The sequence below is a fragment of the Sulfitobacter indolifex genome (assembly GCF_022788655.1).
Classification (GTDB): Bacteria; Pseudomonadota; Alphaproteobacteria; order Rhodobacterales; family Rhodobacteraceae; genus Sulfitobacter; species Sulfitobacter indolifex.
This window is the reverse complement of the sequence record NZ_CP084951.1, coordinates 284217-341151: the sequence shown is the minus strand read 5'-3', so window position 1 is coordinate 341151 and position 56935 is coordinate 284217. Positions and strand designations below refer to the sequence as shown.

The window sequence follows — 56935 nt, the reverse complement described above, 5'->3', positions numbered from 1 at the left end:
CTTCTTCGATAGCGTAATCAAACCGCGCGCGGCGGTTTTCGGCGATCACCTTGTAATTCGGATCGGATTTGGAGCTGGTTTTGACCTGTGACATGCCAAAGCATGTAGAGCGCGACCCGCCCCGGTGCAAGATGCAGCCGCTCAGTCACCTAGTTTGGCGTGCACCTCATCCAGATCAATCTCTCCCACGGGCAGCTTATTGCCGGGATTGTCGAAGTCATATTTGAACAGATCAAAGTCGCGTTTGTAGATCTCGCGCATCAGATGCATCGACAGATCGTCAAAGTAATCCTCAACCGGATGCGCCCGCTTAGGCCCATGGCCTTCGCTTTCGTTGAACCGAGGGATCGCCGCCAGATCAACCTTATGCGGCGTCTCTACCGCGTCGAGCACTTGTTGCATGCCATCGTTAAACTGCTCGGTCCAAAAGATATTGTCGTAGGTGCCGCCATTGATAATGAAGGTGCTGACATGGCCCGACACCGCAGACCAGTGAATGTCCGGATCCATCGGCCGCCGCCAACGAATGGTATCGCGCGCAAAGAGCAAGAAGCGCCGGAAGCTGGCAATCTGGTCAAACTCCTGCTTGCCATCATCGCCGCCCACATCGATCCCGTATTTCTGCACCAACAGCGGCACCATGTTCCCCCGATACCGCCGCCCGTTGCGCTGAATGCCGCAGATCTTGTCAAAGAAGGACGACAGGATCCGCGTGTATGGGTTGCGCACACAGGTAAAAGCATAAGATTTGCGCGCCGTCACATTCTCGGTGATCGGCCCTTGCGATGCATCCAACGCCCATTTGTGGATGCCCGATTTCGCATCATGAATGTCCCCATCAAAGAATGCGCCGTGATCGGAATAATACATGATCTGGCCAATGGTCGAACAAGCGCATTTGGGCACCACGCGGTACACCATGCTTTCACTTTCCGTCATCCACGTTCCGGGAAAACCCATGCTCGTCCTGCCTCCTGCTGACGCTGACTGTTTTGAGCAACAGTTTGGCCTTGCCGTAAAAAAGCAAAGAAATGCTGTTTATTCAATCAGTCTTCACGATTAACTAGGTAAACAATCCACGGTAAAGGGCCAGAGGTAGCGGGCCACGACAAGGGACATTCGGTATCCTGCATGGCGAAAATTGCCTATATCTTGTTGTGCCACAAGGATCCGGATGCCGTCATCCGGCAGGCCGAACGGCTGACGGCAGTCGGCGATTACATGGCGATCCATTTTGACGCCTCAGCCAGTGCCGCCGATTATGCGCAGATCACTGCCGCCTTGGAAGGCAATCCCAACATCACCTTCCCGCGCAAACTTATCCGCTGCGGCTGGGGCGAATGGTCTTTGGTGCAGGCCACGATCGATACGCTCAACGCCGCAATGGAAAGCTTTCCCCGCGCCACGCATTTCTACCTGATGTCCGGCGATTGCATGGCAATCAAATCGGCAGAATACGCGCATCAGTTTCTTGATGATAACGACACCGACTTCATCGAAAGCGTGGATTTTTTCGAAAGCGACTGGATCAAAACCGGCTGGAAAGAAGAGCGGCTGATCTACCGCCATTGGTTCAACGAACGCACGCAGCGCAAGCGATTTTATGCGATGTTCGACGTTCAAAAACGCCTCGGCCTTACGCGCAAGATCCCCGCCGACCTACAGGTGCAAATCGGCAGCCAATGGTGGTGCCTGCGCCGCCGCACGGTCGAGGCGCTGATCACATTCACCCGCAAGCGCCGCGATGTGATGCGCTTTTTCCGCAGCACTTGGATCCCGGATGAAACGTTCTTTCAGACCCTCGTGCGCCACCTCGTCCCCGAGGGGGAAATCTCCAACCGCAGCCTGACCTTCCTGCTGTTCACCGACTACGGCATGCCGGTTACTTTTTACAATGATCACTACGACCTGCTGCTAAGCCAAGATTACCTCTTCGCGCGCAAGATTAGCCCCGAGGCGCTGGACCTCAAACGCCGTCTCGGCCTGCTCTATTCAGCGCGGGGCGTGCAGTTTCAGATCAGCAACGAAGGCGGCAGCCTGTTCAAGTTCCTTACCGCGCGGGGCCGCATTGGCCGCCGCTTTGCCACCCGTTTTTGGGAGACCGAAGCCAGCCTTGGCCGCGAGCGGGAACTGCTGATCGTCATCGCCAAGAAATGGCATGTGGCCAAACGGGTCTTGGAACGGATGCGGCAGGTAACCAACCTGCCCGCAATCGACTTTCTGTTTAGCGAGGAAGACACACCCCTGCCGGATCTCGGCGGCATCCAAACCACGCTTGAAAAACGCACCCGGCACCGGCGCGCGCTGATGCGGATGCTCTATGATTATTACGACAGCGCGCGGCTAATCGTCTGTATGGATACATCCAATCTCGACCTGCTGAATGATTTCGCCTCAGACCGCGCCCAAGTGCGCATGCTTGAGATCGAGTGTAGCCTAACGGATACCTATCTGACCGGTCACGCCATGCGCATCGGGCTGGCCGGAGACCAAACTTCCCAAGAAACCCTCTCGCGCCTGCTGCCAACGATCCGAGCCGATATGCTGCATGAGGTCGACCTAATCCGCGATGCACAATTCCAGAACTACACATACCTGTCTGAATACGCTGATACAGAGACAAATACCGCAGCACTGGCGCGGTTCCTCACCGTCAGCGACGACAAAGCCCGCGCGATAGCCCAGACTGACAACCTTTTCGCCGATTGACGCCACCGCTCTCACCTCATGGAACAGCCTCGACCGCCACGCGTTGGGCCGGGAACGCCGTTACCGCAGCCCATCAGCGGGCCGGCAGAACGACATCACTATTCAAGAGGTCACCCATGCCACATAAATTTACCGCCATCGCCACAACGCTTTTCCTTGCCCCAGCGGCCCTGTTTGCCCAAGAAACTGCCCCGCAGACAGACCGGATCAGCATGTCCCAGGCCATCAAGGCCGCGCAGGCCAGCATCGACGGCGGTGTGCTAGAGGCTGAAATCGAAACCGAAGGCGACGCGCTGGTCTATGAGATCGATCTTGTCCGTGGCGAAGCCGTCTATGAAATCACCGTGAACGCCACTACCGGCGAGGTGCTCTCGCAATCCGAAGAACAGCTGACCAGCTTTCTCAGCGGTCTGTTCAAAGAGGATGAATTGCGCGCTGCCGGCGATTCCCGCGCGGTGCTGATGAAAGCACTGGCCGAAATTGAAGGCCAAGACGGCACCCAAGTTGAGGAACTGTCCCTCGATGACGAGGACGATCGCATGGTCTATGAGGTCGAACTGACCGATGCCAGCGGCGAACGCGAGCTGCTGATTGACGCCAGCACCGGCGAGATCACAAACGACGATTGATCCCCCCGTTTACGGTGCGGCTGGCCAACTGGCCGCACCGACCGCAAATGTTCGCGCACCTCCCCCATTCATCCTTTCTTAAATACCGCTGCACAGCCTATGTTCCAAACACTTGGCCAGCGACCCTACTGCCGTCCCAGGGCTTCCCCCCTACACACTCACCTCGCACCGTCGCCAGAGATCAGATCAACCGGATCGATCCCCCGCTTCTCCGCGCTGGCCCGAACGGCCTCTCGCAACGCCGCGCTACGCTCAAGCAGGCGGCGAAAGCGGTCTTCGTCCAATACCAAGAGGGTCGTAGGCGCAATGGCGCGGACATCCACCCGGCGCACCCGGTTGGTCAAGATGGCCATCTGTCCGAACATTTCGCCCCGGCCCAGCCGCCACGTCTGGCCCGCGACCTCCAATTCAACCGCACCCGACGCGATGAAAAACACACTGCGCGCGGGACTATCTTTGTGCAGAACCACGTCGCCAATATCAACATAGCGGGTTTTCAGCGACCGGCTGAGCCGCTTAAGGGCTGCTTGGCCCAGATCGGTAAACAGAGGGAATTGCTCAATGAACGCCCCGCGCCGTACCGCAAGATCAAGCCCTGGCCGCCCTTCCGCCGCCATGCGCTGCGTCGCCAATTCCTGCATCAGCGCGGTATAGACCTCGGCCCCGAATAGGCCATCCTCGCGCATGAGGGTGTATTCGCGCTCTTCCAAACGCAGCGCGGTGCGACGAATGAAACGCCGTTCCAATTCCTCGGCATAGCCGGGGTACTGCAGCCGCAGCCCTTCAAGCGCGGTTTCAATCCCTTCGATGCGCCGCGCCAGCAGGTCATGCAGCAGTTCTGCCACCCGGCGCCCGTGAATACGCCGAATGCGGCCGTCGATGAATGTCCCCAAGTCGCGCAAAATCAACCTTTGCGACAGCAACATTTCAAACCGGTCTGCCGTCATCCGCGCCAGCGGGCCAGAGACACCATAGCGCCCGTGCAGCACCGCAGCCGCGCGAAAAGTGCGCCCATAGGCCACGCTGCGCCGCGCGGCGCGTTGGTATCCGCTGCGGCCTTGGGTCCGCGCGCCTTCGATCAGCCGATCCGCGTCCGAGAGCACCACATCAGCCATGCGCGCAGAAATCGTTCGCTCACGCACCCGCGCAAGGATCGTATCGCGCTCATGCCCGGCAAGCGCGATGAGCCCAAGCGCAATGCGGTCTCGGTCAAGGATATCGGTCGCATCTTCTGCGGTCTTCACCGCCGTCTCAAGCCGCTCGCCAAACCTTTTGGCCTCAGAGCGGACAATATCGCGGTTGAGGTCGTAATTCTCGGTCGTTTGGGCCACATCCTCACGCACAGTCTGCAAGGCCACGGCGATGACCTGCCGTGACAGCGCGTGGTCGATGGGTGAAAGCTGATCCAGCCCCAAGCGCCCAATGATCCAGCGCAACGTTGTACCTTGTGCCAACAGCGTGAACAGCGTGAACCCGGTGGCCAAGATACCCACGATCCGCTGAATGTCATCCGGCACCCGCACGCTTTCCGTTACCGCCAGCGCCAGCGCCAGCGTGACCGCGCCGCGCAGCCCGCCCCAAAGGATCGCCGCGCGGTAGGGACGCTCAACTGGCGGAGAAAGCTTTGCCGCGGTCAGCAAGGGCAGCAGCCCAAAAAGGATCACCGCACGGGCGAAAATCGCAGCCACCACAACCACGGCTATGAGGAAAAAGTCCTCTAGCCGGACTTCTTCCAGCAGACGCGGGATCAGCAAAGCGGCAAGGATAAAGATGAGCGCCCCCGCCCAATGGGCCAACACATCCCAAAGCTCGCGCAGGTTGGTCAGCGCCTGCGGTGGCAGCCGTCCCGGCGCGGTGAGGTTCAGCGTCAACCCTGCCGCGACCACGGCGATCACCCCAGACGCACCAACGCTTTGCTCTGCCACGATATAAGCCAGATAGGGCAGCGCGACTGAGATCGACTGCTGCGCCAGTTCATGCCGCGCGAAAAGCGCCATGATCCAAACCGCGATCCGCGCGCCCAGCCACCCCACCAGCGCCCCGCCTGCGATCAACATCGGGAATTGGGCAAGGGCGTTGCCCAACTCCGGGTCGGGGATACCCAGCATCACATAGCCCATGAAAAGGCCAAAAAGCGCGATGGCCGCGGCATCGTTCAGCAGGCTTTCGCCCTCAATGATCCGCGCCAACCGGCGCGGGGCCGAGATGGAGCGAAAGATCGAGACCACCGCCGACGGGTCAGTGGTTGAAACAATTGCCCCGATCAGCAGGCAAGCCGCCAGTGGGATCGCGCTGACCCAGAAAAGCGCGTAGCCGATGCTGACCGTGGCCACCACCACCGCCACCACGGCCAGCACCAAAATCGGCACCCAGTCATCGACCATGCGCCGCAGGTTCATCCCCAAGGTCGCTTGGAACAACAGCGTCGGCAGGAAGACGTAAAGGAAGACGTTCGACCGGATCGGCAACCCCAGAATGGCCGCGGCCATCGGGTTCAGTGCATCGGTCAGGTCCGTACGCAGCAAAAAGATCGCCGAGGCCCCGATAAGGATGCCCACGACCGCAAGGATCACGCTGAACGGCAGGCGCAACCGCGCCGCCAAAGGCTCAGCCAAGCCGATGACCACAAAGAGCGACGCGATGATCGTCGTGATGAGGATGATGTCCATATAGGATGGAATACCAGAGTTTATCTGAATGCGGGGCACTTCTTGCCCCGCTCAGCGCTTGCAGTTCTTAAAAGGTTACTTCCGCGCGCGACGCTCAGCGCGCCAACGGGCAAAGCGGCCCCGCCGCGCGGCGATGTCGTCTTCGATCGCCTCGATCTTTGGGTCTAATCGCGCCCGGCGGAACCGCCGCCAACGTACCCAGATCGCATAGACCAACGCCGCGAAAAGCAGCAGTGCGATGATGGTGACAAAGGGAATGCCCTTGACCGCGTCCGGCCCATCAACCGCGCGAAGCGAGATGGCATTGGGGTAGATCGACAAAAGCTCACTGCGCCAGCCGTAGTGTTTCAGCGCGTAATACTGCGGCGCGCCGGTGGTACTGCGCGCATCCGCGGCCTCGGCCTGAAGGTTGGCGGTGTCGAATTTAAAATAGGGCGGCCAGCCCCAGCCGGTGTCTTCGTTACGGTAAACCATGACATCGCCCTTGGCGCGGCGGGTCTGGATGAAAAAGACATCGCGGTTGACCGCCTGCCCGGCGCTGTCGGTCGAAGAGCCCGCCCAGAAAATCGAGCTATTGCCGAAGTCGATCCGCTTTTCATAGGTGTCCGTGACCCGCACGATATCGGTCTGCGGCAGGGTATAGTGGAAAAATGCCCCCACCAGCACCCAGATGAACACCCAGAACACCCATTTGACGATTTTCATCTTCGGCCCTTTCAATTACGTCGCGCGGCCGAACAGGGGCCTTTGCTCTCCCGACATAGTGCCTCTGCGGCACTGCGGCAAATGCCTTACGCCTTGGCGCAGGGCATTTGTCGGGGCGCAAGCGATTTAGCTGCCCAAAAGTGCCTTGGTCAGGTCGCTATCGGCTTCGGCCAGCGGGTCGATCACATCGAAATGATGCTTGCCCTCGGCCACCACCTGCTTCGCGCCCCAGCTACGGGCGAAACTCTCGGCTTGTTCAAGGAAGGCGGGCCGCTCCTCCGCGCCAACCCAAACGGTTACATCGACGCCATGTGGCGGGGTCATGTTTATCGGGCTTTCGGCGGCGGCTTCTACTTCATCCAGACGCAGGGTGTTGTTCATCTCAGTCTCGAGCAGCGGCGCGAGGTCGGCCACTGGAGAGATCGGCACGATCCGCGTGATCCGGTCGCGCACGTCAGCGCCGAGCAGCAAAGGGTCGGTCATCCGCGCCACCAAATGCCCGCCCGCCGAATGGCCCGACAGGACGATTGTGCCCTGCGTCCGGTTCGCCACTTCGGTCAGCGCGGCGGCGATTTGGGTCGAGATTTCAGAGATGCGCACATCGGGGCAAAGGTCATAAGACGGCATCGCCACAGCATAGCCCCGCGCCAAAGGTCCGGCGGCCAGATGCGACCAATAGCTCTTGTCGAACGCCTTCCAATAGCCGCCATGCACAAAGACCGCCGTGCCGCGTGACACGCCTTCGGGCTGGAACAGATCGAACTTTTGCCGGTCCGAGGGGCCGTAGCGGACATTCAACTGCGCCCGCGCGCCAAGCGCGGCGCGAAATGCCTCTGCGTCCTTTTCCCAGCGGGGCGGAAAAGCGTCGGCTCCATCAATATAGGCGGCATTTGCGTAGGCATCATCAAGCATCATTTGGGTCTCCCACCCCGGATTTGATCAAACTGAACTGGACAATCATACCTGTTGTTGCTTTGGAGGCTAGAGAGAATAGCGGAGAGATGACATGACTGATGCAAAGACGGATCTGAAATCACTACTCAAAGACCCCAGCCTGCTGGAAACACGCGCCTATATCGGTGGCCAATGGGTTGATGGCGACGACGGCACATTCGACGTGACCAACCCCGCGCGGGGCGATGTCATTGCGCAGGTCGCTGACCTCAGCCGCGCACAGGTTGCGGGCGCTATTGCCCAAGCTGAAAAAGCGCAGAAGGACTGGGCCGCTTGGACCGGCAAGGAACGCGCCGCCGTGATGCGCAAATGGTTCGACCTGATGATGGAGAACCAAGACGATCTGGGCACCATCCTCACCGCCGAACAGGGCAAACCGCTGGCCGAAGCCAAGGGCGAGATCGCCTATGGCGCGTCCTTCATCGAATTCTTCGGCGAAGAGGCCAAGCGCATCTACGGCGAGATGATCCCCGGCCACCAGCGCGACAAACGCATCATGGTGATGAAGCAGCCCATCGGTGTGGCAGCCTCGATCACGCCGTGGAACTTCCCCAATGCGATGATCACCCGCAAGGCGGCTCCGGCGCTGGCGGCAGGCTGTTCCTTCGTCGCGCGCCCAGCGGCAGAAACCCCGCTGTCGGCCATCGTCATGGGCGTGCTGGCCGAACGTGCGGGCATCCCGGCGGGTGTGTTCAACGTGCTGCCGTCGTCGTCGTCGTCTGCCGTGGGCAAGGAGTTCTGCGAGAACCCCGCCGTGCGCAAGCTGACCTTCACCGGCTCCACCGAAGTGGGGCGCATCCTGCTGAAGCAGGCCGCCGATCAGGTGATGAAATGCTCCATGGAACTGGGCGGCAACGCGCCGTTCATCGTCTTTGACGACGCCGATCTCGATGCGGCGGTCGAGGGTGCCATCATGTGCAAGTTCCGCAACAACGGCCAGACCTGTGTCTGCGCCAACCGGATCTATGTGCAGGCGGGCGTCTATGACGCATTCGCGGCCAAGCTGAAAGACCGGGTGAGCAAGATGAAGGTCGGCGACGGCCTTGAGGAAGGCACAGACCTTGGCCCGCTCATCAACCCCGAAGCCTCCGACAAAGTGCGTGAGCACATCAAGGACGCAGTCGACAACGGGGCCGAGATCATTCTGGGCAACGCCAAGGACGACATGGGCGGCAACTTCTTTGGCCCGACCATCGTGACAGGCGTGACGCAGGACATGAAGGTCGCCAAGGAAGAGACCTTTGGCCCCCTCGCGCCGCTGTTCAAATTTGATAGCGTAGATGACGTGATCGCCATGGCCAACGACACGATCTTTGGCCTCGCGTCCTATTTCTATGCCAAGGATCTGAGCCGCGTCTACAAAGTGGCCGAGGCGCTGGAATATGGCATCGTCGGCGTGAACACCGGCATCATCTCAACCGAACTTGCGCCCTTTGGCGGGGTCAAGCAATCCGGCCTTGGCCGCGAAGGGTCACACCACGGGATCGAGGACTATCTTGAGATGAAATACGTCTGCCTTTCGGTCTAAAACTTAAAGACCAGCTGAAACGATTTAGGGCCGCCGGGGATCACCCCGCGCGGCCCTTCTTTCACTTGCAAGCCGGGAGTTAGGTAACGGCACTGGGCACCTCACTCAAAAAAGCCGACAGCGCTTTCACGCTGCCGGCCTCCGGGCGGGGGAGAGAAACGCCCTATCGGGGTGACCCGTCTTAGTTGGTCTGGGTCTGCGCCGCGCCGCCCGCAGTGGTCTGCTGGGTCAGCGCTGCGGCAAATTCTTCGCCGGTCATACCGATAGCAAGCTGGCCATCCGCGTCGACAACTTGGTCAATCTGCACGACCGCACGGTCGCTGCCCGCAGCAAACTCGTCGGCCAGATCAATCGAATAACGGACCGAGCCGTCTTCTTGCGGTTCCGCGTCGGAAATTGTGCCGATCACAGTGTCATCCGAAGCCACAGCCACGGTGCTGCCATCAAACGCGATGTCAGCGTCCGTCTGAGCGTCTGCCGCGATTGTTTGGTCGGTCGACAGGGCGCTCTCTGCTTCAGTTCCGACGCTCGTGTCGACATCGGTGCCTGCCACATCCGCGCTCACGTCAGAGCCGACGCCCGCATCCATGGTTTGTGCCGCAACCGGCGCGGCCATAAGTGCGGCCACCGCTGTGGTCAGGGTCAGTTTGCGTAGGGAATTTGCATAGTTAGTCATGGTTCTTCCTTTCATTACGCGTGCGAATTGTTGCACGCTGTTGCCCGGGCACGCCTGCCCGGTCCCCCACTCAACCCGGCAGTTTAACCATGGTTTCGTCTCTCTTGCTGCGCAGCAGAAAGCCGCCGTTTTCTGGCCTGACCCTCGGCAGATATCCTCCCAACCGTAGCCACCCTCACCAACGAAAAAGGCCCGCCAAAAGCGGGCCTTCGTAACGCGCGGGATCGGTCGGCGCTTAGTTTACGGACTTGGCGTCAACCACGTCTTTTTCGATCGCCTTCACCTCAGAAGAAATCGCAATCTGGCGTGGTTTCAGGGCTTCGGGCACCTGACGCTCAAGCTCGATATGCAGCATGCCGTTGGCATGGGCCGCACCGGTCACTTGAACGTGGTCCGCCAAGTGGAAGCGACGCTCAAAGGCGCGGGTGGCGATGCCACGGTGCAGATAGGATTTGGCCTCATCCTCATCCGCTTTACGGGCCGAAACGATCAGCGCCTTCTCACGCACTTCAACGCTCAGGTCGCTGTCAGAGAAGCCGGCGACGGCAATAGAGATGCGGTAGGCATCGTTATCAAGCTTTTCGATATTATACGGGGGATAGCTGGGGGTGGCCCCATCATTTGTCAGAACCCGGTCCATCATATTGGCGATCTGGTCGAAACCAACGCTGGAGCGGTAAAGGGGTGCGAAATCAAAGGTACGCATGTGTTCATCCTCATCTTAGAGCGATTGACATATCGGGCCTTCCACCATTGGACAGACCCGGTTTTTCAAGCGCCGAAGCCCTATTGAGGCACCTCGGCAAAGCTCATGTGGGATGGGTTCTGCGCGCTTTCAAGTCTTGGGCTCGCAGATTTAGGGCCGGATGAATTTCGCCCCGGTGCCGCGCTCTTCGCCGACCCGGATGCGTTTGCCTGCGGGGTTGGAATCGAGAAACACACCTTTGCCCGCCACCAGTTCGGCTTGCAGCAGCGCCAAGGGCGCGCCCAAGGCAGTGCCAAGGGAAACCTGCGTGCCTTCGACCTCAGCCTTGGCCGACACGACCGAGACGATATGCGCCTCGCCCGCGACAATGCTAAAGATCGGCGCGCCGCTGGAGCCGAAATCAACCGAACAGGACGTCACCAGAACCCCCTCTTGCTGCGCCAGCACCTTGCAGACCTCTTGCAGGGACGGCGCCTCTGCCCGGTCGCGGGCGTAGCTGACCACGCCCACGCTGTCGCCGGGGCGCGGACGCGCGGCGGTGCCGAAGGGGCGGATCGTCGTGTTGCGGATGGGGCGCGACAGTTCCAAAAGCGCCAGATCATTGCGCACCCGGCCCGAGGAAACCTCACCGTCATAGACGTAGTCGGGATGCACGACGGCGCGGCGGATATCGCGGTACGCCCCGGCGCGGCCATTGCGCCAACCGGCAAGGAACTGCACCTCGCCATGGTCGATCCGGGCCTTGGTTTCGCGGTCAAAAAGACAATGCGCAGCGGTCAGCACCAATCGCGGCGCGATAAGCGTGCCGGTGCAAAAGCCGGTGCCGCCGATGTCCAACCTGCCCACAGCCTCCCAAGCGGCGGCGTCGACACCGTTGTCGAGCGCTTTGAGCGCGCTGTCTTGGGCCATTGCCGCCGTGGCAAAGGTGAAGACGCCGAGAATAGCCGCCAACAATTGTCGCAAAATGCACCTCAAAACCATGTTCACTTTGGCAGATATAGGGGAGTTGCGGCGAAAATACGGCGTAGGATTAACGCAAACGCGGCACTTGCGCAGGCGCGTCAGGGTCGCGGCTCAGCGCGGGCGGTTTCGGCCCACCATAGGCCCAATCGAGCAGTTCGACGCTATGCACCACAGGCACCCCGGTGCCCGAGCCGATCTGCATCATGCAACCGATGTTGCCCGCCGCGATCACATCCGGCGACTTTGCCTCCAGCGTCTTGATCTTGCGCTCTTTCAGCTTGGCCGAAATCTCTGGCTGCATAAGGTTATAGGTCCCTGCCGAGCCGCAGCAGAGGTGGCTGTCAGCTGGTTCCACCACCGTGAACCCCGCCTGTTTCAGCAGCATTTTCGGCGTGGACTTGATCTGCTGCCCGTGTTGCAGTGAACAAGCCGCGTGATAGGCCACGACCATGCCTTGCTCCGCAGGTGCGGTGAAGGGCAGGTCCAAATCCGCCAGCAGCTCAGTCACATCCTTCGCCAAGGCCGAGACCCGGGCGGCATCCGCGGCCAGCGGATCATTGCGGAACATATGGCCGTAATCCTTTACCGTGGTGCCGCAGCCCGAGGTGTTGATGACGATTGCATCCAGCCCCTTGCCGTCAATCTCGGCGCACCACGCGCGGATGTTACGCGCCGCATGGGCGTGGCTTTCATCGGTCTTGCCCATGTGATGGGTCAGCGCCCCACAACAGCCCGCGCCTTCGGCCACCACCACCTCGCACCCCGCACGGGTGAGCAGCCGGATCGTGGCGTCATTGATATCGGTGTTCAGCGCCTTTTGGGCGCAGCCGGTCATCAGGGCGACACGGCGCAGCGGTTTGCCATTGGCCGGGAAGCTCTGCGGATCGTCATTGCGGCTGACCGGGGGGATCGTCTTTGGCGCCATCTCAAGCATGGCGCGCAGCCGGGCGTCGGGCATCAGCCGCGCGAAGGGCCGACCGATCTTTGCCCCCAACAGCGCCAATCGAAAGCGTGTCGGATAGGGCAATATCCGCGCCAGCATCCAACGCAGCGCGCGTTCCCCCATGGGCCGCTTGTAGCGCTCCTCGATGTAGCTACGCGCATGATCGACCAGATGCATGTAATGCACCCCCGACGGGCAGGTCGTCATACAGGCAAGGCAGGATAGGCAGCGGTCGATGTGCAGGACCGTCTTTGGGTCTGGGTCGCGGTCGTTCTCCAGCATGTCCTTGATCAGGTAGATGCGCCCGCGCGGGCTGTCCAACTCATCGCCCAAGACCTGATAGGTCGGGCAAGTCGCCGTGCAAAAACCGCAGTGCACGCAGGCCCGCAGGATGTCGTTGCTGCGCTGCGTGTCAGGATCCTGCAACTGTTCGGGGGTGAATGTGGTCTGCATGGATGCTCCGAAATTATGTGCTGCGCATGAGGTTCGCGAGGACGAGGCCAAACCAGGGAACCGTGGTGCCCACGGCCCCAAGAACCCCGCTCCACCGGTGCACGGCGGGGCGCGGGTCAGCGCGGCGAAGCGCTTGGACCACCAGCGCGATCACCGCGATCCAAGCGGACCAGAGCGCGAGGGCAGCGGCCCCCAGCAACCACAGGCTGTCGGTCCAATAGCGCAAGAGGCCGTAGCGCAGGCCGATGGCGATCAGAAAAGCGGCCAGAACCACGGCCCCCAAGGCACGGATGGCCCGCAGGGAGGGTGGCATGGCGATCAGCGCTTTGAACAGGAACGGGCCGATCAGAAAAACGATGAGAAAGACCAGCGCTAATGTCATGGGGACAGCGCCAAGGCTTCGGCGTTGAAAATGCCGCGTGGGTCGAACTTGGCCCTGAGCCCCGCCGTCAACCGCGCCACGCCCGGTGCTTCGGGTTCCTGCCGGGGCAGAGCCTGCGCCGCCTCATCGGCCCGCAAGAGCGTCGCGTGACCGTCATAGCGGCCCAACCGGGCACGCAGGTCCGTGCCGGGGGCCATGCGCAACCTGATCAGCCCCCCGGCCCAATCATAAAGATGCGCCTCCGCTCCGGCCTTTGCCGCCAGCGCCGGTGCCTCCGTCGGACGGCAATGCACCCGCCAGACATCCCCCTGCGCCCCATGAAAGGCCGCTACATCACGCAGGTCGCGCCAGAGCGTGATGGAGGGCTCCGCCGCGAGGCTCTCAAGCGCGGCACCGGTTGCCGCCAGCAAATCCTTCAGCCGCCCGATGCGGTAAGTGACTGAGGCCTCAAACCCCTCCAACCGTAGATACGTCCGGCGCTGTGCCGGGTCATGGGCGGCTGCGGTGACCTCGAAAGGGCTGCGCATCGCCTGTGCCATGGCGGCGATGGCTGCGGGGTCGTAGAGATCAGAAAGCACAAGCGTCGCGCTGGTTTCCGGTTCGGGCAAAACCTTAAGCGAGACTTCGGTCAGCGCGCCCAATGTCCCGCGCGATCCGGCCAGCAACTTCACCAGATCATAGCCGGTGACGTTTTTCATCACCCGGCCCCCGTTCTTGATGACGTTCCCCTGCCCATCGACAAAGCGCACACCCAACAGGAAATCTCGCGCAGCGCCGACGGCAAGCCGTCGCGGTCCGCTGACGTTGGCGGCAAAGACCCCGCCGATCGTCGGCTCTCCGGTCGTTCCCATCAAGGCGCGGTGGTCCATCGGCTCGAAGGCCAGCCGCTGGCCTTCGGCGGCGAGGGTCGCTTCAATCTCTGCCACTGGCGTGCCCGCCTGCGCGACAAGCGTCAGCGCGCCCGGCTCGTAAAGGGTGATCCCACGCAGTCCAGCCAGTGACAGTGCCGTACCCGGCCCGGCCATGCCCCGTGTATTCCCCCCGCGCAAAGACAGCGGCCCCGCTGCGCTGCGGATCGCCTCAACCAATTCGGATTCGCTGGCGACCCTCACGCGGCCACCGACACGCCGCGCCCGCGCCGCCCTTCTGTGACATCCAATGGAAAGACCTTGGCGGGGTTGAGCAACCACGCCGGGTCGAACACGTCCTTCACGGCCAACTGCGCCTCCAGATCCGCCGGGGCGTATTGCACATGCATCAGATCGCGCTTTTCGATGCCGACGCCATGCTCTCCGGTCAGACAGCCGCCGACCTCAACACAAAGCCGCAGGATATCCGCGCCAAAGGCTTCGCATTTTTCCAGATCACCGGGCTTGTTGGCGTCAAACAGGATCAACGGGTGCATATTCCCGTCACCTGCATGGAAGACGTTGCCGACCTTGAGGCCATAGCTGTCCGACATCTCACCGATACGCCGCAGCACCATCGGCAATTCGGTCACCGGGATCGTGCCATCAAGGCACATGTAATCGTTGATCTGCCCCATCGCGCCAAAGGCCGACTTGCGCCCGAGCCAGATGGCGGCGCTTTCCTCGGCACTTGTGCTTTCGCGCAGTTCCACCGGGTTGTGCCGCTGCGCGATCTCTTTGATGAGCTGAAGCTGGTGGTCAATCTCGGCGTCTGAACCTTCAACCTCAACGATCAGCAGTGCCTCGCACATTGGGTATCCCGCATGGGCGAAGGCTTCGGTCGCCTCAATACAGGGGCGGTCCATGAATTCGATGGCGACGGGCAGAACCCCCGCCTTAATGATGTCACTGACGCAGGCCCCCGCCACGGCGTTGTCGTCAAACCCCATCAATACGGGCCGCGCGCCTTCGGGCTTGGGTAGGATGCGCAGCGTTGCCTCTGTCACGACGCCCAACTGCCCCTCAGAGCCGCAGATCACCCCCAGCAGATCAAGCCCGCCCGCATCCATATAGCCGCCGCCGATCTCGACCACTTCGCCATCCATCATCACCATCGTGACGCCCAGCAGATTGTTCGTGGTGACCCCGTATTTCAGACAATGCGCCCCGCCGGAGTTCATCGCGATATTGCCCGCGATGGCGCAGGCCAACTGGCTGGAGGGGTCAGGCGCGTAGAAAAACCCATCCTCCTCCACCGCGCCGGTCACGCTGAGATTGGTGCGCCCGGTTTGCACCCGCATGAGGCGGTTGTCATAATCGACCTCAAGCACCTCGGCCATCCGCGCCACGCCCAGCACCACGCTATCGGCGGTAGGCAGCGCCCCACCGGCAAGCGATGTGCCCGACCCGCGCGGCACGACGGGAACGCCTTCCTCATGGCAGATGCGCAGAACGGTCGAGACTTCTTCGGTGCTGGCAGGCAGGGTCACGGCAAGGGGCGGACATTTATAGGCGGTCAGCGCGTCACATTCATAGGCCCGCGTCTCATGTACATCGTCGATCACGGCGGCCTGCGGCAAGACCGCGCGCAGCCGCGCAACGATTCGCGCCTTGCGCGCAATGATCCCGGCATTTGGTGTTGGCATGTCCATCGCGATCCTCCTCTTACCGCGCAGCATAGGCTTTGTGGCGCGGGTTTGACCAGTTTGCCGCGCCGCTTGTGCAATTGCACCACCAATTCGCGGCATCACGGTGAATTGTGAGGTCATCGCATTCGCCCACCTTGGAACCGCCAGCAAACACGCTATATTCAGTCTGGTATTTTAGGTGGTCCCACATGTTCAAACGCAGCCTCATCCTCGCCTCGCTGGCCTTTGCCACGCCGGCCCTGGCCGATCCGCCGTCGATTGTGAATGTCACGGTTGAGCAGCTTGGTGAACTTTGGAAGTTTGACGTAACCGTCCGCCATAACGACAGCGGTTGGGAGCATTATGCAGATGCTTGGCGTGTCCTTGGCCCTGATGGGGAACCTTTGGGCACGCGCAATCTGGCGCACCCCCATATCGAAGAGCAGCCGTTCACCCGCTCGCTATCCGGCGTGCGCATTCCCGACGGGGTAACCGAGGTGAGCATTCAGGCGCGCGATAGTATGGATGGTTGGTCTTCGGACGTTGTCACGGTTCCGCTGCGCTAATTCACGCCGAGGTCACACCCGGTGGTAAGGCCCGCCCGATAGGATCGCCGCGGCACGGTAGAGCTGTTCGGCCAGCATGACCCGCACCAGCATATGCGGCCAGACCATCTTGCCAAAAGACAGCGCATGATCCGCCTGCACACGCAGGCTGGGGTCAATGCCATCCGCCCCACCGATGACAAAGGCCAAATCCCCCCGCCCGGCATCACGCCAAGTGCCAAGCCGTTCGGCAAAAGCGGGGGAGGTTTCGACTTTGCCGCGCTCATCCAACACGCAGATCACCGCACCCTGCGGGATCGCGCGCTGTAACAGGACGGCTTCGGCAGCCATGCCACCGCCCTTTTTGTCTTCCATCTCAACCACACGCGCAGGGCCAAGGCCCAGACCGCGCCCGGTCCGGTCAAACCGGGTGAGATAGTCATCTACAAGAGATTTTTCGGGACCGGCGCGAAGCCGGCCCATGGCGCAGATATGTACCCGCATGGCTTAGTCCCGCAAAAGCGGGATCAGTGCGGCATGACCGCGGCCGCGTCTTCGCCGCCCAGCCACATCTTTTCGAGTTGGTAAAACTCGCGGACTTCGGGGCGGAAGACATGCACAACAACATCGCCTGTGTCGATCAAGACCCAGTCGCCGGTTTCGCGGCCTTCCATTTTGGACGTACGTCCGGTGGCGTCTTTGACGGCCTGTGCCAGCTTTTCCGCGATCGCCGAAACTTGCCGCGTGGAGCGGCCCGAGCAGATCACCATATAGTCGCCGATGGCCGTTTTGCCGCGCAGATCAATCTGCACGATGTCTTCGGCCTTGTCGTCATTCAACGAGGAAAGGATAAGCGCCAGCAGGTCGTCGCTGGTTGCGATATGCGAGGCGGCAGTCATTGCGGCCCCATGGTCAGCAGCCTGCGCTGCGTCAACGTTAAGAGACAGGACATTGTCCTCCTTCGTAATGCACCGCCAATGCTGAACGCTTGCCCCGGTGCCGAGCAGCCCCAATTTAGCGACCCAAGGGGCATTTTTCAATGGATCGCGTGCTTCCAGCGTTAACCGTGGCGCAAATCCCCGCTTAGTCGGGCATATTCCGCGCGGCCGAGGCACGCAAAAGGGCCAACTGACTGTCTTCGATGACCTTCACCTCGCGCTGCGGGAAGGGGATGGAAATGTCGTTTTCCTTGAACGCGTCCCAAAGCGCCAGATAGACATTGCCGCGAATGTTGGTCAGCCCGCCGGTCGGATCCTTGATCCAAAAGCGCAGGATGTAGTTCACCGACGAATCGCCAAAGCCGACGATGTGACAGACAGGCGCCTTATAGCTCAGCACACGGTCGACGCTCTTGGCCGCCTCAACCGCCAGTTTGCGCACCACATGGGGATCGTCGGCATAGGCCGTGCCGAAATAGATATCGAGGCGCACGAAATCATTGGAATGTGACCAGTTCACCACCTGCCCGGTGATGAGGTCTTCGTTCGGGATCAGGTATTCTTTGCCGTCCCGCGTCACCACAGAGGCATAGCGCGCGCCGAGCGTTTGGATCCAGCCGAAGGTCTCGCCCAGACTGATCACATCGCCGGGCTTGATTGATTTATCCAGCAGGATGATCACGCCCGAGACGAGGTTCGACACCACCTTTTGCAGACCAAAACCAAGACCCACACCGATCGCACCCGACAGTACCGCAAGCCCAGTAAGGTCGATCCCCACGGCCCGCACGCCGATGAAGAACGCCAACCCGTAAAGCAGGATCTGCACCCCCTTCACCGCCAGCACCTGCATGGAGGGGCTGATGTCTTCGTTCTTGCGGATCGTCGCGGCGGTTGTCGTGCTGACCAGACGCGCCATTGTCAGCAGCGCGCCCACCACGACCAGCGCGGTCAGAACAGTCATCACCGAGAGGCGGAATTCACCAATAGTCAGCGCGACACCATCCAGAAACACCGCCACATCGTCAGCGACATTCAGCATGTAGAGCGTGGCGTAGATCCACAGCCCCCATGTCACCATGCGCCGCAGCGGGCGGTTGCGCACCAGACGCGCGGCAAAAGCGATGCCGACATAGATCGCCGCCAAGGTCGCCGCCAGGCCAATGAGATAAGAGCGCGACGGCCATGTAACATTCTGCATCACTTGATACAAAAGTCCCGCCAGCACTGCGAACCAGATCAGCCCCAGCCGCCGCTTGACCTGCACCACCCCCCGAAGCTGCCACTTCGACCATCCCTCACGGGAGCGGACCCAGTTTTGCAGCATCGTGCCTGTGACCCGGTGCAAAATCCACGCCAGCGCCACCAGAGCAAGTAAGATCAAAATTTGGTTCTGCCGCCAGCCGGGGTTCAAGACGCTTTCGCCAAAGCCCAGCACCCCATCGAACAGAGCCCGCAGCGAGATGAGGAAATTCGAAAACGGGTGTGTCTCGGGGATCATGCGCGGCCTTTGTAACTTGGGAAGATCACGGTCGCACAGCCTCCCCCCTAGAGCAAGAAAACCTGTGCCGCGCAGGTCTTGCGATGCCACCTTGCGAGACTCGCCAAGGCTCTATATCCCTTGGCCCATGATACTGGTGTTTGACCTTTGCGACCGTGCGCGACTGCGCGAACGCTTCTTCGGAGCGACGCATAGCGTTCTTGCTCGGGCTTAAGCCGACCTTTAGCCACACCCTTAGCCATTCCAAACCACGGGAGAGGACCATCATGTCCCCCAAGACGCTTTACGATAAAATCTGGGACGCTCATGTCGTCCACGAAGCCGATGACGGCACCTGCTTGCTTTATATCGACCGCCATCTGGTCCACGAAGTGACCAGCCCGCAGGCCTTTGAAGGGCTGCGCATGTCGGGCCGCACCGTCCGTGCGCCGGACAAGACGATTGCCGTGCCGGATCACAACGTGCCGACCACCGAAGGCCGCGAAGACCCCGAGGCGATGACCGAAGACAGCCGTATTCAGGTTTCCGCCCTTGATAAGAACGCGCGCGAGTTCGGCGTGCATTACTACCCGGTGTCGGACATCCGTCAGGGCATCGTGCATATCGTCGGGCCGGAGCAGGGCTGGACCTTGCCCGGCATGACCGTCGTCTGCGGCGACAGCCACACCGCGACCCACGGCGCTTTTGGCGCACTGGCGCATGGCATCGGCACCTCCGAGGTTGAGCACGTTCTTGCCACCCAAACGCTGATCCAGCGCAAGGGCAAAAACATGAAGGTCGAAGTCACTGGCAAGCTGCGCCCCGGCGTCACGGCCAAAGACATCACCCTGTCGGTCATCGGTGCCACGGGTACGGCGGGCGGCACCGGCTATGTTATCGAATATTGCGGCGAAGCGATCCGCGACCTGTCGATGGAAGGCCGCATGACCGTCTGCAACATGGCGATCGAAGGCGGCGCACGCGCAGGCCTCATCGCGCCGGATGAAAAGACCTTTGAGTATTGCAAAGGCCGCCCCCACGCTCCGAAAGGCGCGCAATGGGAAGCGGCGATGGACTGGTGGAAAACGCTCTACTCCGACGATGATGCGCATTTCGACAAGGTCGTCACGCTGAAGGGCGAAGACATCGCACCAGTCGTCACATGGGGCACCTCGCCCGAAGACGTGCTGCCGATCACGTCCGTGGTCCCTGCGCCCGAAGATTTCAAAGGCGGCAAGGTCTACGCGGTGAAACGCGCGCTTGAGTATATGGACCTGACCCCCGGCCAGAAACTCACCGACATTCAGATCGACACGGTCTTTATCGGCTCCTGCACCAATGGTCGCATCGAAGACCTGCGTGCCGCCGCCGCGGTGCTGAAAGGCAAAAAGATCAAAGACGGTCTGCGGGCCATGGTCGTGCCGGGCTCGGGCCTTGTCCGTGCGCAGGCCGAGGAAGAAGGGCTGGCAGATATCTTCCGCGAGGCCGGTTTTGAATGGCGCCTTGCGGGTTGTTCAATGTGTTTGGCGATGAACCCCGACCAGCTTGCCCCCGGCGAACGCTGTGCGGCCACGTCAAACCGCAACTTCGAGGGCCGTCAGGGCTATAAAGGGCGCACACATCTTGTGTCCCCCGGCATGGCCGCAGCGGCAGCGCTGACCGGCCACTTGACCGACGTGCGCGAATTGGCGTGAGCGACCGGGGAATGGATACCCGGCGGGTTGCGCGCGCCTCAGTTGGCTTTGCGCAGCTCGCTGCCAGACTTCAGCACTTCCGCGCCGTCGTCTTGCTCGATCTTATAGGCTGGTTCGTCATCAGACGCTTTGCGGGTCACATCGCTGCCTTGCAGCTTCAGCGTGATCTTCTGCGTGTATTTCTTGACGATCTTGCCGGTCCCGGTGCCATTGCCCCAGTCCCATTCCACCTTCGTGCCGGTTTGGTACGACATGCCATGCCCTCTTGATACCCAATAGCCTGAAACGCGCCGCGCGGCGGTAGAGTTCCGGCGAGACCAAAGGACAACCCGATGGAAAAATTTACAGAAGTCACCGGCACCGCGGCCCCCATGCCGCTGGTGAACATCGACACCGACATGATCATCCCCAAAGTGTTCCTCAAGACGATCAAACGCTCTGGCCTTGGTGTGAACCTATTCGACGAGATGCGTTATGACCGCGAAGGCAATGAGATCCCCGATTTCGTGCTGAACCAGCCGCAGTACCGCGACGCACAGATCCTCGTGGCGGGCGACAACTTCGGCTGTGGCTCTTCGCGCGAACACGCGCCTTGGGCGATCAAAGATTTCGGCATCCGCTGCGTCATCGCGCCCAGCTTTGCCGATATCTTTCACAACAACTGCTTCAAGAACGGCATCCTGCCCATCGCCTTGCCGCAAGAACAGGTCGATGTACTGATGAAAGACGCCGAAAAAGGCTCCAACGCGCGGATGACCATCGATCTCGAAGGTCAGACCGTAACGACCTCCGACGGAGAGAAATTCCCCTTTGAAGTGGACGCTTTCAAAAAGCACTGCCTGCTCAACGGCTTGGATGATATCGGCCTGACGCTCGAAAAGGGCACGGCGATAGACAGCTATGAGGATTCTCTCAGCCAGAGCCGCCCTTGGGTTTAATCGCTCACTTCTAAACTCAACTTGTGGGCGTAATTCGAACGCCCACAAGATGTTGCGGCCCGCCATCAATCCGCCATGGAATTGATGCAAGAACGCACCACCCCTTCCCTCAAAATACCCCAGTATCCTGCTCTTCTTCACGCGAAGCCTTGAGGCGTCCGCAGAAAGAAGGCAAAAATTGGACAAGAATGAGGCAAGCCCCAGCAACCGGGGCCATCAAGTTGGGACAAGCACGCGGCAATGTATCGCGTCTGGCCAGTTTGGAAGGGCAGAGCAGTGATCGGACGTATGACAGGCGCGGCAACGCGTGGCCTATTGGTGGCGCTATTGATCGCCACACCTGCGCTCCTTTTGCCGGGGGCCGATGCGGAATCGAGCCAGATCACCGTGTTGCTGGCCTGTATCGCAGCGATCCTGACCTTTATGGAATACAACTCCCGCCAGCCCAGCATTGTCGAATTTCGCGATGCGCCGCCTTTCAATCGGCTGCGGTTTATAAGCCTGCTTTTCACCATCCTCGTGCTGTCACTTATCGCACGGGGCCAAGTGGCCCCTACGCTGCTGACGGGCGCACTAACATCGCTCGGCACTATCTTGGGCAATGCACTCGACTTCCCCTATTCTCCGGTACGCTTGGTAGTGCTGATGATGCCCAGTGACGCGCCGTATGAAGCCGTCAACCTGATCCGCACAGCGGCGGGGCTGGCCTATCTTGTCTCGCTCATCGCATTGACGACCTTTGTAGTGCTGGTGCGCGTCATGGGCTGGCCCGCACGCCAAGGCGCATTTAACGTCTGGGTAAACCTGCCGCTCTTCGATCCGACCGCCGGAGGCGACGTGCTCTTCCGCCTTCAACGCGATGCGCGGATCAACATCGCACTTGGCTTTCTGTTGCCCTTCATCATTCCCGCAGTGGTCAAAGCCACGGCCGATCTGTTAGATCCGATCTCACTGAGCAATCCGCAAACCATGATCTGGACAATAAGCGCATGGGCTTTCCTTCCGGCCAGTATGATCATGCGGGGCATCGCCATGGGGCGCGTGGCCGAGATGATCCACGACAAACGCCGCCGCGCCTACGCCGAAGCGCATATGCAGGCCGCCTGATCCGCCTACTGCTGCCAGCGCTGGTGCTGCTGGCCAGTATCGCACAGGCCGAGCCGCTGCGCATCGCGACCTTCAACACCGAGCTTTCGCGCAAAGGTCCGGGCCTTCTGCTGCGCGACATCCTGCGCGGCGATGATCCAAGCGTATCTTCGGTGGTGCAAACCATCTCCGCCGCCAATCCCGACATCATCGTGCTGCAAGGCATCGACTACGATCTCGAACTCAGCGCCCTCACTGCCCTCGCCGATGCCCTCACCGCCGCAGGCGCGCCCTACCCCTACCGCTTTGCCGCGCCACCCAACGCAGGCCGTCAGAGCGGTGTCGACCTGAACGGTGACGGCAAGCTCGGCGGCCCGCGCGACGCCCATGGCTATGGCCGCTTCTTTGGCCAAGGCGCCATGGCGATCCTCTCGCGCCACCCGATCCTGACAGAAGACCTGCAGGACTTCAGCACCCTCATCTGGCGCGACCTCCCCAGCTCTCTCTACCCAATGATCGACGGCACGCCCTTCGCCGGAGCCAAGGCCCATGCCACACAACGCCTGTCGTCCAACAGCCATTGGTCGCTGCCTATTGAATTGCCGGATGGCTCCATCACCCTGCTGACCTACCATGCCACCCCGCCTGTCTTCGACGGCCCCGAAGACCGCAACGGCCGCCGCAACCACGACGAAACCGCCTTCTGGGTCCACCACCTTGCCGGAGAGATCGGCACCCCGCCGACACATCCCTTCATCCTACTGGGCGATGCAAATCTTGACCCAACCCGCGGTGACGGGCGCGGCGACGCCATCACCACCCTGCTGGCCCACCCTTCCATACAAGACCCGCTGCCCGACCACCCCACAGTCAACTGGTCGCAAACCGGCCCGATGCGCGTCGACTATCTACTGCCCTCCCGCGACTGGCAGGTGGTCGATGCAGGCCTGATCTGGCCCAAGGGCGACACCGCCAGCCGCCATGCGCTGGTCTGGGTCGATCTCACCCGCTAAGCCCCGCTATCTTGACCCTTCGGAACCCGCAGGCTACCCATCAGCAACCGTATTTTCAGGAGTTTCCCATGGCCAACCCATCCTTGCTCATCCTCCCCGGCGACGGGATCGGCCCCGAGGTCATGGCGCAGGTCACGCGCATCATCGACTGGTTCGGCGAAAAGCGCGATCTGGCCTTCGACGTAGAGCATGATTTGGTCGGCGGTGCGGCCTATGACAAACACGGCACACCCCTGCACGATGACACAATGGCTCGCGCCCTCGAAGTCGATGCGGTGCTCTTGGGCGCCGTCGGCGGCCCGAAATACGACGATCTCGATTTCTCCGTGAAACCCGAACGCGGCCTCCTGCGCCTGCGCAAAGAGATGGACCTTTTTTCCAACCTGCGCCCGGCACAATGCTTTGACGCGCTGGCCGATTTCTCTTCGCTGAAGAAAGACATCGTCGCCGGCCTCGACATCATGATCGTGCGCGAATTGACCTCCGGCGTTTACTTCGGCGAACCCCGCGGCATTTTTGAGGAAGGCAACGAACGCGTCGGCATCAACACTCAGCGCTACACCGAAAGCGAGATCGAGCGCGTCGCCCGCTCCGCCTTTGAGCTCGCCCGCCGCCGCAGCAGCAAGGTCTGCTCGATGGAAAAAGCCAATGTCATGGAAAGCGGCATTCTCTGGCGCGAAGTCACACAGCGCGTCCGTGATGCCGAATACCCCGACATCGAACTCAGCCACATGTACGCCGACAATGGCGCGATGCAGCTGGTTCGCGCGCCTAAACAGTTCGACGTGATCGTCACCGACAACCTCTTTGGCGACATCCTCAGCGATTGCGCCGCGATGCTAACCGGCAGCCTCGGCATGCTGCCCTCCGCCAGCCTCGGCGCGCCCAACGCCGATGGCCGCCCCAAAGCCCTTTACGAGCCCGTCCACGGTTCCGCGCCCGACATCGCGGGCCAAGGCAAAGCCAACCCAATCGCCTGCATCCTCAGCTTCGCCATGGCGCTGCGCTACTCCTTCGATCAAGGCGAAGAAGCCGCCCGTCTGGAAAAGGCAGTCGAGACAGCCCTCGCCGATGGTGCCCGCACCCCAGACCTGATGGGCCCCGAAGACGGCACCCCCATCACCACCAAAGAAATGGGCGACGCGATCCTCAAAGCGCTCGACGCGAGCCTCTAACAAAGGCGGCGGGGTTTTTCATGCCCCGCCCCACTCAGCTTCATCCTTTCTTAAATACCCGCGGGGAAGCAGCCAGAGGCTGCTGGGGCAGCGCCCCATCTTCGCCCGGCTTCCCCCAGCATAACGCCAAATCCATCTAGCTGAACAATTGCCAATTCCGCTAAGCTCAGCTATGCGCCGCCCATCGGTCGGGCTGTAGCGCAGCCTGGTAGCGCACCTGCTTCGGGAGCAGGGGGTCGGAGGTTCGAATCCTCTCAGCCCGACCAGATACCCCCCTTATCGCACCCTGCGCCTGCGCCCCAAATCACCCTGGAACCGCTCAGCCGTAGACCTTGATCAGCATCCAGATCCCCATGACAACCATCATGACATTCTCGGTAAGCGAGACAAACCCCAGCGGCACATTGCTCGACCCGCCGACACAGGCACACTTAAGCTCGCGCTTGTCGATATAGACCGCTTTGATCACCGACACCGCGCCGATCCCGCCGATAACGAGTGCGACAGGGGCCGACAGCCACGTCAGCGCGCCTGCAGTCATCAAGATACCTGCCAAAGCCTCGCCAAATGGATAGACCTTTCCATAGGGTACCCAACGCTGCGCCAGCAGGTCATAGTTTAAAAACATCGTCGAAAAACTCTCGATGTCCTGCAGCTTTTGCACAGCGAGGAAACACATCGAGATCGAGATGAACCATTCAAACGCGCGCAGCGTAAGGATGTTTCCGAAGGCGTACCAAGACAGGCCCAGAGCCATTAGGAAAGCCACACCGAAGATCGCGATTACCGGCTGATAGCTTGTGTCTGATTGTTCATCTTTGGGTTTATCTAAGTCAAAGTGTACGCGTAGATCTTCGTACCCGCCGATCCGCGCACCGTCGATAAAGGTCTGCGGCGTGGTTTCGACCCCTTCTTTCGCCATGAAGGCGTCTGTCTGCTCACGGGTGGTGAGGTGATTGTCAACAACGTTATAGCCCTGCCGTTCTAACAGGTCTTTCGATTTCAATCCGTAGGGGCAGAGGTGCTGTTCCATCACCATACGGTACAGGGTCGCGGTCTTGCCATGTCCATCGGCCATCATATTCTCCAATTCTCGCGTTCGGGGTAGCGCTCCTGAAGAAGAAACAGGTTTCCAGCGTGGGAGAGTTCCGTAAATCGCGAAATTAGTTACACAGGAGAACAGATTGCCTACAGACCGCGCGCAACGACAGGCGCGGCTGTCACAACCAATCTCAGGCAGTGTTGCCCAAATGGCCGGATGGGATCGTGACTGTCCAGGTCAGTGTATCTTCGCTGGTTTCAGTCTTTGCAGCCCCATCGACCATGGCAGGCGCCAGCACCGAAAGAACTTTACTGCCAAAGCCTGACGCCTTGTTAAGGGAAGGATCAAGCGTGATCCCCGTTTCCCGCCATTGAAAGCGCAATCCACCCGTCTCTTCGTGCGACCAGCGACATTCGATACGTCCGCATCCATCGCTCATGACACCGTATTTGGTGGAATTGGTCGCAAGCTCGTGCAGCGCCATACCGATCAATTGCAAAGCCTGCGGACCCAATGAAACAGAAGGGCCAGCCACATGAACCACGTCGTCCTGCCCGAACGAGAAGGGATCTAACTGAGCCCGGACCAGTTGTTCAAGATCGACAGACGACCACCCCCCATCGACCAGCAAATCGGTCGAACGGGCCAGCGCCTGAATGCGGTCTCCGAAGGACTTGTTGAACTCTATCATCGACGTGGCGGAATTGGCAGTTTGGCGCTGCATCGCCGTGACCAATGACAGCATGTTCTTTGCGCGGTGAATGACCTCCCGAGACACCAGATCGCGTACCTCCTCGGCCTTGCGTGTGGCCGTCACATCATGGTGGATGTTAGAGATTGAGACGATGTCCCCCGACAGCGTTCTGATCGGCGTACAGGCGATGGTCACATGACGCTTTGTGCCATCTTTGGCGATGCGCACCGCATCAAACTGACGCAGAGCGCCGGCGATGATCTGATCTCGGTACGAAAAGATGGATGTCGACCAATCCGCCGGATAAAGCATCTCAACCGATTGGCCCAATGCCTCTTGCTCAGTATAGCCGTAAAGATGCTCAGCGGCCGGGTTCCAGCTGATGATGCGGCCATTCAGATCATAGGTCAGGATCGCCTCGCCTGTGGTGGCGACCAGTGCTGCGAATGTCTCGGCCTGCACATGGGCCCGTTCAATATCGTCATGGGCCATGCGCCGTGTTGTCACGTTGCGGTGCTGAAGCAGCAAGCAAGGCGCACCCTGTATCGTCATCCGGTTGGCATTCAGTTGAAACCAACGCCGCACGCCCGGCCCATCGCAGGGGTATTCCCCTTCATAGGAAGCACCTGATTTCAAAGCTTTTTTAAGTCCATCCAAGACGGCTTCGGCCTGTACTACAGTATCCATCACCGCCGCAGTGCAGATGTCGAAATAATTGGCCCCAATGTAATGCGACCCACTGTCCCCGTCGTTTTCTTCGCAGAAGAGTTTCCATGCTGTATTGACGGCTACAATCCTGCCTGTGGCGTCAAGAATGACCACCTCGTCGGTCATCGCCTCAATCAGTTCGAAATGGCTGGCGTCGAGCGTTACGCTCTGAGGGCTTGTCAACATTTCAGCACAATAGCGCAGTTCCGAGACCGGCTAAAGTTAACTTAGGTTTAATTATTAAAGGCCCATTCGCCATCTGAGGAGGCACTGTCGGCACTCTCCACGCCATGGCCGCGATCCCGCAGTTGGTCCTTGCCGAGTGCCCGAATATACGATCGCACAGCTCTCCCGTACCGCCCTCCAAAATCGGTCATGGCGCGACTGAATGCGGCAGCTCGTTTATCTTAGACCAGCGAACGAAACTCTCTTCCGGCCCAGCACTTCCCACAAAACCGTGTGGTTTTAATCACAATTTCTTTAGCAAGTGTCTTCTTCCTTGAACCTACAGCGGGGACAGGCCGTTAGTCTTTCATACACGCAGATGCTTCTGCCTTTTGGCAGTGACGCAATTACGGAGCGAATACATGCTGACAAGACGACATTTCATCCAGACAACCACCGCGCTGTTTTCGAGTGCCATCGCCACGCCGCTGATGGCGCGCACCCGTCCAACAGGTGCTGAAAAGGCTGCTTGGGACGCGCAGGTCACTCCCGCGGGTTTTGATCCGGCCACAAGCAATCCGTGGGGCGTGCATCCTCGCTTTTTGCCGCAGCGTGTTGTCGCAAACGACAGCCTGCGCGTTGGCGATGTGCATGTGGATGCCGTCGCCCGCTATGTCTACCACATCGAAGAGGGTGGCACCGCGATGCGCTATGGCGTCGCGATTGCGCGTGGGAACCTCTATGAGCCGGGCACCTATACCATCAAACGCAAGGTGGAATGGCCGCATTGGACGCCCACCCAGAATATGATCAAGCGCGACCCCGAGCTTTATGCCGGCCTTCAAGACGGTGTTAACCCCGGTCCAGAAAACCCGCTCGGCTCACGCGCGCTCTATCTATTCCAAGGCAACCGCGACACATATCTGCGGATTCATGGCACGCCTGAGGCCCGCAGCATCGGGGGCCGAGCAAGCTCGGGCTGTGTTCGGATGATTATGGCGCATATCAATCAACTTTACCCGAATGTTCGGACCGGCTCGACGGCCTATCTCTATTCGGCAGAAGAAAGCGTTGTCGCACGTAGCTAAACTGCGGCAAAAGACGGGGACCGCCTCACAGCGGTCCCCTTTAATTCTTTAGGCTTGGCTTCTGGTGCAGATCGGATTGCCGCCCACCGCGCGCAGCGGCACGAGTGTCGTTTCAACCGGGCCATTATGCTGATACCAAAAACAACCATCTTCGGGCAACAAACGCGCTGTTGTCAGATCTTGGTTTGGCGCAGCAAGGCGCACCACAGACTCCGGCAGATTGCCAACCCGAGTAGAGACGCCCTGCGGCGCTGTTGCGGGTACCGTACATCCGGCGACGGCCAGCAAGGCCGCCCCGATTACAAATGTTCCTGTCTTCATCAAAGCCTCTGCCATTCCTAATTATATCGCGGGCAATCTGACAGACCGGGTGGGGATTTCAAGCGGCAAGGGTGGCTTATATGCTGGTTGAGACATCAGGTAAGCAACAATTGTACCGGCGAAAGTGGATGTCTGTGCAAACTTTTTTTTGATCTTTTTCCATCGTCGACGGGCCGGCCCTGCTCCGCCCTCTATGCGGGGTGGACCGACAACCTATCATCCACCGTCAGCGACAAAACCTGCCTTCTCAATCGCTGAAATTGCGCAAGCCTCGTCGTTGTCTGAATTATCTCCCGTAATGCCAACCGATCCCAAAATGACACCATCCTTTTTGATCAGGACGCCACCGGCAACCGGCACCAGTGAGCCGTTCGATAGCGCATTCATTGCCTGAATGAAAAACGGTTCCGCCTTAGCTCTTTCGAAAAGCGCCCGCGATCCCAACCCCATTGCCACTGCTCCCCGCGCTTTGCCTTGAGCGATATCCGGCCTCAAATTGCTGGTTCCGTCTTCTCTTGCCAGCGCCACCAAATACCCACCGCTGTCCAGAACAGCGATCGTCAATGGCTTCAGGTCGTTTGATTTGCGCCATTCAAGGCAATTTTTTATGATGGCTTGCGCCTGATCAAGGCTGAGGTTCATGGGGTTTTCCTGTCTTGTGTTCATCGATATGCGGGTTCGCAGCGTAGGGTCGCGCATCCATTGGCTGTCCTTTCGCGCGCGCCGCGATCAGCATGATGTAGTGGCCGCAACCACTGCCTTTGACTGTATTAGGGCATCTATTTTTGCGCTGTCGAAACCGAGTTCGGACAAAACTTCTCTTGTATGCTCTCCCAGTCGCGGAGACGCGCGTTCGACGCTACCGGGGGTTCGGCTGAATTTCACCGGCTGCCCCAAGGTTTCAATTCTCCCGGCTGTGGGGTGATCCAATTCAACGATCATGTCGCGCGCCCGTGCCTGTGGATCCGCGTGCATCTGCAGGATGTCGTTAACCGGTCCGGCCGGCAGCGCCGCCTTTTCCATGCGATCCAGCCAAGTTTCGGTTGTCTCCTGTGAAAGGTATCCGTTTAAGATTTCGACCAGCGCAGGCAGATTGCGTATGCGATCGGCATTCGACGCGAACCTGGCATCGTCATTTAGCTCCGGTGCGCCGATCACCCCCAGAAACCGCTCCCAGTTGCTCTGATTTGCGGCCCCTACATTTATCCAGCCGTCGCTGGTCTGGAACGCCTGATACGGTGCGTTAAGGGGATGCGCAGATCCAAGCGGCTCAGGCTTCTTGCCGGTGGCAAAAGCGATTGCGGACTGCCAGTAAGTTTGAACGATCGCTGCCTCGAACAGGGAGGTGTCTACCTTCTGGCCGAGCCCTGTCTGCAACACGTTAGCATAGGCCGCGCTTACTCCCATTGCCGCCAAGATGCCCGCGTTGATATCAGAAATCGGCGCGGCGACCTTTACTGGCGGACGTCCGGGTGCCTCTCCGGTAATCGACATCAGGCCAGCCATGCCTTGCGCAATCAGATCAAAGCCTCTGCGGTCGGCGTAGGGGCCAGTGCGACCGAACCCCGAAATCTCACAATAGATCAGACGCGGATTCACTTTTGCCAGCTCTTCGTATGAGAGGCCCAGCTTTTCCATAGTGCCTTTACGGTAGTTCTCTATCACCACGTCGGCTTCGGCCAGAAGTCGGCGTAGGACCTCAAGCGCTTCGGGATCTTTGAGATTGAGGGCGATGCCGCGTTTGTTGCGGTTCATCATCATGTAAGCGGCCGCTTCGCCTCCGATTTCCGGAGGGACAAACCTTCGGCTGTCGTCCCCAGTCGGTTTTTCGACCTTGATCACGTCGGCGCCCATATCGGCCAACATCATGCCACATACCGGCCCTGCCATGATATGCGCCAGCTCGATAACGCGGAGCCCCTTGAGCGGTCCTGATGAGGTGCTCATTTGCCGGTCCACTCAGGTTTGCGCTTGCCCAAGAAAGCCTCAATGCCGGTGCGGAAATCGTCGCTCATGTAGCACATGGTGATGAGGTCGGAATCGTCAACTTTTGTGGCCGCGCGGGTGCGGCGCATGGCCTCCTTGGTGGCGCGCAAGGTCAGGGGGGCCATCGACCCCACGTGGTCAGCAAGTGCAGTCGCCCGCGCCATCAAGCTGGCTTCGTCAGGCAGGACTTCACTGACAAGCCCGACACGCAGCGCCTCGTCCGCCTCGATCAGACGTGCCGTGAATATGAGCTCACGAACCCGCCCTGCCCCAATCAGCTCGGACAGTCGCGCAAGGTTGCCCGCTGCGAGGCAATTGCCAAGCGTGCGTGCGATGGGAAAGCCGTATTTAAGACTGGCCGACGCGATCCGGATGTCGCAGGCCGCCGCGATGGAACCGCCGCCGCCGGTGCACGCGCCGTTGATTGCGGCGATTGTCGGCACGCGGCAGCGTTCCACTGCCTCTAGAACGGCATCGATCCGGTTTTCATAATCCAAAGCGTCTTGTGCTGTGTCGAAAGCGCGGAACTGGGTCATATCGGTGCCTGCTGCAAAGGCCTTGCCCCCTGCCCCGGAGATGACCACGGCGCGCACCGTGCCATCGGTCGGCAAGTCCGAGCAAAGTGCGGCGAGGCGTTCGTACATCGCAAAAGTGAGCGCGTTTCGAGCCTCCGGACGCTCAAATGTAATCCAGAGCACCCCATCGCGGAGGTCTTCAGACAGATCGGGAGTTTCAGAATTCATCGGTAGAAATACTCCACAAGGAACATTGGAACGGCAGGGACATAGGTGCAGATCATCAGTACCGCCAAAAGCACACCGACGAACCAGATGTTGACCTTGGACACTTCCCAGATGTTCGCGCGGGCCACCGAACAGGCGGTGATCAGCACAGATGCGACTGGCGGTGTCTGTTGGCCGATGGCGAGGTTAAGGGTCACGACCAACCCGAAATGCACCGGGTCGATCCCCGCAGCCGTAATCAGCGGTATGACAATTGGAATGACGAGGATAATCGCAGCGGCGGAGTGCAAAAAGAAGCCGATGATCAAGAAGAAGAAATTTAGGATCAGCAGGATCGCCCATTGCTGGGTTGTCACCGAAAGGATGCTTTCAGCGAGTTGCTGCGGTATCTGCGCGCGGGTCAGGAAGCCCCCCATGAGTACCGAAGCCGCAACCAAAAGCATCACGACTGCCGTCTGCATGCCACCGTCCAACATAGCGCGGCGCAGATGGCGGATGTTGAGGTTGCCATACCAAGCCGACACGGCGAGCGACGCGATGACAGCCAGCCCCGCGGCTTCGGTCGCAGTGACATAGCCGCCAAAGATGCCGCCGAGGATGATCACTGGCAGCGTAAACGCCGGCAATGCCTCGACAAAGGTTTCACGCAGGCGCGCCATTTTGAACGCGTCTTCGGTTGGAAAATTATAGCGCTTTGCGAAAACATAAGCGACGAACATCAAACCGCCAGCACCCAGCAGGCCCGGCACCAGTCCCGCAACGAAGAGCTGTTCTACGGAGGTGTTCGCCGAGGCCGCGTAAAGGATCATCGGGATCGAGGGGGGAATAATGATGGCAAGCGAGGCCGAGGAAGACGTAACAGCAGCCGAGAATTCCTTGCTGTAGCCGCGCTTTTTCATCTGCGGGATCAGGATCGAACCCATCGCCGCGACGTCTGCGACAGCTGAGCCGGAAATTTCCGCGAAAAACAGCGACACACCGATGTTGACCATCGCCAGCCCGCCACGGATAAATCCAATGATCGCAGATACGAAGTTGATCAGCCGGTCGGTGATGCCACCGGCGTTCATGATTGCACCAGCAAGGACAAACATCGGGATTGCGATCAGCGAGAACTTCGTCGATCCGTCGTACATGTCGAGCGCGATGGTCACCAGACTACCCGACCCTTCGGTGGCAAGCAGGCCAAGCACGCCGCACATGGCAAGCGCGACCGCAATCGGAATATTGATGCAGATCATCAGCAGCATCGCCAGGAAAATGGCACCTATTAGCATCAGACGCGATCCTTGTTCTTTTCAAGTTCGGTTTCGACTTCTTCCTCAATTTCTGCGTGTTCGAGCGAAATCCCGTTAGAAGTCAGCTTGAGATAGGCAGGCAGGCTGAGCAGTTGCCCCAGCATGAAGAGCATGGCGCCAATCGGGATGACCGACTGCGTGAATTGAACCGGGACCCACCGGAGCGAGACCAGCGTGTCACCCGCCAGCACCTCAAGCACCTGAAATCCCGCGCGCGCCATCAGAAAAAAGAACGTCAGCACGATCACTTCGCCCGCCAGAAGCGCCGCGATCCGCAGGACCTGTGGCAGCGCAAGCAGCACCGTATCAAAACCGATATGGCGCCGGTGCAGGGCCGCAAGTGCACTGCCGTAGTAGGTGATCCATGCCAACATGATGGCCGCGACTTCGTCATACCAAGAGAAACTTTCGCCCATCAGCCGGGCGATCACGGCTACACTGACGACCACGGTCAGCAGTATCATCAACCCGATGGTAATCCATTCGAGGATCTGGCTGACCAGCCGATTGAAACGCGACAACACGGGGTAGGATAAATGTTCCATTTGGCCGGACCTGTTGGCATCATCCCGACAGAGCACACGCAGGGCGCGCGCCAAGGCGGTGGATGAGCATTGAAAAAAGCAAGATCGGGCGACAGGAAAGACCGGTCGCCCGCCCGAAGGTCAGCCCGACTGGCCCAAGCCCAGCACGGTGTCGATCATCTCCTGCGCGCCATCGACTTCGTCAGCAAACTGTTTGTAGATCGGCTTGGACGCTTCGATGAAGGCGGCCTTGTCTGCGGTATTCACTTCGACGCCTGCATCCTCGATCTCCTTGAGCAGGACGCTCTCCATCTCCGCCGCAGTCTCATAGGTAAAATCCTGCGTCTGATTGGCGCAGTCGGTCAGCCCAGCCTGTACGTCCTCCGGTAGGCTGTCGAACTTTTTCTTGGAGGCCAGAATATAGGCCGGCGTGTAGACATGACCTGTGATCGAGAGGTACTTTTGCACCTCTTGGAACTTGGCTGAAGCGATCTGTGCGTAGGGGTTTTCCTGACCGTCGATCACACCGGTCTGCAGCGCGGTAAACACGTCTGAAAATGCCATCGGCGTCGGGTTCGCGCCGTATTCTTGGAACATCTTCAAGCGCCAGACACCATTTGGCGTGCGCAATTTGACGCCTTCGAGATCGGCAGGAACGTTGATCGGCCGGACGTTGTTGGTGATGTGGCGAAATCCGTTCTCGGCCAATCCGACGATGTGATAGCCGTTGTCGTTGGCGGCCTTCTGAAACACATCCATCATTTCTTCTTGCACGCGCCGCATGTGGTCGCGGCTGGTAATGATGTACGGCATTTCGAAAATACCGAAGGAATCGTCGACCGAGGACATGATCGACGACGGCAGCGAAAAGTCCATCTGCGCCAGTTTCAGCTTTTGCAGCATTTCCTTGTCATTGCCCAACTGGGACGACCCAAAGGTCTGAATTTCGACCTTGTCCGTCATCGAAGAGTTGACACAATCAGCAAAGTTTTCTGCCGTGGCTTCAAAGAGAGAGCCCGGCGCGCCTACGTGGCCGAACTTCATCGTCATGTCGGCAGCCGACACCGAAGTCGCCATACCTGCGACCGCAGTGGCCGCCAGAAGTCTTGTCATCACTTTCATGGTTTCTCCTCCCAGAGTTTCGCGTTTATCTTGGGCCGCCGCCGTTGGATGCCTGCCAGTGTCAGGCAAGCATCTGCATCGCGGCTTGCACCCCACCCTCCTCGTGGGGCACATCCGCTTTTTTCAATCCCATTTCGACGCCAGCCAGCGTTGCGACAAGCATCAAGTCGTTGAAATCGCCCAGATGTCCGATGCGGAACACCTTGTCAGCCACTTTGGACAGCCCATTTCCAAGCGAGATGTCGAAGTGCTCCAGCGTCGAGGCACGGAACGCATCAGCGCTATGTCCGTCCGGCATTTTAACCGCCGTGAGCACGCCACTCTCCTGTCCCTGTGTAGCACAGAGCACCTCAAGCCCCCAATGCCGGACCGCAGCCCGCGCCGCAGCACCATGGCGGGCATGGCGTGCAAAGACATTGTCCAGCCCCTCTTCGTGCAGCATGTCGATAGCCTCGTTCAAACCGTAAAGCAGGTTTGTCGCGGGGGTGTAGGGAAAATATCCGGTCTGGTTCGGCCCCAACATCTCTGCCCAGTCCCAATAGGAGCGCTGCAGCTTAGCCGTCTTGTTCGCGTTCAATGCCTTGGCACTTGCGGCGTTGAACGACAGGCCAGGCGGCAGCATCAGCCCCTTTTGCGAGCCCGAAACGGTTACATCCACGCCCCAGGCGTCGTGTTGATAGTCAAGCGAGGCAAGCCCCGAGATCGTATCGACCATGAACAGCGCTGGATGTTTGGCACTGTCTATCGCCTTGCGCACGGCGGCGATCGGGGACACCGACCCGGTCGAGGTTTCGTTGTGCACCACGCAGACCGCCTTGATCTCATGCGACGTGTCCTTGGCAAGATAGGCTTCAATCTGGTCAGGATCTGCCCCGCCTCGCCAGTCGCCTTCGATAAACTCAGCCTTGAGGCCCAGCTTTTCGGCCAATTTCTTCCACAGAGTCGCAAAATGCCCGGTTTCGAACATCAGGACACGGTCACCGGGCGAAAGGGTGTTGACCAGCGCCGCTTCCCAGGCGCCGGTGCCTGAGGCGGGATAGATGAATACATGCTCTTCGGTCTTGAAGATCGTCTTCAGCCCATTCAACGCCTTAAGCCCGACAGCCGCGAAATCCGGCCCGCGGTGATCAATCGTCTGCTGGGAAATTGCGCTCAAAATCCGATCAGGGACAGCGCTCGGCCCCGGGATTTGCAAGAAGTGACGACCAGCTTTTCTCAAAACAAGAAACCCCCGCTAATGTCGATGAACCCAGCCTTTGCCGTGGTCACATCCTTTTCTGGTTGCCTTGATCTAATTTTGAATTCAAAATTATGTCAATGAAAACATTTTGCTTTCATACCAGCCGGCGGGATTGGAACATGCCTCAGCAACTCTCTGACCTTCTTCAGTCCCGCGTTGAGGGCGACCTGATGTTTGATCAGTTCTCCCGCGGGCGTTATGCCACCGATGCCTCGCTCTATCAGATCATGCCGCTGGGCGTTCTATGCCCAAAGTCGGAAGACGACATCGCGGCGGCGATCGACATCGCGCGTGAACAACGGGTCCCGATCCTGCCGCGGGGCGGCGGCACCTCGCAATGCGGCCAAACGGTGAACGAGGCGCTTGTTCTCGACAACACACAATACTTCAACGACATCCTCGAACTCGATGTCGAAAATCAGCGCTGCGTCGTCCGCCCCGGCATCGTTCTGGACGTGTTGAACCGCGCGCTCAAACCGCATGGGCTGTGGTTCCCTGTCGATGTTTCTACCGCCTCGCGCGCTACCATCGGCGGCATGGCCGGTAACAATTCCTGCGGCGGCAAATCACTGCGCTACGGCATGATGCGCGACAATGTGTTGTCTATCGACGCCTTCATGGCCGACGGCAGCCACCATCACTTTGGCCTCAACGGCCCGCCCCCCTCGCCTGCCTATAAGGCGTTGAAAGACGACATGCAGTCCTTGGGCCGGCGCGAAGCAGCCGAGATCGAGGCCCGGTTTCCCAAGGTCATGCGGCGCGTTGGCGGCTACAACATCGACGCACTGACACCGGACAATGCGCCCCTAAATCTGGCGCAGCTTCTGGTAGGCTCCGAAGGCACGCTGGCCTACAGCACGGCCGTTGAGCTGAAGCTCTGGCCAATTCTGTCGCAAAAGGTGCTGGGGGTCTGCCACTTTGCCACCTTCCATCAGGCGATGGACGCCGCGCAACATCTGGTGAAGCTGCAACCGCAGGGCGTGGAATTGGTCGATGCCACGATGATCTCCCTCGCCCGCGACATTCAGATGTTCCAACCCACGATCGCAGAAGTCGTGACCGGCAGCCCCGAGGCGCTGCTCTTGGTTGAATTTGCCGAAGAAGATGTGACGCGTCACCCCGCCAAGCTAAAAGAGCTTGAAGAGATGATGGGGGATCTGGGATTTTCCTGGACCGGGACGGGCCGGAACTGGGGCGGGGTGACCAAGGTGACCGACGCCGCCCTGCAGGGCCGGATCGCCGAGTTGCGCAGTTCGGGGCTCAATATCATGATGTCGATGAAGGACGACGGTAAGCCGGTGTCCTTTGTTGAGGATTGTGCCGTCGAACTGCCGGACCTCGCCGCCTATACCGCTGGGCTGACCGAGATTTTCGACCGGCACGGCACCAAGGGCACCTGGTACGCCCATGCCTCGGTGGGCTGCCTGCATGTGCGCCCGGTGCTGAACCTAAAATTGGACAAAGACGTTAAGACGATGCGCCAGATCGCCGAGGAATGTTTCGACCTCGTCGCCCGCTACAAGGGCTCGCATTCCGGCGAACATGGCGATGGGCTGGTTCGTTCAGAATTCCACGAAAAGATGTTCGGCGCTCGCATGGTGGCCAATTTTGCCGAGGTAAAGCAGCGCTTCGATCCCGAAGGGCTATTCAACCCCGGCAAGATCGTCAACGCGCCGAAAATGGATGACCGGCGCCTGTTCCGCTATGGCCCTGACTATAACGCGCCCGAGATCAAAACTGCGCTGGATTGGTCCGATTGGACCGGCAGCGGCGGCGGGTTTCAGGGCGCGATCGAGATGTGCAACAACAACGGGGCCTGCCGCAAGCTCAAGGGCGGCGTCATGTGCCCCTCGTACCGTGTCACCCGCAAGGAACAGGATTTGACACGCGGCCGCGCCAATACCCTTCGTCTGGCGATCACCGGACAGCTGGGGCCGGATGCGCTGACCTCGGATGAGATGGCAGAAACCATGAAGCTCTGCGTCTCTTGCAAAGGCTGCAAGCGCGAATGCCCGACCGGCGTAGACATGGCGCGTATGAAGATCGAGGTGATGTCGGCCCGCGCCAAAAAACACGGGATCAGCCTGCACGACCGGCTTGTCGGCTATCTGCCGCGTTATGCCCCTATGGCCTCCCGCCTATCGGTCCTGGCAAACCTTCGCAACAGCGTGCCGGGACTGGCCCGGTTGACCGAAGGCCTGACCGGATTTACCCGCACCCGCGCGTTGCCAATTTGGAGCGCGAACGCTTTCCGCGACAGTGAGGTAGCACAGCAAGACCGGCCCGAAGCGGTGATCTTTGCCGATTGCTTTAACCGGTATTTTGAACCTGAAAACCTGCGCGCAACGGTGAATGTGATGGCGGCCGCGCATGTCCCGGTCGCCGTTGCCACACAGCCAAGGGGCGAACGGCCACTGTGCTGCGGGCGCACCTTTCTGTCGGTAGGCCTTGTCGAGGAAGCAAAAGTCGAGGCGCAGCGGCTGATCAAGGCGCTTTTGCCCTACGCGCAACAGGGGCTGCCGATCATCGGTCTTGAACCCAGCTGCCTGCTCACCCTGCGCGATGAAATCCCTGCGCTGCTGCCCGGTGCAGACACCGCATTGCTGGCGCGGCAGGCGCGGATGCTAGAGGAATATATTGCCGATCAGGAGGATAACCCCGACTTTGATCTACCGCTGAGCTCGCCTGCGCCCAAGGTTCTGCTGCATGGGCACTGCCATCAAAAAGCGATGGGGATCATGTCTAGCATCGAAAAGACCTTAGCACGTCTGCCTGACACCGAGATCGAGACGGTCGAGACAAGCTGCTGCGGCATGGCCGGTTCTTTTGGATACGGCGTCGACACCCACGAGGTTTCGCGTAAAATGGCCGAAGCCGATCTGGCCCCCGCTGTGCGCCGCGCCGAAGCATCCACCTTGATCGTGGCCGATGGCACCTCGTGTCGGCATCAGGTCTCGGATATTGCAGGGCGCAAGCCCATTCACGTGGCCCGCCTGCTGGAAATGGCCCTAAAAACCGGCGAGGAAGCCACCTAATGATGCAAAATGCGCCGGCTCAGGCCATCACACGTAAATCCCTGCATCAGGAGCTGGTCGACCGCCTGCAACCCCTGATCATCAGCGGTGAATTGACCCCGGGGTCGAAAGTGCCAGAAAAGCTGCTCTGCACCCGCTTTGGTGTGTCGCGGACCCCCCTTCGGGAGGCGCTGAAGGTTCTCGCGTCAGACGGGCTGATCCGGCTGGAACCTAACCGAGGGGCTTGGGTCACTCTGGTCACGGTTGGTGAAGTCGAGGAAGTTTTCCCAGTTCTCGGCGCGCTCGAAGCACTGTCAGGCGAACTGGCGTGCAAAAGCATCACGACCGAGGAAATCAATGCCGTGCGTAGACTGCATGCGCAGATGATTGAAAGCTACGACACGCGAGATCTGGACTCTTATTTCGCGATCAACCAGAAAATCCACCGCGCAATTTTGCTCGCGGCACGCAACGACACTCTGACGACCTCCTGTCAGGCCCTTTCGTTGCGGATGCAGCGCGCCCGCTACCTTGCTAACATGACAGAAGGCAGGTGGTACGCAGCGGTGCAGGAGCACGAAAATATACTAAAATTCTTGATCGATAAGGACGGCAGGCGCTTAGCGAGCACGCTTCTGGATCACATGGAATCCAAGCGCGTTTCGGTGGTCCAGTGGCTTGAGGCGCAAAACGAGCCTTCAGAGCCTGTGTAAGCCGTCGGCAACGCTCACTTTAATAAACCGCCTCTTCAACCCAGGCAGTATCGCAGTCACATCGTGCCCTACCTGTGACTGGTCACCCGCCAGCTTTGAGCCGTTCCGAGCCCGAACCACGATCTGAATGCCCGTTCCTAATCACTCCGCATCTCACCAAACTTCATGACCCAACCGCTTGGCTAACCTGCTCGCGAAACAACTGCCCGAGCACGCGTCCGGAGCACGATTGAACCGCCTTGCTGCCCATCTTGCATCATTGTCGACGGATGAGGGCCGGGAAAGCGGACATGGCCCCATTCGCTCCGGCTATGGCAAGGTCCGCTTTAACGTATTTTCAAATTCGGGCGATCGATGAAAAAATGTCCTGCAGATACGAAAAACCCCCGCTGCCATCGGACAACGGGGGTTCTGTTCATTCAGGGCCAAAAGTCGACCTAGATCACCCTTCGCGTTCCAGCTTCTTTCGTGCCAGCTTGCGGGCACGGCGAATCGCTTCTGCTTTCTGACGCGCGTTTTTCTCGGAGGGTTTCTCGAAATGTTGCTTGAGCTTCATTTCACGGAATACGCCTTCCTTTTGGAGCTTTTTCTTTAGAACTCGGAGGGCCTGATCGACGTTATTGTCGCGTACACTAACCTGCATGTAGTTTTCACTAACTTTCTTGTTTGGAGTTGCAGAGACTTGCATTCACTGGCCAAATAACAACCCTGAACGATATTGTACAGCAAAGTCAGCTATGCGGGACTTTTCTGACGTTCGCTGCAAGTAAATGGTCCTTGGTTTCGTCTCCGCAGTATCTGGTAAGGAGGGCGGGCAGCCCCCGTTCGCTTCGACCGCGATGCGCCCCTGCGGCTTCAGCGGGAGCTGCCTTTCAACCGGTTAGAAAATTCACGTTGAATCTCTGTGTAGCTATGGGCACCTGCATCGTTACACGTTGGACCAAGCACGAAGTGGCTCGACTACAATTGAAGTGAAATGCCGTTTAGTCGCCTCCCGCAAAGAAGCATTCGTTTTTCTCGGGTGCCGTCAAGAGAACCTATTGGCGCGCTGCGCACCACATTGTGCATCTCAGAGGGCAAGTGGGATCGTGGCTATTCTGAGCTTTGGGCGGGGCGAAGCAGTATCTTTCCTTCTTGGATCATTATCTCAGATGCATCAAAGCTTTTGCCGAGCGCCGCGTCATACGCAGGTTTTTCTGGACAGATAATCTTATCTATACCGCATTGAATTATAGCCCTCGTGCAATCTGCGCAGGGGAAGCGGTTGATATAGATCGTGCAGCCGATCAGCGGCACGCCTATCCGGGCGGCGTTATAGATGGCGTTGCGTTCGGCGTGTTCGAACCAATAGAACTTCTCCCCGCTCGCTCGATCAAAACGGGCGGGATCAACTGAGGCGACGCCGCGCGGCAGGCCGTTATAGCCCGTCGCGCAAATTTCATGGTCAGGCCCGACGATAACCGCCCCGACATGGAAATCGCGGTCCTCCGACCAGCTGGATATCGTCTCAGCTAGTTGAAGAAAGCGCGCGTCCCATGTGGCCTGCTCCGCCATATTCAGCCCGCAAAGACATAGGAGGTTTTCACCGTGGTATAGAACTCCACCGCATAGCGCCCCTGCTCGCGTGCGCCAAAGGAAGAGCCTTTGCGCCCCCCGAAGGGCACGTGGTAATCCACCCCGGCGGTCGGAAGGTTGACCATCACCATGCCTGCCTCAACACGGCGCTTGAACTCGCGCGCCAGTTTCAAGCTGCTGGTGCAGATCCCCGCAGAGAGGCCAAATTCGGTGTCATTGGCCACGGCAAGCGCTTCATCGAAATCGGCAACTTTGATGACCGACCCGCAGGGGCCAAAGATTTCTTCACGGTTGATGCGCATGGAATTATCGGTGCCGACAAACAGCGCCGGCGCTTGATAGAAGCCGGGCTTATCCAGTTCCAAACGCTCGCCGCCGATGACCTCAGCCGCTTCGGATTTGGCCAGTGCGATATAATCGAGGTTCGACTTCAATTGCTTTTCGTCAACCACCGGGCCGATCTGCGTCTCGGGATCAAGTGCGTCCCCAACCTTGAGCGCTTGCATCTGCTTGGTCATCTCGGCCACAAACTCATCGTGAATCCCGGCCTCCACGATCAGACGCGACGACGCGGTGCAGCGTTGGCCGGTGGAAAAGAACGTACCATTAATGCAAGCAGCAACGGCCACGGAAAGGTCTGCGTCGTTCAGCACAACCATCGGGTTCTTGCCGCCCATCTCAAGCTGCACCTTCTTCTTCATCTTGCCGCAGACCTCGGCAATGTGATTGCCAGTCCCGACAGAGCCGGTAAAGGAGATGGCGGTGATGTCGGGATGGGTCACGATCGCCTCGCCCACGGATGAGCCGCGGCCCATCACCAGATTGAAGACACCCGGAGGGCAGCCATTTTCTTGCAGCAGCTCAGCAATTGCATGGGCGCAGCCGGGCGTCAGGTCGGCGGGCTTCATGATGACGCAGTTGCCATAGGCCAGCGCCGGGGCGATCTTCCATGCTGGAATGGCGATCGGGAAATTCCACGGCGTGATCAGCCCGACGATGCCCACAGGTTCGCGGGTCACTTCGACATCAACATTCGGGCGAACCGACGGTTGAAGATCACCGACCTGACGCAGCGCCTCTCCGGCGAAAAACTTGAACACTTGGCTGGCGCGCATGGTTTCGCCAATGCTTTCGGCGAGGGTTTTACCCTCCTCGCGGGCAAGCAGTCGGCCAAACTCTTCTTTGCGAGCGGCCAAGGCGTTGCCGACAGCATCCAACAAGTCATAACGGGCTTGCGGGGTGCTGTCGGCCCAAGCGCTTTCGGCACCTTTCGCGGCCTCGACCGCCTGTTCGACGGACTCGGCGTCGCCATAAGAATAGCTGCCGATAACGTCGTTGGTGTCCGAGGGGTTCACGTTGTCCTTGTAGTTGTCAAAGCTAACCCAAGTGCCGTTGATCAGATTGTCGTGCTTGCCCAAATGGGTCAGGTTTTCATGTTTGGTCATATGCTTTGCTTTCTGTCTGCTGTGTCAATTGGTCAGAGCTGGCGCAGGAAGGTCGATTTGGTCCAATCGGGCTTTCTGCGCGTCAGTTAAGGGGGTGAATGGCGGGAGCGTTTCCGCCCAAAGGGCCGCTTCGGTCCGCCGTGCCACGAGGTATTTCACTGCCGGGATCAGCGGCTCACTGGCAATCGCTGTGCGTATCGCGCCGATCCGCGTTAGCAACTCAGCGTCCGGCGTCTCCCGCGAGCGCCAAACCCGAGCGCAAAGGGGCGCGGTCTGGTTGACAGTGGCCGAGATACATCCCGCAAACCCCGATGCCGCGGCTTCGGCCAGCGAGGTTTCAGAACTGGGGAAGACCGCGAAATCCGGCATCATTGATGTCAGGGTCCGGCAATAGGCCAGATCGCCGGAACTGTCTTTGATGCCCGTAAAACGCTCCGGATAGGCGCGGTGCAGCCGTTCGATCAAGTTCGGCGACAGGGTAATCCCGGTCATCTGCGGGAAGTTGTAGAAGTAGATTTGGATCCGGCGCGTGCCCAACCCATGGTGCAGCGCTTCATCCCAGCAAAACAGCCCGTCTTCGTCGACAGGTTTGTAGTAATAGGGCGGCAAAACCAGCGCCACGCCGTAGCCTGCGTCATCCGCATGCGCGGTCAGCGCGAGGGTTTCCGCCAGCGCGGGCGTGCCGGTGCCGACCATCAGGCGGGCGGTGTCAAACGCCTCTGCCGCCCAGGTCATGATCTCCTTGCGGGTGGCCGCATCAAAGGAGTTTGCCTCCCCGGTAGAGCCCAAGACGTTAAGCGCGTCACAGCCGTTTTCCAGCATCCAGCGGCAATGGTCAAGAAACGGCGCTTTTTGTGGCGCGCCCTGTGCATCTACGGGCGTCGGCACAGCGGCAATGATACCTTGCATTGATAACCTCATTGATCCTGTGTTTCTGGTTGCCGCGCCTCATGGGCGGCGACCTCGGGGTGGTCCTTGATCGGAGTGGAGCCCTTGTACCAACCGCCCGGCTCGTCGATCTGACCCGAAGCATCGTGAAAGGCTTCGGCATTGATCCGCACGAATTTCGCCTCTGCCCCGGTGGCTTCGTCATCATAGCGGATCGCGTCGACCGGGCAGATGCTCTCGCACATGCCACATTCGATGCATTCGGTCGGGTGGATGTAGAACATCCGCTCGCCCTCGTAGATGCAGTCGACCGGACAGGAGGTGGTGCAGATCCCGTCTTTGACGTCGATACAGGCGCTGGTGATGATCAAAGGCATGACGACCTCCTTTATTTACCGCGCCAGACCGGCGCGCGTTTTTCGCGAAAGGCTGCGACGCCCTCATCGGCATCCTCGGAGTTAAGCGCTGCGATAAGTTCCGGCGTTTCATGCTGATAGGCCTCATGCACCGACATATGCGCGGTCTCCCGCGCGGTCGCCTTGATTGCCCTGACGCTCAGCGGGGCCGAGGCGAGAATGTCGGCGACCCAGCGGTCGACTTCGGCGTCGAGATCGGCAGCAGGGACCACCGCGTTGATCAATCCGTAGCCTGCCATGTCTTGTGCCGAGACCATGCGCCCCGTCATCATCATTCCCATGGCAATGTTGCGGGGGATCAAGCGCGGCAGCGTGATCATGCCGCCGTCCAGCGGCAGCCGGCCCACCTTGGCCTCGGGCAGGCCAAAGCGCGCGGTGTCGGCGGCGATGAGAATATCGCAGCCCATCGCCATCTCCAGCCCACCGCCAAGCGCCAGCCCGTTGATCCGCGCGATCACCGGGGTGGTCAGCGTGCCGCGCAGGGCGATCCGACCAAACCCGGTGGCGCTGATGTCCTTCCAGTAATCGACACCAGACATCCCGCTGTCGTCCTTCAGGTCCGCCCCTGCCGAAAAGGCCCGGTCGCCGCTGCCGGTCAGAACCACGCAGCGGATCTCGGGGGTGGCCTCAATTTCGTCCCAGATCTCGGCCAGACGGGCCTGCGTCGCGCTGTCCATCGCGTTCATCCGGTCGGGCCGGTCGATGGTGACGCGCGCCACATGATCTTCGACGGTGAAGAGTACGCTCATCCTGCGACCCTTTCCTTCTGCCGCAGGCCAAACTCGGCGATGACCTCTTCGGTATGCTCGCCCAGACGCGGCGGCATCCGACGAATGCCCATCGGCACATCGCTCAGATGGACCGGCGAGCCGATAAGCTGCATTTGCCCCAGAACCGGGTGATCAATGTCGAGCAGCATGCCGTTGATCTCGGTCTGCGGATCTTCCAGCGCGGTGCTCAACGAGCGTACGGGGGCGCAGAGCAGATCCTGCGCTTCTAAACGCTCCAGCCAATAGGCTGTGGTGTTGGTGGCGAAGCGCTCACGGAAGGTTTCTTGCAGGAATGGTTTGTTCTTACGCTGCGTGGCAAGGGTGGGATACTGCGGCGACAGATCCTCGATCTCGAGCGCATTGCAGATGTCCTGCAGCGGATTGAGCTTGAACGCCCCCACCACAACCACAGCGCCATCGGTGGTGTCGAACACGCCCGTCAGCGGCATCGCAGCCCAGTTCAGCACCTCGCGATGTTTGCTCCACTGCGCGGCCTCCTGCATCTGCATCGCAATCATTGAGTCGTAGAGCGAGACGCTGACCTTTTGCCCCTGCCCGGTCTTGGCCCGCGACAGCAATGCTGCCAGCACGCCCTGCACCAAGTGCATCCCGGCGGTGTAGTCACAAAGCGTGGTCGGGTAGATCGACTTCGGGATCGAGGGGTCTGACCTCTTCTCCATCACGCCGCTCATGGCTTGGGCCAGCACGTCCTGCCCGCCCTTGTGGGCATAGGGACCAGTCTCGCCATAGCCGGTGCCTGAAGCGCTGATAATGGCGGGGTTGATCTCTTTCAGCTTGTCGTAGCCAAAGCCAAGCCGCTCCATCACACCGGCGCGGAAGTTGTCGACCACTACATCAGATTCGCGCACCAGATCATAGATCATCTGCTTGCCTTCGGGCGATTTAGTGTCGATCTCGACCGAGCGCTTGTTGCGGTTGAGCGAGGCGAAGACGGCATTGTTCACCGCCTCTTCACTGTCCTCGCCATAGAACCCGCGCGACAGGTCGCCGGCGCCGGGGCGCTCGACCTTGATCACGTCTGCACCGAAGTCGGCCAGCATCTGAGTGGCACAGGGGCCGAGCATCACTTGAGTGAAATCGATCACCCGAATGCCATCAAGTGGGAGAGTATTCTGCTGCATTGGGGCCTCCTATGCGTCCATTTTTTCTTCGACGAGGGCGTTGGACGAGGGCACATCGCCCGGGTCTGCGCCCTGCGCGCGCATTTGTTTTTGAATTGCGGTCACGTCCACGTCGCGTAGCGCACAGTTCCCTTGCAACGCCTTGGCAACGGCCACACCGGCGGCCTCGCCTTGAGACATGCATGGCGGGATCTCGCGGGACATTTTCTGTGCTTCGCTCTCGACCGAATAGTGACGACCCGCAACGATCAGGTTGTCGACACCTTTGGGCAGCAGCGCGCGATATGGGGTGTAGTAATCCCGGCCCCGGCAGACGCTGTCGGCAAAGTGGCGACGGCTTTTCACATCGTCTTTGGTGACGACATATTCACCCTGCAACAGACGGGTCTGGCGGACGCCCATCTGCTCGGCAGCGCCCAGCATCTTGGCGTTCTCAAAGCCGGGGATGTTGTCACGGGCGAAGGCCAGCAGCTTCATCATCCGCTCGCGGCCTTCAAACTCGGCCTCAACCATGTGCTCAGGCGAAAGCCCATCGTAGCCCGGCATATGCGGGCAGTTGCACCAAACGATGCCCGGCAGCGGGGTCTTCAGCCACCACATGCCCCATGCACCGCCGATGATGCGGCGCGCTTGACGGTCAAGCTTCTTGTACTCCTCGGGGTTGACGTATTCAAAGGCTTCGGCCTTGTCGGTATCTACGTCGCAAAGGCGGAAAACGGTGGTCACGATGAACTGGCCGTCGATGAAAGACGCCCCGGCAGATGAGGCCACATCCAGATCGCCACTGGCGTCGATCACCATGTCGGCCTTGATCGCCTGACGGCCTAGTTTGGTTTGGCAGATCACGCCGGTGACGCGGTTATCTTCGACCAGCGCCTCAGAGAACCAGCTGTGCAGGCGCAGGTTGATGCCCGAGTCCTTCACCAGATCAAGGCTGACCCGCTTCCAAGCGTCGGGGTCAAAGGCCACGGCGTGAATGATGGGCTGCGGCATCCCGGTTTTGTGAAAGTCGATGCAGCCCCAGCGGGACCACTTTTGCCACATGTCCCAATTGGTCAGGCAATCCTCCGACGGCGGATAGACCGCGCCGTCTTGCTTGACCATCCGGTCGACATATTCGCTGACGATGCCGGTGGTGACGATTTCATTGCCTTCGTTGACCATGTCGTCGAGCACCAGAACCATGCCGCCAGAGGCCATGCCGCCAAGGTGGTGGTAGCGCTCCAGCAAGGTCACTGAGCAACCGTTCCGGGCGGCGGAGACTGCGGCGGAGACCCCTGCCGGGCCCGCGCCGATGACGACGACATCGGTATGAGCAACAACCGGAACCTGTTCGCCGCGTGTTTGAACGTGATCTTTGATTTGTGCAGTCATGAGACGTACTCCTCTCGGTGCCCCGCCGGACCCTCGGGTCTCAAGCAGTGCAATTTACGTTTTTTTTCAGTTTATTAGCTTACCAGCGCACAACCAGACGTTCGACAATCGACACGGTCGCGAACATCAGCACCGACAGTCCCGAGGACATAAAGACGGTGGCGTAAAGCAAGGGTGAATTGAAGTTGAAGGTGGCGTCGATGATCAGCGCCCCGAGCCCCATATCAGCCCCGACCCATTCGCCGACAATTGCACCGATAACACTGGTAGTTGCCGCGATTTTCAGTGCCGAGAACAGAAAGGGCAACGAAGACGGCAGGCGGATTTTCCAGAAGACCTCGGATTTGGAGGCGGATAGGATACGGGCCAGTTCTAACGCCTGCGGGCTGACGGCCTGCAAGCCGCGGACCATATTCACCAGCGTTGGGAAAAAGCAGATCAGCGCTGCGATCACCACTTTGGCTGTGAGGCCCGGCCCAAAGATCAGCACCAAAATCGGTGCGATGGCGAGAATCGGAATGGTGTTCACAAAGACCGCGATGGGAAAGAAGGCCCGCTCGACCGTGCGGCTGTGAACAAAGGCCACAGCAATCAGCACCGCCGCGATGTTGCCCACGATGAACCCCAGCACACTCTCGTAAAGTGTCGGCCAGAAGTTGGCCAAAAGGATCGGAAACTTGTCCACCAGCGTAAAGGCCACATCCGTCGGCGCCGGGGCGATATAGGTGGGCACGGCAAACAATCGGACACCAATTTGCCAGAGCAGGATCAGGCTCGCCGCAGTGCCCAAAGGCACGGCGATAGCCAATATTTTCTGACGTCTTTCAAGGGCGCGCTCGACATCGATCTCGGAATCGGTGGCCTGAATGTTCTCGATGGCGGTCATCAGCATGTCTCCAGCAGCTTGCGCAGATAGGCGGAATATTTGACGAATTCCTGCGTATCGCGCTGTTCGATTGTGCGCGGGCTCGGCAATTCAATGTCGACCACCTCGCGCAGGCGCCCGGGGTGGGCCTGCAACATCATCACCTTTTGGCCCAGAAACACCGCCTCGGGGATCGAGTGGGTGACAAAGAGGATCGTGACACCGGTCTCCTCCCAGATCTTCAGCAGCTGTAGGTTCAGGTGATCACGGGTCATCTCATCCAGCGCGCCAAAGGGCTCATCCATCAGCAGCAGCTTGGGCTGATAGACCAGCGCCCGGGCAATCGCCACCCGCTGGCGCATCCCGCCCGAAAGCTCATGCGGCAGAGCGTCTTCGCGGCCCTCAAGCCCCACAAGTTTCAAAAGCTCGCGGGGGGACTTATTGCCGATGGGAAGCTTAATGCCCCGGCGGCGCCCGATCTCAAGGGGCAGTTCAACGTTCTTCAAAGCCGAGCGCCATGGCAACAAGGTCGCGTCCTGAAAGACAAATGCGAATTCGCGCGCCAGGCGGGCTTCTTCCGTCGATTTGCCAAAGATTGACACATCACCCGCAGCGGCCGGGATCAGGTCCGACACCAGCCGCAGCATCGTCGATTTGCCACAGCCCGATGGACCCAGGATGGTATAGAACGCGCCCTCTTCGATATCGATCGACATCCCGCGAATGGCCGTGAAGGATCCAAATTTGACGGAAGCGTCTTTCAGAGAGGCGGCGATTGGACCAGTCGGAGTTCCGACTGGCGTCGCTTGGGTTTCAACTATCGATGGCATTGTTCAATCATCCGTATTTAGGACGTGCGGCCTCAGTGGCTTCGAGCACGGAGAGGGTCATCACGTCTTCGAGCGAAGGCGCGCCATTTTCAAACTGGCCGAGCTGGTCGTAGATGTCGATCTGTGCCTGCCAGTTTTCCGGGGTCATCGTGCCCCAGCCTTTCGCGGCGGTCTCTTTGTTGAAGGAATAGTCGAGCACCAGGTCGATGGTTTCCAGTTCCTTTGCGCGGTCCATGTTCGGATAGCGTTTGACCAGCATATCGACGGCTTCTTCGCGGTTGTCATACGCATAGCCCCAGCCTTTGGCGATCGCACGGATCATGCCGTTCACCTGCTCGGGGTGTTCGTTCAACGTCTCGTCGGTGACGTAATAGGGGTTGGCATAAAGCTGGATGCCCGCATCCCAAAGCGTCATGTCATTGCGCTGATCGCCCAAGACGGCAAGCGCGCTGGTGTTCGTCTTCCACCCCGTCACCACATCGACCTGCCCGGTCATCAGCGGGGCCATATCCGACCCCATGACCATGATCTCAACATCGTCCTCGGAAATGCCGTTCGTGGCCAGCAAGGCGCGCAGCAGGATGCGGGCAGTACCGTTGGTTGCAACCCGTTTACCGATCAGATCCTGCGGGGTGTTCACCGCGTTATCCTTGAGCGAGAAATAGGTGAAGGGGTGCTGCTGGTACCCAGCTGCGATGCACTTGACAGGCAACCCGGCAGAGCGTGCAAGCATCAGCGACGGGCTGGACGAGATTTGACCCAGATTGGCGCGGCCAGATGCAACCGACGCGACACCATCCACATTCGGGCCGCCAGCGACGATCTCGAGGTTCAAACCCTCTTCGGCAAAGAACCCTTTCTCGTCGGCAACCACCTCGCCCAGAATGCCGTTGGTGGCCAGCCAGCCCAGTTGCAGGGTCACGTTGAATGTTTCCTGCGCGAAGGCTTTTTCGATGCCCACGAAGGTGCCGGTGGTGGCAGCACCGCCGAAAGCAGCCATAGATTTCAGCAGCGCGCGTCGGTTCACCTCGAAGAAAGAAGGTCGTGTCATTGATGATCTCCCGTTGGTCGTATTTTGTTTGGTTGTCTCTGTACGCCTTGTTCACATTTGACACTACGTCTGTGAAAGGCGATGCAGGAAGGATCAATATTGACCTACAGCGGTGCAAAAACTGCACCACCCCAAAATCGGAGCATCGCTTTGCACTCTAACTTTCTGAAATACTTTGATGAAGTTGCGCGTCAGGGATCGATCCGCAAAGCCGCCACAGTTCTGAATGTGTCCTCAACCTCGGTAAATCGCAAAATACTGAGCGTTGAGAAACAGCTTGGGGTCGCCGTTTTTGACCGCACGCCGGAGGGCGTTGAGTTGACAGGAATCGGCAGTATCCTTCTGGAGCACTGTCGCAAGACCCTGCACGACTATGGGCGCACCCGTGTCCTAATCGATGACCTGCGCGATCTGCGAACCGGCCACCTTAAGGTTGAAACGATCGATTCAGTTGCCTTTGGAATTTTACCTCAGGCCCTGCATCAGTTCAGCCAAACCTTTCCTGATATCTCAATCTCCGTCACTACCGCGTTGCCGGACGATGTGATGAAATCCGTAGCCGAGGGTAACACAGATATCGGCATCTCGTTCTTACTGGACCTACACCCTGATGTACGGGTGATTTCCGAAAAATCCGCGCCGTTCGGTATAATCGTCCGCAGTGACCACCCGGTGGCCGAACGCAACAGCGTTACCATTGACGATATCGCCAGCTATCGTCTGGTACGCACTCTCGACGCCCGTGGTCGCAATTCCATCATCGATCAGGTCGTCTCGACCATCACCTCACCGCTATCGACGCATGTCTTTACCAACGCACTCATCATTGCGAAGCAAATGATCCTCGATAATCAGGGCATCGGGCTTTACACCAAAATCGGCTTTATCGACGAGATAGAGGCGGGAAGACTGAAGTTCATTCCTTTGGTTCAAGAAGGGCTGAATGACATGCGGATCGGCTTACTGGTGTCCGCAACTCATGGCATTGATCCAGCGAAGCGGCACCTTTGCGATGTCATTGGGCGCGCTCTTCGAATGATGCGGCTCGACTCTTAAAGCGCCTAAATGATTTTTGGCATGTTCCTAGGGTCATCGGCAAAAATCATGCGGGCAAGCCATTCGCTGATAATTTGTCAGCAGTCGAATTTATCCTACCTGGTTAGCTAGACTGACGCTCCAGCGTTAAGAATATCTCCGTAGGAGAGATCGATTAGACGTTAGCGGCTTAGTCGAGCGTTAGCTACACTCATAGGTCAAAGACAAAAGCCAATATAGGCGCTATTGACCCTTTCTGAAAGCTGCCGCTTTCAACCCATACCTGCCGTTTAGATTATTTTACACGCAGGACTGTAGTTCCCCCGAAGCAGACTTTGATCGGTCGCCGCAGCATCATTGATGCCGCTTTGGCAAAGTCTCCTTCGAGAGCAAATTGTTGACCTTTGCCGACAAGATCGACGGGAATTCTGGCTACTCAGCCATTTGCCTATCCACCTGCTGCTCTTCATTTATCATCGCCTGCAATTGCCTCCGAAAGCGGAGTTGCCCGCCGTCAATCGGCAAATCAATGTGCGGCGTGGTCTTATTTGACATTCCCTTTTGGACCTCATTGAGCACATCTCGATCTTCTTCGAATGCATGCCGCACGTCTTCTGTCATCATCTTGGACAGCGCTTCGTCATCCGGACGGATGTTGCGCAACTGGAACCAATAGTATCGGGTCTGCCTCTCCGTGGTAGGTGTCATGAAATTGTAGCTGTCCATGACAAAGGTGTTTTCATGCAGAGGCCCATCAGGCCCACCTGTGCCGGCTGGGGTGAACACGGCCTTGATCAGGGCGTGTGACGGATAGCGCACTTCGTAATGCTGGAGCCGGTCACAATTGCCCTCGAATTCCACCACCTTTTTATAAAACGGTGCCGGTTCGTGATCCATCATCCAGCGATGAACGATAATGCCCTCTTCCGTCTTCGTAATCCGTAGTGGCGTGTCTTTGGTCGCAGCAGCGGCAAAGCTGCTTTGATGCACCCATGCGACATGGGTCGGGTCCAGCAGGTTGTCGCACATCAACAGATAGTTGCAGTCCAACTCCATCGCTTCGCCGCGGTTGATACCCCAGTCGGGATTGTCATAGTTTTCGATCTCAAAGATATCCGACGGATCGGCCAGCGCCGGGTTGCCCATCCATATCCAGACCAGCCCATATTTTTCGTGCAGCGGATAGGCATGCACCTTTGCGTTCGACGGAATGCGGCCAGTGCCGGGAGCCCAGACACATTGTCCGGCACAGTCAAATGTCAGCCCATGATAGCCACATTCCACGGTGTCCCCCTTGATCCGGCCTTTGCTCAGCGGCAACTTACGGTGCGGGCAGGCATCTTCCAGTCCCACAAGCTCCCCGGCCTCGGATCGGAACACACAAATCTTCTCGCCGAGGACGGTAATCTGCTGAAGCTCGCGGGTAACTTCATGGTCCCAGGCCGCGACATACCAAGCATTCTTCAAAAACATCTGACTTCCCCGGTCATATTGTGTCGATTTGACCGACGTTAGCCCCCTTCGGTAGTTTATAAAAGGCAGACTAAGGATCGTTTATTTGGACTTGTGTGGAGATCGTCCTGTCGTTCCGCCAGCCTGCTGCGAACGGCCCAAATCGGTCACTCATTCCGGTTCCGACGTACTACAGCTGCGGCGAACAAAGGCGCCATTCGTTGCAATGGCAAATCTTGTGTCGTCTTCCATGGGATCTGCAACTTAGCCTGCGACCTCGCGACTGGAGCTTTCGCAAGTGCAATGGATAATCGCCAACGACTTAGCGTAGGATGTCGAAGTCTGCTCAGCCCACCCCTCAAGTCACCCGCGCACAGCCCCCATTCTGAACCCAGTCCTGCGTGGGCCTATGGCGGCCAATCTTGGCCTGTCAATTTGGTCCGTTTCCTTTCGGCCCCCGCGGGCTAAGTCCTCATGAAGGCGTAGCTCAAGGTCACAGCAGCGCATTATGCTTTCAGCGCGAGAAAAGAGAGACACGGATGACAGTTCGCAAATCCCCACAAGAACCCTCAAAACGAGAGACTATCGCCGAGCGGACCAGTGCTGCCGCAACCGAAATCATCGGCAAAGAAACCAGCCAACGATTGCAAAAGACTGCGCGGCTGCGAGCAGCCCGCTTGTCGCAAGAGCAGGCTGGGCTTTCCAGGACTTCAAAGACAGCCTGACGAGGCCCGCGCCATCCAAGTCCGACAGTATAGGCTGGAAGTCAGTTGGTGCTACATCTTACTGGTCGCCACCACGGTAAGAAAAACTTTGCCGTCGCGGAATTTAACCCCCTCCTGTGCTTCAAAGGCGTCCGCTAATCTGGCTGACTTTGGGTTGGCGACGCGCTAAGGTTCAATATCGGCTCGAGCCTAACTTAAGTCAGTAGAGGTAGCACTTGTTAGAACAACACGACTTCCGGGCCGACATCGACGCTGTCGGTCGCAGCAACGCAATTCTTACCCTTTTAGAAACCGTTGCGTTGGCCACTGGGATGGGATTTGCAGCGGTCGCACGGGTTACTGATTCTCGGTGGGTAACTTGTCGTGCTGTCGATCACATTTCATTCGGACTGATGCCCGGGGACGAGTTGGATGTCGAAAGCACCCTTTGCCACGAAGTGCGGCAATACAACCAAGAGATCGTTATCGACGATGTTCATGACGATGAAACCTATGTCGACCACCACTGTCCTGCTCGCTATGGATTTCGTGGCTATATCTCTGTCCCAATCTATCTTCAGGACGGATCCTTCTTCGGCACTCTATGTGCCATCGATCCGCAGCCTCGCAAGCTGAAGAATGACCGCGTGCTGTCGATGTTCAGACTTTTTGCGCAAATTATCGGCGAGATTCTGGATGCCGACGAGGAACTGACCGCCAGCCGAGAGGCCGTGGCACACGAACAAGAGCTGGCCCGTATTCAAGAGCGCTTTATTGCCATCCTGGCCCATGATCTGCGCAATCCCGTCAACGCGCTCAAAGCTGGCCTCCGCCTGATAGCGCGGCGAAATATCGATGATAAGACGATTGAGCTGGTCGACCTGATGCGTGGCTCAGCCAATCGGATGGAGCATTTGATTGAAAACCTTCTCGATCAGGCCCGTCGTCGCCAAGGCGAGGGCATCGTAATTGAGAAAACCTTGAGCTCAACCCTGGAGCCAGCGCTGCACCAGATTGTTGCAGAACTTCAAGCAGCGGCACCGGACCAGAAGATCGAAACCAACATTGATCTCCATGAACCAATCGCTTGTGACGTGGCTCGTATATCTCAAATGTTTTCAAACCTTCTGGCGAATGCGGTGACCCACGGGGCTTCGGGTGCGCCCATCCAAGTGGAGTCCACCGCAACGGCAGGGATCTTTTCGCTCTCGGTTACCAATTCGGGAAAGAAGATTTCCGATGACATGTTGCCCAGTCTCTTCCTACCATTCGAGCGCCGCAAAGATCGCCCGAGCCGAGAAGGGTTGGGGCTGGGACTTTTCATCGCCTCCGAAATCGCGAAAGGGCACGGTGGCACGCTGGACGTGTCATCAGACGACAACCAAACTGTCTTTACCTTCCAGATGCCGATCCGGGAAGCGACAACAGCTTGAGGAGCTGAAGTATTGGTTGGCGCTGAGCATCGTCACGCCAAGGACGCTCGAAGCGTCCGCTTTCAAGGGACATCTCACTTTATAGCTCCCATCAATAGTATCGGCAGCCTGCCGAAACGCCCCCGGCCCAAAGCGGACTTTCAGCACAACATTGCAATACTGCGATTGCAGCCCAAGTTGCGATCATTCGCTGCAAGCGCGAAAACCTCTACCATCTTGGATTTACAATGGGCGGAGAAGATTGGCCCCAAGAGCGCCATTCAATAGATCGATGCACTCTTTCTCGGACCTCGTCCTCAAGACGTACCGAACTCCTAAAATCCTCGGGCATGCGTTCGCAACCACGCTCTGCCCTAAGGTTTTTGGTGACCCCGGCAGGAGGGGAAGCGCAGGCGGTTAAAAGCATTATATATATCTGATTCTAATGATAAATTTCTTTTATGCGGTGGTGTACTTGTGCAGTGGTGAACTTTACACCACTTAGAAAGGTGGCTCCACCAGCGCGCACGAGACCCTCGGAAAGCTCTATACGTGAAGCTTTGCGCTGATAGTATTTATAAGTTCGGTGCCAGCTTCTTGTCCAATTCGCAGGCACCTTTGATGAACCCTATATCGTCGTGGTTGGGCATATTGGCTCTCCTCACAGGCGACGCTCTAGCTGTCGCAAAGGAGGCGTCAGTACTGTCCGAAGGAGGCCTCATGGTGCCCCCGAAGTACGCTCGCGAGAATGGCCCTACCGCGGCCTCTGCGGCCTTGATGAGAACCTACGCACCGTGACCAACAACCAACGCCATGTGGTAACGTCCCTGGGTCATAACATTAAAGATTGGCTGGTGTTGGCTAGCACCTCTGAGCGTGTCGAGAGCAGGATTATGAGCCACAATGTCGGGGCCTTGGTGATCGGGTCTATGGCGGCAACGATGCCAAGCTGAAGGTGGCGTATGAGGCGATGGAAAAGGCTGTTGAGGTGATGGATAAACCATTTTTAGGATAGATCGGCAAGGTGTGTGCACTAGCCAAAGTCTGCTTCAAACCCGAACTTTTTTAGGTCTGCTACACAGTGAATGGCCACTGTCATAAAAGCGAACGAACCCGACTCCGGCAGAGCTTTTGCAGAGCAACAAAAGGATGCAATAGTGCAGGCTTTACTTTTGTCTTGTACAAGAGGGCCAAACTTGAAGTCGCAATTCTTACATTTTGGAGCATCGCTTGGCTGACAATATCCCAGAAATGAAACTTGAAAACTCCGACAAGGCAGTGGAATATTTAAACTCATTTAACGATAGTGCCCTCGATTACGTGTCAGACAACATAAGAGATTTCTGCTCTTTGCAGGTCAACGAAATCACTCAAGAAAAAGCTGATCGTGTAGTGGATCAACTGCTAGATGTATATTTCGTCCTCCCCATGACTCTATCGGAAGCCGGTTTCGACACTTGGCGAGTGCGCCCAAGCGACAGGGAGCAGTCATTTGTCAAATTCTCAGACGCGGCAGCGCCGCCGCCTGAAAAGGCCGCTACAGGTCGAGCCAACGCGGCGTGCGAGAGTGTGTTCTATTGTGGATCAAGCCCGGAAACCTGCTTTGCGGAAAGCCGCTTAGCCAAGGGTGATACCTTTCACCTTTTCCGCTACAATCTCATACAAGGCAGGAAGCTTTCGCTCGTAAGCATTGGAGACTACGATAGCATAAGGCGTAGAGGTCGAACTATCCTTCAATCGCCGATAATCGAGAAAGGTTGTTCGGATATTTTAAAGCGTCTGAAGCCAAATGTTCGCTTGGCGGTTCAGCTAGTTGACGCGTTCTTTTTTGACCAGATCAACCGTAAGGGCAACGCAGATCAGTATCGAATAACCCAAACTATTTTTAGAGCGATATCTTCCGGATTGGAAGTTGACGGTGTTATGTATCCAAGTGTTGAGCATTCCGGCGGCACGAACTTTGCATTGAAACAGAATGCCTATGAAGAGAAAGTGTTAATTCAAGAAGCGAACATTCAAATGGTTAAAAAATCCTACGGCTACGGTGCATACAGGTGCAGTAAATTCGGACCAGCGATGTTAAATTATAAAGAATCACTGATAGAATGGCCAAACGTTCCTGATTGGTGGCATATCTTAGATGAAGTGGAGTAGAGCGGCTATAGAAGACTCGTAGCGCCTCAGCTGTTATGGTTTAGTCATACCTTCTGAACCTACCCTTCCGACCTTGTGGATTTGAAGCTATGGAAAAGATTGTGTAGGGAATGCCTTCAGGGAGTTTTTAATAGATCACGGCGGCATTTACACCAGCCAATGGCCCCTTCAAGCCTGAAGTGTCTGGTACTGAAGGCTCCAGTTCTGCGGTTGTCCAGATTAAGAAGTTTCGATTAGTCTTTCTATCAACTGGATAACCTTAGGCTGGATTTCATCGGATGCTTGCCATCTGCCCTTGCCCGGATGTCTAATGCCGATAGTAGGGACTGGCAAATTATCCCAAATTTGCACCCGAAAGTTTCCGATCGAAACGTCGCGCCGTACGAGGTCTGGAAATGTCTTGCTAAGCCATTGATGCCCATCGATAGCAGACACAACGACG

At 58.7% G+C, this 56935-nt stretch carries 54 protein-coding genes and 1 tRNA gene (2 of these 55 only partly in view); 16 read left to right on the top strand and 39 right to left on the bottom strand.

The features are described 5' to 3' along the window. A protein-coding gene (smpB, locus tag DSM14862_RS01620) for an SsrA-binding protein SmpB (protein WP_007118659.1) crosses the window boundary here: on the bottom strand, positions 1–94 show its start. It extends 395 nt beyond the left edge of the window; only the first 94 of its 489 coding nucleotides appear in the window; it begins with the start codon at positions 92–94; the stop codon falls past the left edge of the window. 47 nt (positions 95–141) lie between these two features. Further along, positions 142–960, bottom strand: a complete 819-nt coding sequence (locus DSM14862_RS01615) for a sulfotransferase family protein (protein WP_007118658.1) — start codon at positions 958–960, stop codon at positions 142–144. Positions 961–1131: 171 nt separating this feature from the next. Here DSM14862_RS01615 and DSM14862_RS01610 point away from each other — a divergent pair, with 171 nt between their 5' ends. Next, on the top strand, positions 1132–2709 hold the full coding sequence (locus DSM14862_RS01610; RefSeq protein ID WP_007118657.1) for a DUF5928 domain-containing protein: 1578 nt from the start codon (positions 1132–1134) through the stop codon (positions 2707–2709). A gap of 116 nt (positions 2710–2825) precedes the next feature. After that, complete coding sequence (locus tag DSM14862_RS01605) at positions 2826–3338, top strand: PepSY domain-containing protein (protein ID WP_007118656.1); 513 nt, start codon at positions 2826–2828, stop codon at positions 3336–3338. Positions 3339–3496: 158 nt separating this feature from the next. On the opposite strand, the gene DSM14862_RS01600 is transcribed toward DSM14862_RS01605, so the two are convergent. From DSM14862_RS01600 to DSM14862_RS01590, 3 genes are all read right to left on the bottom strand, one after another. Continuing rightward, positions 3497–6007: a cation:proton antiporter gene (locus DSM14862_RS01600; RefSeq protein ID WP_007118655.1), complete on the bottom strand. Its 2511-nt coding sequence runs from the start codon at positions 6005–6007 to the stop codon at positions 3497–3499. A gap of 75 nt (positions 6008–6082) precedes the next feature. After that, on the bottom strand, positions 6083–6712 hold the full coding sequence (locus DSM14862_RS01595) for a DUF1523 family protein (RefSeq protein ID WP_007118654.1): 630 nt from the start codon (positions 6710–6712) through the stop codon (positions 6083–6085). A 126-nt stretch (positions 6713–6838) separates the two neighbouring features. Further along, positions 6839–7627: an alpha/beta hydrolase gene (locus DSM14862_RS01590; RefSeq protein ID WP_007118653.1), complete on the bottom strand. Its 789-nt coding sequence runs from the start codon at positions 7625–7627 to the stop codon at positions 6839–6841. A 91-nt stretch (positions 7628–7718) separates the two neighbouring features. On the opposite strand from DSM14862_RS01590, the gene DSM14862_RS01585 reads away from it, so the two are divergent. Continuing rightward, positions 7719–9194: an NAD-dependent succinate-semialdehyde dehydrogenase gene (locus DSM14862_RS01585; RefSeq protein WP_007118652.1), complete on the top strand. Its 1476-nt coding sequence runs from the start codon at positions 7719–7721 to the stop codon at positions 9192–9194. A gap of 181 nt (positions 9195–9375) precedes the next feature. Here DSM14862_RS01585 and DSM14862_RS01580 read toward each other — a convergent pair whose 3' ends face one another. The 7 genes from DSM14862_RS01580 to DSM14862_RS01550 form a co-directional block, all read right to left on the bottom strand. Beyond that, positions 9376–9870: a hypothetical protein gene (locus DSM14862_RS01580; protein ID WP_007118651.1), complete on the bottom strand. Its 495-nt coding sequence runs from the start codon at positions 9868–9870 to the stop codon at positions 9376–9378. Positions 9871–10105: 235 nt separating this feature from the next. Beyond that, positions 10106–10576: an Hsp20 family protein gene (locus DSM14862_RS01575; protein ID WP_007118650.1), complete on the bottom strand. Its 471-nt coding sequence runs from the start codon at positions 10574–10576 to the stop codon at positions 10106–10108. Positions 10577–10726: 150 nt separating this feature from the next. Beyond that, positions 10727–11557: a trypsin-like serine peptidase gene (locus tag DSM14862_RS01570; protein ID WP_050770333.1), complete on the bottom strand. Its 831-nt coding sequence runs from the start codon at positions 11555–11557 to the stop codon at positions 10727–10729. 49 nt (positions 11558–11606) lie between these two features. Next, the gene (glcF, locus tag DSM14862_RS01565; RefSeq protein WP_007118648.1) at positions 11607–12935 is read right to left on the bottom strand and encodes a glycolate oxidase subunit GlcF; all 1329 of its coding nucleotides are present in this window, start codon (positions 12933–12935) and stop codon (positions 11607–11609) included. Positions 12936–12948: 13 nt separating this feature from the next. Beyond that, positions 12949–13317, bottom strand: a complete 369-nt coding sequence (locus tag DSM14862_RS01560) for a hypothetical protein (RefSeq protein ID WP_007118647.1) — start codon at positions 13315–13317, stop codon at positions 12949–12951. Further along, positions 13314–14429 carry an FAD-binding protein gene (locus DSM14862_RS01555; RefSeq protein ID WP_007118646.1) on the bottom strand — a complete coding sequence of 372 codons (1116 nt, stop codon included), beginning with the start codon at positions 14427–14429 and terminating at the stop codon, positions 13314–13316. Before DSM14862_RS01555 ends, DSM14862_RS01560 begins: the two co-directional genes overlap by 4 nt. Continuing rightward, positions 14426–15877 carry an FAD-linked oxidase C-terminal domain-containing protein gene (locus tag DSM14862_RS01550; protein ID WP_007118645.1) on the bottom strand — a complete coding sequence of 484 codons (1452 nt, stop codon included), beginning with the start codon at positions 15875–15877 and terminating at the stop codon, positions 14426–14428. Before DSM14862_RS01550 ends, DSM14862_RS01555 begins: the two co-directional genes overlap by 4 nt. Before the next feature lie 185 nt (positions 15878–16062). Here DSM14862_RS01550 and DSM14862_RS01545 point away from each other — a divergent pair, with 185 nt between their 5' ends. Further along, complete coding sequence (locus DSM14862_RS01545; RefSeq protein ID WP_007118643.1) at positions 16063–16419, top strand: hypothetical protein; 357 nt, start codon at positions 16063–16065, stop codon at positions 16417–16419. Between the two features lie 12 nt (positions 16420–16431). Here the strand turns inward: DSM14862_RS01545 and rlmH are convergent, their stop codons facing one another. The 3 genes from rlmH to DSM14862_RS01530 all read right to left on the bottom strand — a co-directional run bounded on the left by rlmH (position 16432) and on the right by DSM14862_RS01530 (position 18837). Next, a complete protein-coding gene (rlmH, locus tag DSM14862_RS01540) occupies positions 16432–16902 on the bottom strand; it encodes a 23S rRNA (pseudouridine(1915)-N(3))-methyltransferase RlmH (protein ID WP_007118642.1) in 471 nt (156 codons plus the stop codon). 23 nt (positions 16903–16925) lie between these two features. Further along, positions 16926–17297 carry a ribosome silencing factor gene (rsfS, locus tag DSM14862_RS01535; RefSeq protein WP_040700811.1) on the bottom strand — a complete coding sequence of 124 codons (372 nt, stop codon included), beginning with the start codon at positions 17295–17297 and terminating at the stop codon, positions 16926–16928. Between the two features lie 184 nt (positions 17298–17481). Continuing rightward, the gene (locus DSM14862_RS01530) at positions 17482–18837 is read right to left on the bottom strand and encodes a mechanosensitive ion channel family protein (protein WP_007118640.1); all 1356 of its coding nucleotides are present in this window, start codon (positions 18835–18837) and stop codon (positions 17482–17484) included. A gap of 266 nt (positions 18838–19103) precedes the next feature. Here DSM14862_RS01530 and leuC point away from each other — a divergent pair, with 266 nt between their 5' ends. After that, a complete protein-coding gene (gene leuC / locus DSM14862_RS01525) occupies positions 19104–20510 on the top strand; it encodes a 3-isopropylmalate dehydratase large subunit (RefSeq protein WP_007118639.1) in 1407 nt (468 codons plus the stop codon). Between the two features lie 38 nt (positions 20511–20548). Here leuC and DSM14862_RS01520 read toward each other — a convergent pair whose 3' ends face one another. Next, complete coding sequence (locus tag DSM14862_RS01520) at positions 20549–20764, bottom strand: hypervirulence associated TUDOR domain-containing protein (protein WP_007118638.1); 216 nt, start codon at positions 20762–20764, stop codon at positions 20549–20551. A gap of 78 nt (positions 20765–20842) precedes the next feature. Between DSM14862_RS01520 and leuD the strand changes: the two genes are divergently transcribed. The 5 genes from leuD (at position 20843) to DSM14862_RS01495 (ending at position 24988) form a co-directional block, all read left to right on the top strand. Beyond that, a complete protein-coding gene (leuD, locus tag DSM14862_RS01515) occupies positions 20843–21448 on the top strand; it encodes a 3-isopropylmalate dehydratase small subunit (protein ID WP_007118637.1) in 606 nt (201 codons plus the stop codon). Between the two features lie 276 nt (positions 21449–21724). Continuing rightward, the gene (locus DSM14862_RS01510) at positions 21725–22555 is read left to right on the top strand and encodes a hypothetical protein (RefSeq protein ID WP_040700441.1); all 831 of its coding nucleotides are present in this window, start codon (positions 21725–21727) and stop codon (positions 22553–22555) included. A gap of 23 nt (positions 22556–22578) precedes the next feature. Further along, positions 22579–23547 carry an endonuclease/exonuclease/phosphatase family protein gene (locus DSM14862_RS01505; RefSeq protein ID WP_007118635.1) on the top strand — a complete coding sequence of 323 codons (969 nt, stop codon included), beginning with the start codon at positions 22579–22581 and terminating at the stop codon, positions 23545–23547. A gap of 68 nt (positions 23548–23615) precedes the next feature. Further along, positions 23616–24722, top strand: coding sequence for a 3-isopropylmalate dehydrogenase (gene leuB, locus DSM14862_RS01500; protein WP_007118634.1), 1107 nt, complete (start codon positions 23616–23618; stop codon positions 24720–24722). Positions 24723–24911: 189 nt separating this feature from the next. Then, a tRNA-Pro gene (locus DSM14862_RS01495) sits at positions 24912–24988 on the top strand. A gap of 53 nt (positions 24989–25041) precedes the next feature. On the opposite strand, the gene DSM14862_RS01490 is transcribed toward DSM14862_RS01495, so the two are convergent. Continuing rightward, the gene (locus DSM14862_RS01490) at positions 25042–25803 is read right to left on the bottom strand and encodes a MauE/DoxX family redox-associated membrane protein (RefSeq protein ID WP_007118633.1); all 762 of its coding nucleotides are present in this window, start codon (positions 25801–25803) and stop codon (positions 25042–25044) included. Positions 25804–25954: 151 nt separating this feature from the next. Continuing rightward, the gene (locus DSM14862_RS01485) at positions 25955–27352 is read right to left on the bottom strand and encodes a sensor histidine kinase (protein WP_007118632.1); all 1398 of its coding nucleotides are present in this window, start codon (positions 27350–27352) and stop codon (positions 25955–25957) included. Between the two features lie 401 nt (positions 27353–27753). Here DSM14862_RS01485 and DSM14862_RS01480 point away from each other — a divergent pair, with 401 nt between their 5' ends. Next, positions 27754–28419 carry a L,D-transpeptidase gene (locus tag DSM14862_RS01480; RefSeq protein ID WP_007118631.1) on the top strand — a complete coding sequence of 222 codons (666 nt, stop codon included), beginning with the start codon at positions 27754–27756 and terminating at the stop codon, positions 28417–28419. Between the two features lie 48 nt (positions 28420–28467). On the opposite strand, the gene DSM14862_RS01475 is transcribed toward DSM14862_RS01480, so the two are convergent. From DSM14862_RS01475 to DSM14862_RS01440, 8 genes are all read right to left on the bottom strand, one after another. Beyond that, positions 28468–28740: a hypothetical protein gene (locus DSM14862_RS01475; protein WP_040700808.1), complete on the bottom strand. Its 273-nt coding sequence runs from the start codon at positions 28738–28740 to the stop codon at positions 28468–28470. Between the two features lie 216 nt (positions 28741–28956). After that, entirely contained in the window at positions 28957–29382 is a 426-nt protein-coding gene (locus DSM14862_RS01470; RefSeq protein ID WP_040700439.1) for a GlcG/HbpS family heme-binding protein, read from the bottom strand. An 87-nt stretch (positions 29383–29469) separates the two neighbouring features. After that, on the bottom strand, positions 29470–30630 hold the full coding sequence (locus DSM14862_RS01465) for a CaiB/BaiF CoA transferase family protein (protein ID WP_243254298.1): 1161 nt from the start codon (positions 30628–30630) through the stop codon (positions 29470–29472). A gap of 53 nt (positions 30631–30683) precedes the next feature. Beyond that, entirely contained in the window at positions 30684–31469 is a 786-nt protein-coding gene (locus DSM14862_RS01460) for an enoyl-CoA hydratase/isomerase family protein (RefSeq protein WP_007118627.1), read from the bottom strand. Next, entirely contained in the window at positions 31466–32746 is a 1281-nt protein-coding gene (locus tag DSM14862_RS01455) for a TRAP transporter large permease (RefSeq protein WP_007118626.1), read from the bottom strand. The genes DSM14862_RS01460 and DSM14862_RS01455 overlap by 4 nt, the downstream gene beginning before the upstream one ends. Continuing rightward, positions 32746–33312 carry a TRAP transporter small permease gene (locus tag DSM14862_RS01450; RefSeq protein ID WP_007118625.1) on the bottom strand — a complete coding sequence of 189 codons (567 nt, stop codon included), beginning with the start codon at positions 33310–33312 and terminating at the stop codon, positions 32746–32748. Before DSM14862_RS01450 ends, DSM14862_RS01455 begins: the two co-directional genes overlap by 1 nt. Before the next feature lie 120 nt (positions 33313–33432). Next, complete coding sequence (locus DSM14862_RS01445; RefSeq protein ID WP_007118624.1) at positions 33433–34413, bottom strand: TRAP transporter substrate-binding protein; 981 nt, start codon at positions 34411–34413, stop codon at positions 33433–33435. Between the two features lie 61 nt (positions 34414–34474). Next, a complete protein-coding gene (locus tag DSM14862_RS01440; RefSeq protein ID WP_407705367.1) occupies positions 34475–35572 on the bottom strand; it encodes a pyridoxal-phosphate-dependent aminotransferase family protein in 1098 nt (365 codons plus the stop codon). A 200-nt stretch (positions 35573–35772) separates the two neighbouring features. Here DSM14862_RS01440 and DSM14862_RS01435 point away from each other — a divergent pair, with 200 nt between their 5' ends. Together DSM14862_RS01435 and DSM14862_RS01430 are read left to right on the top strand one after the other, a co-directional pair. Beyond that, the gene (locus DSM14862_RS01435) at positions 35773–38688 is read left to right on the top strand and encodes an FAD-binding and (Fe-S)-binding domain-containing protein (protein WP_040700435.1); all 2916 of its coding nucleotides are present in this window, start codon (positions 35773–35775) and stop codon (positions 38686–38688) included. Next, positions 38688–39380 carry a GntR family transcriptional regulator gene (locus DSM14862_RS01430; protein ID WP_007118621.1) on the top strand — a complete coding sequence of 231 codons (693 nt, stop codon included), beginning with the start codon at positions 38688–38690 and terminating at the stop codon, positions 39378–39380. The genes DSM14862_RS01435 and DSM14862_RS01430 overlap by 1 nt, the downstream gene beginning before the upstream one ends. A 442-nt stretch (positions 39381–39822) precedes the next feature. Here DSM14862_RS01430 and rpsU read toward each other — a convergent pair whose 3' ends face one another. The 11 genes from rpsU to DSM14862_RS01375 form a co-directional block, all read right to left on the bottom strand. After that, positions 39823–40023, bottom strand: coding sequence for a 30S ribosomal protein S21 (rpsU, locus tag DSM14862_RS01425; protein ID WP_040700433.1), 201 nt, complete (start codon positions 40021–40023; stop codon positions 39823–39825). Positions 40024–40472: 449 nt separating this feature from the next. Continuing rightward, positions 40473–40934, bottom strand: a complete 462-nt coding sequence (locus tag DSM14862_RS01420) for a deoxycytidylate deaminase (protein WP_007118619.1) — start codon at positions 40932–40934, stop codon at positions 40473–40475. A 2-nt stretch (positions 40935–40936) separates the two neighbouring features. Next, a complete protein-coding gene (locus tag DSM14862_RS01415) occupies positions 40937–42400 on the bottom strand; it encodes an aldehyde dehydrogenase family protein (protein ID WP_007118618.1) in 1464 nt (487 codons plus the stop codon). 24 nt (positions 42401–42424) lie between these two features. Further along, positions 42425–43309 carry a dihydrodipicolinate synthase family protein gene (locus DSM14862_RS01410; RefSeq protein WP_007118617.1) on the bottom strand — a complete coding sequence of 295 codons (885 nt, stop codon included), beginning with the start codon at positions 43307–43309 and terminating at the stop codon, positions 42425–42427. A gap of 8 nt (positions 43310–43317) precedes the next feature. Then, positions 43318–43665 (bottom strand): 4Fe-4S dicluster domain-containing protein, encoded by a 348-nt coding sequence (locus DSM14862_RS01405; protein ID WP_007118616.1) that lies wholly within the window; start codon positions 43663–43665, stop codon positions 43318–43320. Positions 43666–43676: 11 nt separating this feature from the next. Further along, complete coding sequence (locus tag DSM14862_RS01400) at positions 43677–44453, bottom strand: enoyl-CoA hydratase-related protein (protein WP_007118615.1); 777 nt, start codon at positions 44451–44453, stop codon at positions 43677–43679. After that, positions 44450–45616: a CaiB/BaiF CoA transferase family protein gene (locus DSM14862_RS01395; protein WP_007118614.1), complete on the bottom strand. Its 1167-nt coding sequence runs from the start codon at positions 45614–45616 to the stop codon at positions 44450–44452. Before DSM14862_RS01395 ends, DSM14862_RS01400 begins: the two co-directional genes overlap by 4 nt. Before the next feature lie 9 nt (positions 45617–45625). Beyond that, a complete protein-coding gene (locus DSM14862_RS01390; RefSeq protein ID WP_007118613.1) occupies positions 45626–46990 on the bottom strand; it encodes an FAD-dependent oxidoreductase in 1365 nt (454 codons plus the stop codon). A 79-nt stretch (positions 46991–47069) separates the two neighbouring features. Then, a complete protein-coding gene (locus tag DSM14862_RS01385; protein ID WP_113075684.1) occupies positions 47070–47876 on the bottom strand; it encodes an ABC transporter permease in 807 nt (268 codons plus the stop codon). Then, the gene (locus DSM14862_RS01380) at positions 47876–48685 is read right to left on the bottom strand and encodes an ABC transporter ATP-binding protein (protein WP_050770331.1); all 810 of its coding nucleotides are present in this window, start codon (positions 48683–48685) and stop codon (positions 47876–47878) included. The genes DSM14862_RS01385 and DSM14862_RS01380 overlap by 1 nt, the downstream gene beginning before the upstream one ends. 7 nt (positions 48686–48692) lie before the next feature. Beyond that, entirely contained in the window at positions 48693–49736 is a 1044-nt protein-coding gene (locus DSM14862_RS01375; protein WP_007118610.1) for an ABC transporter substrate-binding protein, read from the bottom strand. Between the two features lie 99 nt (positions 49737–49835). On the opposite strand from DSM14862_RS01375, the gene DSM14862_RS01370 reads away from it, so the two are divergent. Beyond that, a complete protein-coding gene (locus DSM14862_RS01370) occupies positions 49836–50792 on the top strand; it encodes a LysR family transcriptional regulator (protein WP_007118609.1) in 957 nt (318 codons plus the stop codon). 411 nt (positions 50793–51203) lie between these two features. Here DSM14862_RS01370 and DSM14862_RS01365 read toward each other — a convergent pair whose 3' ends face one another. Then, positions 51204–52244: an aromatic ring-hydroxylating dioxygenase subunit alpha gene (locus tag DSM14862_RS01365; protein ID WP_007118608.1), complete on the bottom strand. Its 1041-nt coding sequence runs from the start codon at positions 52242–52244 to the stop codon at positions 51204–51206. 919 nt (positions 52245–53163) lie between these two features. Between DSM14862_RS01365 and DSM14862_RS01360 the strand changes: the two genes are divergently transcribed. Beyond that, entirely contained in the window at positions 53164–54360 is a 1197-nt protein-coding gene (locus DSM14862_RS01360; RefSeq protein ID WP_040700430.1) for a GAF domain-containing sensor histidine kinase, read from the top strand. Between the two features lie 1209 nt (positions 54361–55569). Beyond that, positions 55570–56493, top strand: a complete 924-nt coding sequence (locus DSM14862_RS01355; RefSeq protein ID WP_131541663.1) for an RES family NAD+ phosphorylase — start codon at positions 55570–55572, stop codon at positions 56491–56493. A 219-nt stretch (positions 56494–56712) separates the two neighbouring features. On the opposite strand, the gene DSM14862_RS01350 is transcribed toward DSM14862_RS01355, so the two are convergent. Then, a protein-coding gene (locus tag DSM14862_RS01350) for a hypothetical protein (RefSeq protein ID WP_007118605.1) crosses the window boundary here: on the bottom strand, positions 56713–56935 show its end. 503 nt of this gene lie beyond the right edge of the window; 223 of the gene's 726 nt are visible here — the last part of the coding sequence; its start codon lies off the right edge, out of view; the stop codon is at positions 56713–56715.

Coding starts and splice junctions, on each gene's coding strand:
- glcF (WP_007118648.1), bottom strand. CDS start 12,935: ATGCAGACCACATTCACCCCCGAACAGTTGCAGGATCCTGACACGCAG.
- DSM14862_RS01475 (WP_040700808.1), bottom strand. CDS start 28,740: ATGAAGACAGGAACATTTGTAATCGGGGCGGCCTTGCTGGCCGTCGCC.
- DSM14862_RS01520 (WP_007118638.1), bottom strand. CDS start 20,764: ATGTCGTACCAAACCGGCACGAAGGTGGAATGGGACTGGGGCAATGGC.
- DSM14862_RS01380 (WP_050770331.1), bottom strand. CDS start 48,685: ATGCCATCGATAGTTGAAACCCAAGCGACGCCAGTCGGAACTCCGACT.
- DSM14862_RS01485 (WP_007118632.1), bottom strand. CDS start 27,352: ATGTTGACAAGCCCTCAGAGCGTAACGCTCGACGCCAGCCATTTCGAA.
- DSM14862_RS01415 (WP_007118618.1), bottom strand. CDS start 42,400: ATGACCAAACATGAAAACCTGACCCATTTGGGCAAGCACGACAATCTG.
- DSM14862_RS01470 (WP_040700439.1), bottom strand. CDS start 29,382: ATGAACCTCAGCCTTGATCAGGCGCAAGCCATCATAAAAAATTGCCTT.
- DSM14862_RS01600 (WP_007118655.1), bottom strand. CDS start 6,007: ATGGACATCATCCTCATCACGACGATCATCGCGTCGCTCTTTGTGGTC.
- DSM14862_RS01375 (WP_007118610.1), bottom strand. CDS start 49,736: ATGACACGACCTTCTTTCTTCGAGGTGAACCGACGCGCGCTGCTGAAA.
- DSM14862_RS01400 (WP_007118615.1), bottom strand. CDS start 44,453: ATGAGCGTACTCTTCACCGTCGAAGATCATGTGGCGCGCGTCACCATC.
- DSM14862_RS01445 (WP_007118624.1), bottom strand. CDS start 34,413: ATGAAAGTGATGACAAGACTTCTGGCGGCCACTGCGGTCGCAGGTATG.
- leuD (WP_007118637.1), top strand. CDS start 20,843: ATGGAAAAATTTACAGAAGTCACCGGCACCGCGGCCCCCATGCCGCTG.
- rlmH (WP_007118642.1), bottom strand. CDS start 16,902: ATGCGGGTACATATCTGCGCCATGGGCCGGCTTCGCGCCGGTCCCGAA.
- DSM14862_RS01480 (WP_007118631.1), top strand. CDS start 27,754: ATGCTGACAAGACGACATTTCATCCAGACAACCACCGCGCTGTTTTCG.
- DSM14862_RS01410 (WP_007118617.1), bottom strand. CDS start 43,309: ATGCAAGGTATCATTGCCGCTGTGCCGACGCCCGTAGATGCACAGGGC.
- DSM14862_RS01395 (WP_007118614.1), bottom strand. CDS start 45,616: ATGCAGCAGAATACTCTCCCACTTGATGGCATTCGGGTGATCGATTTC.
- leuC (WP_007118639.1), top strand. CDS start 19,104: ATGTCCCCCAAGACGCTTTACGATAAAATCTGGGACGCTCATGTCGTC.
- DSM14862_RS01385 (WP_113075684.1), bottom strand. CDS start 47,876: ATGACCGCCATCGAGAACATTCAGGCCACCGATTCCGAGATCGATGTC.
- DSM14862_RS01420 (WP_007118619.1), bottom strand. CDS start 40,934: ATGGCGGAGCAGGCCACATGGGACGCGCGCTTTCTTCAACTAGCTGAG.
- DSM14862_RS01575 (WP_007118650.1), bottom strand. CDS start 10,576: ATGCGTACCTTTGATTTCGCACCCCTTTACCGCTCCAGCGTTGGTTTC.
- DSM14862_RS01460 (WP_007118627.1), bottom strand. CDS start 31,469: ATGAATTCTGAAACTCCCGATCTGTCTGAAGACCTCCGCGATGGGGTG.
- DSM14862_RS01530 (WP_007118640.1), bottom strand. CDS start 18,837: ATGATCCCCGAGACACACCCGTTTTCGAATTTCCTCATCTCGCTGCGG.
- leuB (WP_007118634.1), top strand. CDS start 23,616: ATGGCCAACCCATCCTTGCTCATCCTCCCCGGCGACGGGATCGGCCCC.
- DSM14862_RS01405 (WP_007118616.1), bottom strand. CDS start 43,665: ATGCCTTTGATCATCACCAGCGCCTGTATCGACGTCAAAGACGGGATC.
- DSM14862_RS01570 (WP_050770333.1), bottom strand. CDS start 11,557: ATGGTTTTGAGGTGCATTTTGCGACAATTGTTGGCGGCTATTCTCGGC.
- DSM14862_RS01615 (WP_007118658.1), bottom strand. CDS start 960: ATGGGTTTTCCCGGAACGTGGATGACGGAAAGTGAAAGCATGGTGTAC.
- DSM14862_RS01545 (WP_007118643.1), top strand. CDS start 16,063: ATGTTCAAACGCAGCCTCATCCTCGCCTCGCTGGCCTTTGCCACGCCG.
- DSM14862_RS01390 (WP_007118613.1), bottom strand. CDS start 46,990: ATGACTGCACAAATCAAAGATCACGTTCAAACACGCGGCGAACAGGTT.
- DSM14862_RS01465 (WP_243254298.1), bottom strand. CDS start 30,630: ATGGCAGGGCCGGTATGTGGCATGATGTTGGCCGATATGGGCGCCGAC.
- DSM14862_RS01590 (WP_007118653.1), bottom strand. CDS start 7,627: ATGATGCTTGATGATGCCTACGCAAATGCCGCCTATATTGATGGAGCC.
- DSM14862_RS01455 (WP_007118626.1), bottom strand. CDS start 32,746: ATGCTAATAGGTGCCATTTTCCTGGCGATGCTGCTGATGATCTGCATC.
- DSM14862_RS01550 (WP_007118645.1), bottom strand. CDS start 15,877: ATGGACATGCCAACACCAAATGCCGGGATCATTGCGCGCAAGGCGCGA.
- rpsU (WP_040700433.1), bottom strand. CDS start 40,023: ATGCAGGTTAGTGTACGCGACAATAACGTCGATCAGGCCCTCCGAGTT.
- DSM14862_RS01450 (WP_007118625.1), bottom strand. CDS start 33,312: ATGGAACATTTATCCTACCCCGTGTTGTCGCGTTTCAATCGGCTGGTC.
- DSM14862_RS01610 (WP_007118657.1), top strand. CDS start 1,132: ATGGCGAAAATTGCCTATATCTTGTTGTGCCACAAGGATCCGGATGCC.
- DSM14862_RS01595 (WP_007118654.1), bottom strand. CDS start 6,712: ATGAAAATCGTCAAATGGGTGTTCTGGGTGTTCATCTGGGTGCTGGTG.
- rsfS (WP_040700811.1), bottom strand. CDS start 17,297: ATGACTGCCGCCTCGCATATCGCAACCAGCGACGACCTGCTGGCGCTT.
- DSM14862_RS01365 (WP_007118608.1), bottom strand. CDS start 52,244: ATGTTTTTGAAGAATGCTTGGTATGTCGCGGCCTGGGACCATGAAGTT.
- DSM14862_RS01580 (WP_007118651.1), bottom strand. CDS start 9,870: ATGACTAACTATGCAAATTCCCTACGCAAACTGACCCTGACCACAGCG.
- DSM14862_RS01490 (WP_007118633.1), bottom strand. CDS start 25,803: ATGATGGCCGATGGACATGGCAAGACCGCGACCCTGTACCGTATGGTG.
- DSM14862_RS01605 (WP_007118656.1), top strand. CDS start 2,826: ATGCCACATAAATTTACCGCCATCGCCACAACGCTTTTCCTTGCCCCA.
- DSM14862_RS01585 (WP_007118652.1), top strand. CDS start 7,719: ATGACTGATGCAAAGACGGATCTGAAATCACTACTCAAAGACCCCAGC.
- DSM14862_RS01435 (WP_040700435.1), top strand. CDS start 35,773: ATGCCTCAGCAACTCTCTGACCTTCTTCAGTCCCGCGTTGAGGGCGAC.
- DSM14862_RS01560 (WP_007118647.1), bottom strand. CDS start 13,317: ATGACATTAGCGCTGGTCTTTCTCATCGTTTTTCTGATCGGCCCGTTC.
- DSM14862_RS01430 (WP_007118621.1), top strand. CDS start 38,688: ATGATGCAAAATGCGCCGGCTCAGGCCATCACACGTAAATCCCTGCAT.